The organism is Chryseoglobus sp. 28M-23 (assembly GCF_014789785.1).
In the GTDB taxonomy this organism is placed as follows: domain Bacteria; phylum Actinomycetota; class Actinomycetes; order Actinomycetales; family Microbacteriaceae; genus Microcella; species Microcella indica.
Genome location: NZ_CP061846.1, coordinates 790737 through 846830, shown reverse-complemented (window position 1 = coordinate 846830; position 56094 = coordinate 790737). Strand labels below are relative to the sequence as shown.

The window sequence follows — 56094 nt, the reverse complement described above, 5'->3', positions numbered from 1 at the left end:
CTGCATCGCGCTCGTGAGCCGGTGCGGCACCCAGGGGCTCTGCAGCGACGCGAGCATCTCCCGCTCGAGGCCGCCGAGAAACGGCCCCCCCCGACCCCGTCGGCCCCCACGATCACGAGCGTGCCCCGCGGCGTCAGGGCCCGGCGCAGCACCGCGAGGGGCCGCCCGTCTGCCGTGTCGATGACGACGTCGTGCGGCCCCCACTGCGCCGGATCGGGCGTCACGCGGTAGTCGATGGTGCGCTCGGCCCCCAGGTCACGCACGAAGGCGGACTTCGCGGCGCTCACGACGCCCGTCACGTGAGCCCCAGTCGCCACGGCGAGCTAGGTGAGGAACGAACCCACTCCCCCGCCAGCACCGATCACGAGCACGCGCTGACCGGCCACGACCCGCGCGGCGTCCCGCACCGTCTGCAGCGCGGTACTCGCCGAGATCGGCAGAGTCACGGCATCGACGCTCGAGACGGCGTCGGGGATGCGGGCCACGCGGTCGGCCCGCGCGACGACGAGGTCGGCGAAGGCCGCCGGAGCCGAACCCGCCACGCGGTCGCCGACAGCGAGCCCTCCGACGCCGTCGCCGAGCTGCTCGACCACTCACGCGAAGGCGAGCCCGATGACCGGCTGCCGCAGAGTGCGACAGCCCAAGAAGAGACGCAGCACCCGCGGCTCTCCCGTCAGGAGGTGCAGGGTGCCCGAGTCGGGGCTCACCGCATCGACGCGCACCCGCACCTGACCGCGGCCGGGCGTCGGCTCGGGGCGCTGCTCGATGCTCAGGCACTCGGGGCCGCCGTAGCCGTGCTGCACGACCGCCCTCATCGTGCACCCGCCCGCGTGGAGTCGGGGCCGGGGTACTGGAAGACCTCGTCGAGGGGCACGTCGAACACGCGCGCGATCTGGAAGGCGAGCTCGAGCGAGGGCGAGTGTTTGCCCTGCTCGATCGCGATGATCGTCTGCCGCGTGACGCCGACGGCTTCGGCGAGCTGCGCCTGCGTGAGCTCGCCGTGCGCGAAGCGCAGCGTGCGGATCGCGTTGGTGACCTTCGTGGGCTTCACCATGCGGGCACACCTCCGCGGTAGAGAGCGATCTTTGTGACGCCTTCGAGGATGCCGACGAGGATGAAGCCCAGGACGATCGCGTGGGCGATCCAGAAGTGGTCGGCCTCGAGCATCGCGAGCACGAGCGCCGTGAGCGCGCCCAGGATGAGGAGGCCGCGCGAGGTGAACTCTGCTCGGGCGCTGATCTGTTTGTCGCGCACGTCGGTTGCCCCTCCGCTGTGAGATATGTCTGATTTTCTTTACACGATGACAGTAAAGGGTTCTCGACACAGTGTCAAACTTTCTTTGCATAGATCGACGTGGCGACGATCAAAATATGTCGACGATGCAGTTGCCGGGCGACCGGCGCAACACCGGCGCCATCCGATGGTGTTGACAGCTGTCGTCGCCGAACGGTGCAGGATCGCACCGGCCCGGTGCGGCGAGTTCAAGGTGTCCGGCTCCGATTCCAAGAACGAACTCGGCGACGGCGTCGATGAGATCCTGAAGGAGCCACACTCTATGCGGGCGACCAGGCGCATCCTCTCCCATAAGCAGGAAGCGCTGATCCCTGAATGCACGGCGTTGCCAAAGCTTATCCCTTGCGCTTCTTCGACTAGTATACTCTTTATGGAGAGTGAACGACCCAAATAACACTCTCCAAGGAGGGAGACTTCGTGCGCATCCTTGTTCTCATTAAGCAGGTTCCTGACACCTGGGGGGATCGACGCCTCGATCCGGCCAGCGGACGCATCGATCGCCACGAGCCTGAGCCAGTGATTGACGAGATCGGGGAGCGCGCCGTCGAGGTCGCACTGAGATATCGCGATGGTTCGGAGGCCGAGGTCGTCGTACTCACAATGGGTCCCGAATCCGCAACTGACATGCTACGCCGAGTGCTCGCGATGGGCGTCGATCGCGCCATCCACGTCGTCGATCCTGCACTCGAGGGCGCTGACATGATGACGACAGCCACAGTACTCGCGGCCGCCATCAGGCACGCTGGATTCGATATCGTCGTCGCAGGAAATGAATCCAGCGACGGGCGCGGCGGAGTCCTCCCCGCTATGGTCGCCGAACACCTCGGCGTCCACCACCTCACAGGTCTCGATGAAGTCGTTATCGACGAGGAGAGCGTTCGCGGCGTTCGGGTTGTCGGATCGGAGCGCGTAACCCTTCGGGCCGCGCTGCCTGCGATCATCTCGGTTACCGAACGCTCGCCGGAGGCCCGCATAGCCGGTTTCCGAGGGATCATGCAAGCGAAGAAGAAGCCGCTCGAACGCTTCAGTCTTGCCGATATTTCTGCGGAACTTCCTGCCAGACGCTCCATCGTGACCACTGTAGAGCAGGCACCGATTCGTACCGCGGGCACCACCATCGTCGATTCGGGCGACGCGGCCGTGCAACTCGCGGACTTCCTTACCTCGCAACGATTGGTTTGAAGGAGAACACCATGGGTACAGTACTCGTGCTGGCGAGCACGGACCGGAAGGGTCGGATCCGCGAGTCAGTGGGCACGCTGCTGAGTATGGCGCGCCACCTTGGCGACCCGGTCACCGTGGTGGCAGCCCGTGCGGACGAGGTCGACGACGCCGTCGAAACAGTGACTGCGGCTGGGGCCAGCAAAGTTCTCATCGCCGAGATCACTGGCACGGGCGAATGGCGAGAGAACGCGGAGCTTGAGGCGGCTACCGCGGCGTACGCGGCGGTCAATCCGATCGCAGTACTCGCAATCAATGCCGTCGGTGCACGCGAGGTCGCTGCCCGATTGGCTGTCCGCATTGGTGCCGCGCTCGCCACCGATGCCGTCGCCGTGCGAACAGTCGATGGCGCTCCGCTCGCCGAGCACTCGGTGTTGGGCGGGTCATTCACCGTGGAGTCGCGCGCCGACGCGGGACCCCTGGTCGTGACCATCCGGGAGGGGGCGGCGGCGGCGGCGGGCGATGCGACGACGCCTGAAGTGAGTCGGCTCGACAATCTCGCCGATGCCGAGGCAGTCACAGTGGAGAGTGTCGAGGAGATCGAGGCGAACGAGGAGCGTCCCGACCTCCGCACTGCGCAGCGCGTCGTCTCCGGAGGACGCGGGCTCGGCTCGGCAGAGGGCTTCGAACTTGCTGGCCGCTTGGCCGACGCCCTCGGTGCCGCCGTGGGCGCTTCGCGCGCCGCGGTCGACGCCGGATACGCCTCGCAATCACTCCAAGTGGGCCAGACGGGAGTGACGGTTGCACCCCAGCTCTACGTGGCGCTCGGGATCTCCGGTGCCATCCAGCACCGCGCGGGCATGCAGACGTCGAAAGTCATCGTCGCGATCAACAAGGATTCGAAGGCACCGATCCTGGAGATCGCCGACTTCGGCATTGTGGGCGACGTCTTCACGATCGTGCCGCAACTGATCGACGAACTCGACCGCCGCCGATGATTCGCTCAGACATTCTGGCTTCTCGCCGGGCGCGCTGGATCGCGACAACGATTGTTGCGGTCATCGTGGTCGTCGTCGGAATATTCGTGGCCCGCGGGATGCGCACACTCGAGCCGGTCTCGTCCTTCATCGCGGACTATCCTGGCGTGCTCGAGCCGCTCCCCGGGACGCCGGAGGGGCTGCCGGTGTGGCTCGCCTGGCAGCACTACCTCAACGCGTTCTTCCTCCTTCTCATCGTCAAGACTGGCTGGGAGGTCCGCACAACGCAGCGGCCACGCGCTTACTGGGCGCCGCGCACCAGCCGCTTCACCGGCACAAAGATCAGCGTCACATTGTGGTTGCATCTTGCGTTGGACGTGCTCTGGGTCCTCAATGGCGTCGTGTTCGTGATACTCATCTTCGCCACCGGCCACTGGGCCCGGATCGTCCCGACCACGTGGGAAGTCGTACCCAACGCACTCTCGGTCTTCCTGCAGTATGCGTCTCTTGACTGGCCGACCGAGAACGGTTGGATCGCGTACAACGCACTCCAGGTTCTCAGCTACTTCGGCGTCGTATTCATTCTCGCTCCGCTCGCGATCGTGACCGGACTTCGAATGTCGCCACTGTGGCCCTCGTCGGCCGTGCGTCTCAGCCGCGTCTATCCGATCGAGATCGCACGAGCGGTGCACTATCCGACGATGCTCGCGTTCGTCGCGTTCGTCATTGTGCACGTCACGCTGGTTGCTACGACGGGGCTGCTGCGCAACCTCAACCACATGTACGCTTCACGCGACGACGTGTCCTGGTGGGGAGCGCTCGTGTTCGCGATCGGCACCGCCGCGATGATTGCCGCATGGTTCCTGACTGGGCCGACCATCACCAGAACTCTCGCCGCACGTACCGGCTCGGTGACGCGCGGCTGAATCTCGTCCTTCGGTCGATGACGTCGCACGCAGCCTCGACGGCTAGGCTCCTCGACGACGAGCTCTCGAGCAGCTCGACAGTTGCAGTCTCGGCGTAGTCGCTCGTCATAGGGCGAGGTAACAAGATGACTCCCATCGCTGATGGACCGAAGTTCCCGGGTCAGGCGACTCCGTGCGGGCCGCGATCTCGACGCGCTCCCGACTACCTACACTCTCGTTTGCGATGAGCCGCTATTGTCCATCACCATGGCCGCCCGCCATTGACGATGAGAAGTTCGCCCGTTACATAACTCGCCGCGCTACTGGCGAGATAGACCGCGGCGCCCGCGATCTCTTCAGGCCGACCTACCCGACCCATCGGAACGGTTCCGATGATCGCGCGGTGGGATTCGTTGCGCGGTGTACCGTCCTCGCTTACGAGGCCCGGGCACAACGCGTTGACTCGGACGGTGGGAGCAGCCTCAACAGCGAGATAGCGGGTGAGCATCCACAAGGCGGCCTTACTCACCCCGTAGGGGGCCAATTCCGGCGTCGGTTGCAGGCCAGAGCCAGACATGAGATTGATGATGCAGCCCGAACCGGCTGCCGTCATCTGCGGGAGTAGCCGCCGCGCGAGCCGAAGGGGCGCCCAGAGATTTGTCGAGAACACCGTGTTCCAGAGTTCGTCGTCTGCCGACACGATCGATGTCGTGCCGCCGGTGATGTGCGCGTTGTTCACCAGAATGTCGACCGGACCGGCGTCGAGCTCCCGCATCACCGAGTCGAGTCCCTCGGTCGAGGCGATGTCAGTAGCGACCTCGCGGACCACGACTCCGGTCTCTCCCCGAATCGACTCCGCGACGCGTCCGAGCCTCACGGGGTCCCGTGCGACTATCACCAAGTCCGATCCAGCGTGAGCGAACGCCGACGCGATTGCGCGGCCTATATTGCGGCTAGCGCCGGTGATGAGCGCCGTGCTGCCGTCGAGGCGGAACGACGGTGCGGCTGGAAGCTGCTCCACAATGACTGTCCTTTCGAGCGACGACGAAACGAGTCCTAGTGCATTGATTCCAGATCGACGTGACCGTGGGACTGCACCCTTCGGTCGCCAACAAAGGATTCAAAGCGGATGATGTCTCCCGATCGGGCCGCGCGCACGATGATCTCCTCGCCGGGCACGATTGGCGCAGTGAAGCGAACCCCTGTGGCGCGAACGCCCTGCCAGCCCTGATCCGCGAGATCTCGGACGACCCGGTGCACGACCATTCCGAACGCACACAGCCCGTGCAGGATCGGACGCTCGAATCCTGCGCGCCGCGCAGCCTCCGGATCGACATGGAGTGGATTATGGTCGCCGGTCTCGGCGTAGAAAAGCGCTTGCCGGTCGAGGGTTGGCACGACGAGCGTAGCGATGTCGCCAGAGAGCTGCTCCGGCACTGCGACGCCGACATCTGCAGTCCGGCCCACCGAAGCGCGGCGAATCACGCTCGTCACTACATTCCGCGCGATGACCCGATCGTCACCGTCGCGGCTCACCGTCTCCCGCCGAACGAGCACGCCGCTTCGGACGTCTCCGACGTCCAAGATCCGGGATGTGCTCGTCCCCGCGGTCGTCGGACGCAACGGACCGGTCAGCTCGACTTCGTGACCAGCGTAGATCACGTCGAGCGGATCGAAGGTTAAGCCGCGAAGCGGAACGTTCCGCAGACTGTGGCCGTCCGCGAGCAAGCTCGCGAAGGTCGGCAGAACGTCCGGCTCGTTGGTGGTGACCAACCGGAGATCGCGCCTATCAATCACCGAATACGGCGCTCCGACCGCGAGGGCGTATCGTCTGACCTCTGCCGGAGACCATTGCCACGCGAGCGGCGCATAGACGGGCGCCACCCAGCCCGGCACTAGAGCGCCTCGCGAGGCAGATGGGACCCCGGCGGCGTATGCATGGCTAGAGAACGACCGAAGAAGTAGGCGACGCCGATCGCAAGAAGGAGAACGACGAACTGAAAGAGCCAGCCCACTGAGTAGCCGCCGAACTCGACGAGCGCACCGAATGTGAGCGGTCCGATCGCAAGGCCGACAAAGAACCCGCGCAGCATGCGAGAGGCCGAGACACCCACCGCATCTCGTTTGACATTCTGCATGATCGTGACCATTCCGAGGGCGTTCCATCCGACGATCGACAGGCCGCCCATTCCTGCGGCGAACCACACAGCCCAGTCCCCGACGGCCGGCGCGACCAGGCACAAGAGCGCCGAGATTGCTCCAATGACCGCGACCGCACCCAACAGCTGAGCGGGCGACCATGTGGTTTCGCTCAATCTCGCCCAGACGATCCGGGCGATGACGGACAAGACGGCAAAGACGGCGAAGACCAGGCCCGCCTCGACAACACCAAATCCCAGGCTGTGGGCGTACAGCACGTAGAAGCCATTGCAGATCCCAGTGGCCACGCCGAGCAGGAGGGCATAGCCTGCAAGCCAGGAAAGCCACGTCAGTCTTCGCGGTTCGTGCGGGTCCGTGGTCACCTCGGGTTCCATAGCGGCCTGAGAAGATCGCCGACCGATCAGCACTGTAATCACCGCGAGGATGGGAATGATCACCGCGGCGAGCGACGCCCACCGCCAGCCGACGGCCACGGCGAGACCGGGAAGCACCACGGCCAGGTAGAGACCGGCGCCGGTGGCTCCCGACTGCTTGATTCCAGTCGCGAATGCGCGCGATCCGGGCGGGATCCGGTGAGCGATCATGCCATTGCTTCCTGGGTTCGACGCCGCCATGGCAAGCCCGGCGAAAAGGGCCGAGGCGGCCAGTCCTATGATCGAGAAGCTAGCCGCGAGCAATACAGTTCCGACCAGGGAGCACGCCGAACCGACGAGAACGACGAGCGTCGGGTCAACGCGATCCGTGATCCTGCCGATCACACCGCTCGACGCCGCGGCGACTGTATACAGACCGCCGAAGAGAAGGCCCATCCCACCCGGCGTCATCCCAAGACTCGGCAGTAGGAATGGGGAGAGCGTGGCATAAGAGTAGGTCCCCGTCGCGCCTGTCGCCATTGCGAGGGTCAGTGACGCGATCAGCAAAGCGCCCCCTTTCGCCGCCCCGGGTTTCGACGCCATCAGGGCCTCCGGCGGACCGCAAGCGCGTGGCTCCGAGGCTTCAACGCCGACGTCTTCCGGTCGTCGCCCATTCCCCGAGCAGCTGCTGATCAGCACCGAGCTGCGGAGCGGTCCGTCGTGGAGCATGCGGTGACCCGCTCAGCTTGATGGGGTTGCCAGCGACGGTGAGGCGACCGATCACGGGGTCGTCCACATCGATGAGCATCTCCCGCACAGCCACCTGGGGATCGTCGAAGAGCTGTGCGACATCCTGTACCGGACCGGACGGTACACCAGCTTTGGACAGCAACATCGTGATCTCCAGGGACGTCTGACCCGATGCCCAATCCTCGATCGCGGGGCGCAGGATGGACTCCTGATTCGCTGCACGTTTGATACCCGTCGAGAGATCGGGTGCCGTCGCCAAGTCGGGCCGACCGATGGCGGCGCAAAACCTCGCCCAGATTTCGTCGCTCGCGATCCCGATTGCGACCCAGCCGTCCTTGGTCCGGAAAGCGCCATACGGCGCCGAAGTTGGGCTCAATCCTCGCTTAGGCATCTCGCCGAAGTGCGACACGTGGCCGATCAGCTGCTCGTTCAACGCCACCATGACGTCGTACATGGCGATATCGACGTGCTGGCCACCACCCTTCTCATCGACGCCCCGCAACGCTAGTACAACCCCGAAAGCAGCCATCATTCCCGCCAGCTGATCGGCGATAGGCGAACCGAGGTACATCGGTGGATCACCTTCCTTGCCGATGCGCAGCATCGCGCCGCTCATCGCCTGAGCAACGATGTCGAAAGCGGGAAGACTCATATACGGTCCGGCCGGAAGTACGTCTCCATGTCCAAAGCCAGAGATCGTGGCGTATACGAGACGCGGATTGCGTGCCTTCAAGTCCTCCCAACCGAGACCGAGCCGTTCCATCGCCCCGGGACGCAAGTTCTCCCACACGACGTCCGCCTCATCCGCGAGCGCGAGAAAGTCCTCTCGCCCTTCCTCGGTCTTCAAATCGAGAACGACACTCCTCTTGTTCCTGTTGACGCGAAGGAAGGAATAGCTCATTCGCCCGTCCTTCGTGTGGTAGTTGGGCGTCGCCCGACGATAGCCATCGCCTTCGCGAGGCTCCACCTTGACCACTTCAGCGCCGAAATCGGCCAGCATCATGCTCCCGTAGGGACCGGAGAGGAAATTCTCAATCGCGAGAACCCTCACTCCGGAAAGCGGGCCCCCCTTGTCCTCGTCTGCCATCCCGAACCCTTTCATCCGCGCGTCCATCCTGCCGACACGGCGCCGGCTTCTTCGAGAGAGCTGAATAGGGCTTCAGGTGAAGCCAGCGGCCGGACGACGATATCTGTGGCTCCTGCGTCAACATAAGCCCTGAGCTTCTCCGCGACGACGTCCGCCGACCCGCACGGTACGCACCGCTCGACCGTTCGCGTCATATCCTGGTGGTACTGCGCGGTGAGGTAGTCGGTCGCCTTGCGACGGGCGACGTCGGCGTCGGCGTCGAAATACACGAAGACGTGCGCGATAATCCGCTTGTGCCGATCCGGTGCAAGCTCGTCGATGCGTCGAGCCCCTTCCGCAACGCGATCGGGACTCATGAGGTACGGCATCCACCCGTCGCCGAGCGTCGCGGCCCTCCTCAGGGCCGCATCAGACCGGCCGCCCACGATGATCGGGATGTTTTCCTGAACGGGCGCTGGCAGCACCAGGGCGTCCTCGAAATCGAAGTCGGCGTCATGCCAGCTGACTGCCTCCCCTCGCCAAAATGCACGAAGGAGGCGAATGGACGTGTCAGTCCGTGGACCACGACGTCGCATTGCCACCCCCGCCGCCGCGAAGTCCGCCTCGAACTCACCGCCTACCCCCACGCCGACGATCGTACGTCCGCCGCTGATGTAGTCCAGGCCAGCGAAGGAGCGTGCCGTGGCAGCCGGAGACCGCAGCGGAAGCAAGTAAACCCCCGTCGCCAGGCGAATGGTCGTGGTACGTGCGGCGACCGCCGAGAGCAACACCACCGGGTCGATGAGCGGATGTTGCCAGGAGACGTGGTCATTGACCCAGAAGTGGTCGAATCCGAGCTCTTCCGCCCGCTCAGCGAATCGCAAGACCCCGGCCCCGGACGGGAACCCCAGCGTGCCCGGTCCGAAGCCAATTCCTAGGGTGGAAGCCCCCGTCACCGGATCGCCCCAACGGCCCTCAAACCCGAGATGCGAGGCTCGTCGTAGCCCGCCTCGCGCAGAACCGCATCGGTGTCCGCGCCGAGTGTTGGAGCCGCAGATCCGGCTACCTCGGGCGAATCAGCGAAGACGAACGGAGAGCGTATCCGATCGTGCGGCTCAGAACCGCCAAGGCGCCCGCGGCTGCGGAAGTGCTCGTCGTCGAGCGCATCGGCGATGGTGTGGCAGGGTGCGGCTGGCACGCCGCTGTCCCGAAAGACCGCGAACCATTCCTTGACAGAGCGTGTCGCGATGATTGCCCGAAGCCGGGCGTCCAACTCGTCGAAGGCCTTCGAGTCACGTTGTCGGCCGACGTCGTTGGGCAGATCGAGCACGCCGCACAGCCGCTCCCAGAATATCGGCTCGAGGCACCCGAGGCTGAGCCACTCGCCGTCGGCGCCCTCGTAGATCCCGTACCCCGGTACGGCCCCGGTAACCGGCAACCCGTCAGGCGTCGGGTCGTTCCCGGTCGCGAGATACCACTGAGCTCGTGTCTGCTGCCAATAGAGCGCGCCCTCTGCCATGCTCAGGTCGAGGTAGTCGCCGCGGCCCGTCGCCGCCCGACGCACGAGGGCAGCGAGAATGCCGGAAACCGCGAGCATCGCACCACCGCCGATGTCGGCGATCGGGAGCCAGGGGATGCGCGGCGCGTCGCGACCGCCGAAGTAGCGCAGGATGCCGGCAAGCGCCTGGTAGTTGATGTCGTGTCCGGGTAGGTCGGCGTACGGCCCAGTCTGGCCGTAACCCGAGATCGATGCGTAGACGAGTCCAGGATTCACCGAGCGCAGGGCCGCGGGGCCGATACCGAGTTCGTCGACGACTCCGGGACGGAACCCCTCGAGCACGACGTCGAACGAGCGGGCAAGCTCGAGGACTACTTCCTGCCCCTGCGTCGACTTGAGGTCGATCGCGATTGATCGCTTGCCTCGATTGAGCATGCCGAAGCGATATGCGTCCCCGTTCTCTCCCAGGGGGGCGCTCGAACGCTCCGGATCACCGCCGCGAGGATGCTCGATCTTCACGACCTCCGCGCCAAGATCAGCGAAGATCATCGTCGCGAATGGTCCGGGAAGGATGCGGGTCAGGTCCAGGACCCGGATTCCCGCGAGAGGTGGCGTGGCGTGCATCATGGGCGTCTCCGTTCTCATCATGTGAGGACTCCTTCGGCCCGGAGCTCCGCAATCTCCCCGGGTGAGTAGCCCGCGATCGCACCGAGAACCTCGTCAGTATCGGCGCCGAGTAGGGGCGCGGGCGACGCGAGAATGCCCGGAGTCATCGACAGCCGCGGCGTCGGTGCAGAATAGACGGTCCGACCCATCACAGGATGCTCGAGCCATTCGAATGCGCCACGCTCGCGCAATCCGCCGACACCGGCGAGAAGCTCGTCCGCGGTACGGACGGGGGAAGCGGCGATGCCCACGGATGCGAGGGCTGCCGCGAGCTCGTCGGCGTCCTGCGATGCCGTCCAGTCTGCGAGCAACATTTCGATCTCGTCCTCGCGCACCTTACGTCCTTCGAGATGAAGCAATTCCTGATCGGCAAATTTCGGAATCCCCGCCAGCTCCGCGAGGGCCTGCCATCGACGATCGTCGACGACCGCGATGGCAATCCACCGGTCATCACCACGAGTCGGGAAGACACCGTGGGGTGCCGCGTGCGGAATGCGATTTCCCGCACGCGTAGGGCTTTCCCCGAGGTCCGCGTGCTCGATGGCAGGGCCGATCACGTTGAGGGTCGATTCGAGTTGCGACAGTTCGATGCGCTGGCCCTCCCCTGTCGCATCCCGATGGAGCAGGGCGGCCAGCACCGCAACGACCGCATGCATCGGGTTCGGTACATGGTCGGGGTAGTTCGTGCCCGTCCCGACCGGTTCCCGGTCGGGGTAGCCGCACAGTTCGTGGAGTCCGCAGAGCGCTACGAGGGTCGCCCCGAACCCGGAGAACGTCGCGTGCGGTCCCCATTCCCCTTGCATGGGCATCGCAAGGTAGATCAGATCGGGTCGCACCGCGATCAACTCCTCATAGCCGAGGTTCCACTTCTCGAGCGTTCCCGGACGGAAACTCTGCGCGCAGACATCCGTCGCAGCGGTGAGGCGAAGGACAACCTCTCGCGCACGGGGATGCGTCATGTCGAGCGCGATGCTCCGTTTACCGGCGTTCCTGTCAGCGAAGTAGCCGGAGCGCTCGAGAGGATCATCGCCCGAAGCGAACGGTCCGGTCCTTCGCAACGGATCGGGTCGCCTGCGCGACTCGATCTTGATGACGTCGGCACCGAACTCAGCCAACAATTTCGTGCCGATCGGTCCCGCCCCGACCCAGGTGAAGTCGAGCACGCGGATGCCGTTCAGCGGCGCAATCGCGCTCACGCCGGCACTCTGGTCGGGACTGGCAACGACCACGGCGTCGCGGAGAGCCGAAACGGCGCTCCGACTGACCGGCGTCGATCGGCGGTGACGAAGAAGTCGCGCGCGTTCAGGTGCTCGCTTGCGAGAAGGTCCTGCGGACTATTGACGGGACACACAGCGATGTTGCGACGCTGCGCCTCGACGTACAGGTCGGCCTTCGATCTGTCTGCTGCGAACGACTCGAAGATTCTGCGGAACTCAGCCTGAGCCGCTGCAGACTTGCGATACTCGTGGTCGGTCCACTCCGTTGTGCGTAGGCCGGCAGTGCCCGGCACCCCAGCCTCGTCGAGCCAGTCCAGCAGATTCACCCACCCTTGGGCTGTACTCAGTCGTCCAACCATGACATAGACGAATCCGTCGCTACACGCGTACACGCCCGTGCCAGCCTCCTGATAGCCAGCGCCGACCCGACGCCGAACCACACCTTCGAGATCGCTGTACTGCAGAGCGTTCTCGAGTGCCGTGGCGACCGACTCCTGGACGCTTACCTCGACCTGCTGTCCCGAGCCCGAAATCGCGCGGGCCCGCACGGCGAGCAATGCTCCGACGGCTGCATAAAGGCTCGCCATCCGAAGACTCTGATCGCCGTATGCGCGCGTCGGCGCACGATCCGGCCATCCGCCGAGGGCCAGAAAGCCACCAGCTGCGCTGCTGATCAGGTCAGTGGCGGGTGTCCCGGCTCGTTCGCTCTGGATGCCCCACGGGCTGATCCGCGTGCGAATCAGCTCCGGGTCGGCCAGTGCCGGATGGTCGAGGTCGAGGCCGAGCGTCGCGAGCACATCCGTCGAGCCGGACTCGATCGTGATGTCAGCGCCGCGCAAGAGCTCGGCGATCGCGGCCGATCGGTTGGACTCCTCAGCCGGAAGCATCACCTCGGCCTTGCCCCGGTGTAGGAAGTCTTGCACGACCGGATCAGGATCCACGCTCCACGAGTCGGGCGCCGCCGATTGGGGGACGCGCGCACGCACCACTTCGGCTCCCAGCCCGGCGAGGAGGCGACCCGCGTAGGCACCACTGTCATCGCCGATCTCCACCACTCGAAGGTGGGCAAGTGCCGCGGTCATGCCCGGTTCCGCCGCTTGATTGAGAGTCGTGCGATCTGGCCGCGATGGATTTCGGACGGACCCTCGAGGATGCGTAGCACCCTGCTGTTGCGGTAGACGAACTCGATCGGGAGCTCCTTCGAGTAGCCCATCGCCCCATGCACCTGCAGAGCGCGATCGACGACCCGGCTCAGCATCTCGGTCGCCTGCACCTTGACGATGCTCGCTTCGAGACGGATGTCGCGCTGGCCGGTGTCGAGCCGTGCGGCCGCGTCTCTCACCATGAGCCGCGCGGCGTGCACCTCCATCACCGAATCGGCGATCATGAACTGGATGGCTTGGCGCTCCGAGAGCGGTGCGCCGAATGTGTGCCGCTCCTCGCTGTAGCTACACATCATGTCAATCATGCGCTGGGCCTGCCCGACGCAGCGGGCTCCGATCTCGACCCGACGCACACCGAGCCGGTTTGTCAGAGGCGGAAACGCCTCACCGACCTCACCGAGCACGGCATCAGCGGAAACGCGCACGTCGTCGAAGAACAGGGCGAACGGCCGCTGCTCCCCCATGGTGGGGATCGGTTTCGAAATCTCGAGTCCTTCGGCGTCCCGGTCGACGAGAAACGCAGTCATCCCGCCCCGGTTGCGCTTCTCAGGGTCGGTCACGGCAATGACAATGAAGAAGTCGACCGCGTCGGCCCAAGAGATCCACAGCTTGCTGCCGTTGATCTTCCAACCATCACCGTCGGGGACGGCCGAGGTCTGGATACCCCCGGCATCGGCACCTGCCTCAGGCTCGGTGAGTGCGAGCGCCGAGGACTTGTCGCCGCGACACAGCGGGTCGAGGTAGAGCTCGCGCTGAGCGGGCGTCGCAACCGCGTCGAGGTAGGAGATATTGGGACTCTCAGGCGGAAGTCGATACGGCGTGATGGAGTAATTGATCTCCTCGACGGCCACAGCCTTCGCGAGCAGACCGAGCCCAGCACCGCCGAGCTCCTCGGGCACTTCGATGCCCCACAGTCCGAGCTCGCGAACTTCCCGGGTGAGTCGTTCCTCGTCCGCCGGGTCGATGACCGGAATCGGGTCGAGCCCCCGAGTGCTCTCACGCTGGATCACGGAACTCTCCAACGGCATGAGCGACCGGCGGGTGAAATCCCGCGCCACCTGCTGAATGGCCTCGAGCTCTTCTGTGAGATTGGTCATGCGCTCTGTCCCCTCTGGTTGCGTCTCGGCTCTGCGTCGCGGAGCCACTCATCTATGACGTCGTTGTCGGCGCCGAGCTGTGGTGCTGCTGTGGGGGCGAGCGGTGGTATCGCGGTGGACGTGAGAGGGTTTCCCGCCACGCGCACGCGACCGAGCACCGGGTCCGGCACGTCGATGATCATCCTCCGAGCCGCCACATGCGGGTCCGAGAACAGATCTTCGACGGTCTGGACACGCGAGCTCGGGACTCCGGCTGCGCCGAGCACGGCGAGCACCTCTTCGACGTCACGTATGGACATCCACTCCTCGATGATCGGAAGGAGGAGCTCGTCCATCGCCTGCGACCGCAGAGTGCCGTTAGCCAGTCGAGCGTCTCCGATCAGATCGGGTCGGCCAATGACCTCGCAGAACCGGGCGAAAATCGGCTCGCCCGAGACGGCGACGGCGACGTACCCGTCCCGCGCTTGCAGGAGTTCAAACGGGGCCGAGCTGGCGAGTCGGCCGCGAACGGGCGTTTTGCCCGTCCAGCCAAACGCTCCGATCGCGTACTCATTGAGATGCAGGCCCACATCGAACATCGAGACGTCGACGTGCTGACCGACGCCGGTGCGTTCGCGCTGGAAAAGGGCGAGAAGCGTCGCGGTCGCGGCCCAGTCGCCGGCCGCGGTGTCGATGAGCGGGAAGCCCACCGGGGCAGGGGGATCACCGTCCTGACCGGAGGTGAAGGCAATCCCCGACATGGCCTGCCCGATGAGATCGAACGCGGGCATCGAGGTGTAGGGGCCCGGAAGAACGTCAGGCTGCCCGAATCCAGAAATGGAGATGAGGATAATCCGCGGATTGATCTCGCTCAAGCGCTCATATCCCAGCCCGAGTCGACCGAGGGTTCCCGGTCGGAGATTCTGCACGACCACATCCACGGCTCCGATCAGCTCGAGGAACCGGGCGCGACCCTCCTCCTTGCCAATGTCCAGCACGGCGCTCTTCTTGCCGCGATTGAGTCGCGCGAACCAGACACTCGACTCGCCGGCGTCGGATCGTTCGACCGGGGGGAAGCCTCGGTAACTGTCTCCCCCCGCGGGTTCGAGTTTAAGCACCTCGGCACCCCAGTCGGCGAGCAACATGCTCGCCGTCGGGCCCGCGACAAAGTTCTCCAAGGCGAGCACGCGCACACCCGACAAAGGGGGATCAATGTGATCAGCAATCACCATCGAGGCCTCACTTCCGAAAGCAAATAGGATAAGATTAGCGTAGTTATCGGATCACAATTGAATCCGGTCGGTGTCTCACTTAACCGTCGCGCGGCCTCGTAGCGGCGCGATCCGATAGGTTCCAGTAATGCCTGAAGTAGTCTTCGACAAGATCAAGCAAGGAAAGCTTGCCGAGATCATCGCGGCGCAGATCCGCGGCGAAATCCGCAGTGGTGCTCTCGCCCTCGGCGATCGCCTCCCCCCAGAGCGCGAACTCATCGAGCAGCTCGGAGTCAGTCGGGCGACAGTGCGCGAGGCGCTCATGCTTCTCGAAGCCGACGGTTTCATTCAGATGCGCGCGGGTCGCCACGGAGGCGCCTATGTGACGAGCCCGAAGATCGAACGGCTCGCGACGATCCTCGATGTCATCCTGGCAGTTGAGCAGACAACCACCGAACAGCTCCTTGAGGCGCGCTCGCTCATGGAGCCGCTCGCGGTGCGTCTCGCCACCACCCGCGCGACCGAGAGCGACTTCGAGCGCATACGAGCATCGATCGAGCGGGCCGAGAAGCACCTCGGCTCGAGCGAGATCGTCGCTGAGGAGGCCGCGCGCTTCCATGTGCTCGTCGCCGAATCCACCCACAACGGCGTAGTCTCCGCGCTCACGGCGACGACTCAGCAGCTGATCTACAGCCGCGCCTTCCTGGAGTTTGGCACCGAGACAGCAGCGACTCTCCGCGCCCACCGGCGCATCCTCGACGCCATGCAGGCCCGCGACCCCGAAGCCGCAGTTCGCCGTATGGTGCGCCATGTTGACGCATTCCGAGATGTGCTCGATGCACCCCGGTCGATCGAGCTCGGGGGCGAGGGCTGACCTGGACATCAGGATACCTCAGGCCACTGGGCGGAACTTCGGGATTGCAAACTCTGCGGTGACGTCGTCAAAGACGACTTCGACCCGTTGCCCGATCTCGATCGCGTCTAGATCGGCCTTGACCACGTTCGAGATCATGGTGTGCGCGCCATCGACGCGGATAAGAGCGACGTTGTACGGAAGGTCCGGAGTCCATGCCTGATTGAACGACTGGTGGTAGACGATCCAGGACAACACCTCGCCCGTGCCCGGTAGCACCACCCAAACGTGCTCGGGCGACAGGCAGTTTGTGCACACTGGGCCGATAGGCCAGCGTCGATGACCGCACGCCGTGCACTCCTGGATCGTGAGTTCGTGCCGCTTGCAGGCTTCCCAGAACGGACCGCTGCCATCGGTGGGAACCGGAAGGGGTTTGTCATACGTCATTTTGTCAGCACCAATGCAGTCGCAGTGTTGAGGGCCATGCCACGGCCCGTGACTAGGCAGGTCTCGGCATCCGGCACCTGTCGAGGACCGGCTTCGCCTCGGATTTGTCGCACGCCTTCGACGATGTGCGTCCAACCCTGCATGTACGCGTCGGAGAGACTGCCCCCGTGGGTATTAGTGGGGAGCGTGGAACCCATCTTCAGGTTGCCGTCGGCCACAAAGGCACCGCTCTCGCCGCGCTTCACGAATCCGCCGTGCTCGAGCCAGAGCAGAACAGAGAACGTGAAGTTGTCGTACAGCTCCGCGACATCGATGTCTCCCGGGCCGAGACCCGAGGTTGCCCACGCCTCGTCGAGTACAGCCTTCTGATGAGGCAGGTACCACCAGTCGTCGGCTTCGCTCTTGCGAGCGGTGTACCCCTGCCCCATTCCAGCAATGCGCACGGGTGGCTTCGCGAGATCTCGCGCTCGCTCCGCCGAGCTGACGATGATCGCCACGCCGCCGTCAGAAATGAGGCAGCAGTCGAGCAGATGGAAGGGTTCGACGACCCAGCGCGACGCCTGATGGTCCTCGAGGGTTATCGGCTTGCCGTGCATTACTGCGTCCGGGTTGTTCTGAGCGTGCTCACGGAAAGTCACCGAGACGGCACCAAGCTGCTCGCTTGTCGTCCCGTACAAGGACATGTGGCGGCGCGCGCCGAGCGCGCTGTTGGCCTGGGGGCCGAACATGCCCCAAATTCCCCAGCTCAACCCCGGGTCACCGTTGGGAGAGTTAAACCTCTGCCCGCCGGTCAGCGCCGCGTCGCCGAAGACGCAGGCAACCGTCGTCGCAAGCCCGGCGTCGATGGCCATGATCGCTTCCTGCACGAGGGCTCCGGCGGTCGCGCCTCCCATCGACTTCGACCCCGCGTAGCGCGGATCGATGCCAGCCGCCTCGGCGAGGCGCAGATAGTGATTAGCACCTTCGCGAGAGGTGGTGCCGGGGTGGGTGAGAATTCCGTCAATCTCCGACTTGTCGATCCCAGCGTCGTCGATCGCTAGCTTGAGGGCCTCAAGACCGAGCCCGAGCGCCGTCGATCCCGGCATCTTGCCCATCCGGGTGCGTCCCACCCCGACGATCGCGCCGCGTCCGCTGAGACCACGGTGTGCTGTGCTGTCCATCTCTGTCTCCTTTGTCGAACGGCTAATCATCGACCGCGGAACACGGGAGGCCGCTTCTCGGCGAAGGCTGCGCGGCCCTCCGCCCTGTCTTCCGTGTCGCGGATCAGGTTGAACAAGGTGCGCTCGAGGATCAACCCCTCGGCGAGAGGCAGGTGGCGACCGCGAGCGACGGCCTGCTTGACGGCCTGGATGGCGAGGGGAGCGTTGTCGCCGATACGGTGCGCGATCTCCAGCACGGTGCCACGTAGCTCCTCTGGAGGGACCACTCCATTGATGAGTCCGGCGTCGCGAATTCGCTGTGCGTCCCAGCGATCACCTGTGAGCAGGAGTTCCATCGCGAGCGCGTGCGGTGCCTGCCGGATGATGCGCTGGGTCCCGCCGGCCCCCGGCATCGACCCGATGCGTACCTCCGGAAGTCCGAAAGTCGCTGTTGATGAGGCATACCGCAGATCACACGAGAGGGCAAGTTCGAATCCGGCGCCAAGCGCGTAGCCGTTGACCGCCGCGATCAGAGGCTTCCACACCTCCATACCCCGCGACAGGTGCTGCGGGGGCGGGCTGAACTGGTCCTCGAGCGCCGTGACGTCGGGCGCGCCACGGAGGTCCATCCCCGAGCAGAATGACTTATCACCGGCACCCGTGATGACGATTACCGCGATCGCGGGGTCTTCTCGGAACTCGGAGAGTGCCTCGCCGAGCGTCGCGATGAGCGTGGAGTTCAGGCTGTTGTGGGCATGGGGACGGTTGAGGGTCAGAATGCCGACAGCGCCTTCGCGTTCGACAAGGAGCTCCGCAATGCTTCCCTCGGTCATAGTCCGAGCGCCTTCGCGAGAATTCTATGCTGGATCTCCGTGGTGCCTTCGACGATCTGGAAATACCGGACGTCGCGGTACAACCTCTCGATGGGGGCTTCGCGCATGAAACCCATACCGCCGAACACTCGCATCATCTGGTCGACGACCCAGAGAGCCGTCTCGCTCGCCATGAGCTTCGCGTGCGCGACCTCCCGGACGGGAACTTCGGATCGAGAGTCGCACAGCACGGCCGCGCGATAGGTGAGGAGCCGGGCAGCAGCGATGCGAGCGTCCGCCTCGGCGAACTTCATCGAAATCTCTTGGAACCCGCCGATCTTGCGGCCGAAGGCGGTGCGCTCCTTGGCATACGCCAGACCGAGGTCGAACGCAGCGGTGGCGACGCCGAGCGACGCGGCGGAGATCAGGATGCGTCCGCGGATAAGCACATCGAGGATCTCCTCAATCTCGGAACCCTCGGCCGGTGAGATGCGCCGCGATTCGTCCAGGCGCACGTCATCGAAGACGAGCTCGCCGACTTGCGAGGAACGGCAACCCAGCTTCTCAAGCGTGCGCTCGACGGCGTAGCCCTCGTCGCCGGCCTCGACCATGTACACCGCGAACTTGCCATTGTCCTGCTTCGCGACGACGCCGACGGCTCCTGCGATCGGCCCATTGGTGATGAAGGTCTTGCGTCCGCGCAACACAGCACTAGACCCGGCGACCTCAACCGTCGTGCGGATGGCGCGCACATCCGAACCCGCGTCCGGCTCGGTCAGGCCCCAGGCCGTGATGAGTTCGCCCGCAATCGCCGGACGCAACCATCGCTCTTTCTGCTCGTCGGATCCGAATCGCGCGAGATAGGCGGTGCCAATCTGGCCCTGAATGCCGAGTCCAGCGGCGATTCCGGCACACACTCGCGAGACCTCCTCGCGGAAGATCATGTCCGGAAGCAGACCGGCATCGGAACCGCCCCAGCGCTCCTCGAACTGTAACCCCAGGAGGCCGGCGGACCCGGCCTTCGTGAACAACTCGAGCGGGAAGGTGGAGGTGCGCTCCGCCTCGTCTACGAGCGGTGCGACCTCCCGCTCCGCGAACGAGCGCGCAGACGATCGGAATTCTTCGAGTTCGGCCGGGAGCTGGAAGAGCTCCCCTACATTGCTAGTCATCGGATCACCTTGCTTCGAACCGCGGCGGGCGCTTCTCGGCGAAGGCTCGCGGCCCCTCCGCTGCGTCGGACGTCGCGAACAGTTTTTTGCTCAGTTTCTGCTCAAGAGCGAGAGCTTCGTCGAGCGGCAGGCCAGCTCCCTCGTCGACCGCCTTCTTCGCCGCTCGAACCGCGAGCGGGCCATTGGCCGCGATCGCCTCGGCGAGCTGCAGGGCGCGCGACATGAGATCCGCCGACGGTACAACTGCGTTGACCAGACCGAGCTCGTAGGCTCGCGCGGCCGAGATCGGCACGCCCGTCATGAGCATTTCCAGCGCGATTGCACGAGGAATCTCGCGAGCCAGACGCTGGGTCCCCCCACCTCCGGGCAGCAACCCCCACTTCGCCTCCGTCAACCCGAGCTGGGAGTTGTCGGCCGCGATACGCAGATCGCACGCAAGGACCATCTCCAGCCCACCGCCATACGCCGCGCCGTTCACAGCGGCGACGATGGGCTTGTCCGTATAGAAGTCCCGGGTGATGAAACCGAATGGTGGCGCTGTGTATGCGGGGTCGGCGCGCTCCGCTGGATCCATCTCTTTGAGGTCTGCACCGGCGCTGAACGCTCTGTCTCCCGCCCCGGTCAGCACCGCGACTCGCGCGCCGTCGTCCGAGGCGAATCCGGTGAATGCCTCCTCGAGACCTGCCCTCGTCTCCCGGTTGATCGCGTTGCGGGCCTCAGGGCGATCGATGGTGATGATCCGGACAAAGCCCTCTGACTCTACTCGGACGGACACGCTAGCTCGCGCTCGTGTAGAGCTCGGGGACGTCGCGCCGGAACTTGTTGAAGTCGGGCTTGCGCTTCTCAAGGAATGCCTTTGTGCCCTCCATCTGCTCCTCGGAACCGAGGTAGTTCGGCGCGAGCATGCGCTGCACAGAGAAGGTGGGATTGCGCAGGTTGTCCAGTGCACCCTCAAACGACGCCTTGTTCACGCGCAAGCACGTGGGGCTCTTCGCCAGGATTTCCTGGCACCACTGGTCGACTTCTTCGTCGAGCTTGTCATACGGCACGACCGCGTTGACGAGGCCCCAATCGAGCATTTGCGCGGCGGTGTACTTGCGGTTGAGGAACCACATCTCTCGAGCGCGCTTGTGCCCAATGATGGTCGACAGGCGAGCGACCGTGAAGCCGTCGGCTGGACTGCCGACCGACGGACCGTTCTGACCGAAGATGGCGTGATCGGCGGCGATCGTGAGGTCGCACGCATATGCCATGTGGTTGCCGCCGCCGATCGAGTAGCCGTTCACTCGCGCGATCACAGGCTTGAGGCAGCATCGGATGGCGTTGTGGATGTCAGGGAAGTAGTCATACGTGGCTTCGAGGCCGCCCTCGTCCTCCCACTTGACGTCGCCGCCCGCGCAGAACGCGCGGTCACCGGCCCCGGTGATCACGACCACGCCTACCTCACCGTCGAACGACGCGTCCTGGATAGCGAGCACCAGCTCGCGCATGGTGTGGTTGGTGTAGGCGTTGAGGGACTTGGGCCGGTTGATCGTAATCCGGGCGACGTGGTCAGCTTTCTCGTAGATGATGTCGGTGAATTCAGATGTGGCAACCATGACGTGATTCTCCTTCGGATCGGTGTTGTCTCGGGGTCTTTGCTCAGTCGGTGGGGTAGTCGTACCAGCCGCCGCCGGTCTTCCGACCGAGTCGGCCAGCCGCAACTCGGGAAACGAGGCTGGGCGGCGGCGCGAAACGCTCGCCATAGGCCTCGCGCAAATTTCGCGAGCCCTGGAGTGCGATGTCGAGGCCGTTGTAATCGTTGAGCTCGAACTGACCCATCGGGTGATTGAAGGCCAAACGCATGGCCTTGTCGAGGTCCTCCATCGAGGCGATACCCTCCTCATAGATCCGAATGCACTCCAGCCGCAACGCCATGATCGCTCGGGTGGTGATGAAACCTGGCGCATCACGCTGGCAGACGACACTCTCCTTGCCGAGCTGCTCAGCGAGCGCGACCGTGCGATCGAGCATCTCGTCCGACGTGAGCGTGCCGCGAATGATCTCGACGAGGCGCATCATCACAGGTGGATTGAAGAAGTGCATCCCGACCACCCGCTCAGGGTGGCTGGTCACCGAGGCGATGGCTGTGATGCTGAGCTGGCTGGTATTCGTGGCGAGAAGCGTCGACTCGTCGGCTCGACTGTCGAGATCGGCGAACACCTTCTGCTTGAGCTCGAGCACTTCAGGAACGGCCTCCACGACGACATCCGCGCCCGAGACCGCCTTGTCGAGGTCGTTGACGAATGACATCCGGCCGAGAATATTGTCGGATTGCTCCTGGCTAATCGAGCCCTTCTTGACGAAACGGTCAAGACTCGTGCGGACTCCCGAACGTGCCCGGTCCAAGGCCGCGGAATCGACGTCGAACACGCGCACGTCAATGGCCTGCATGGCGGCGAGTTGTCCAATACCGTGTCCCATCGTGCCCGAGCCGACGACGGCCAGTGTCTTCACGGATGTCATATCTTCTCCTTCGAGGCGATTATATCTTATTATAATATACTACAAAATAAGGATTGCCTAGTACACTGCTAGGCGCTCTCCGTTGGCGCCTCGCGAGGCGCAGTGCGCATCAGTTCCAACGGGACCGGTCGGCCCGCAAGCTTGGGTCCGCTCGTCTGGAGGTGACACGCGACCGTGCCACCTCCGTCGACGGGGGTGTGCTCCGGCCGGATGACGTGGCACGGTTCGAAGGCAGCTGGGCAACGAGACACGAACGGACACCCCGCCGGTCGCTGGGACGGGCTGGGGGGATCGCCCTGCAGCAACACCTTCGCCCGGGCACGACCGTGCGAAGGCTTCGCCTCCGGGACGGCTGAGAGCAAAGCGGCTGTGTACGGATGTGCGGGGCTGTCGACGACGCGATCTGCTGGCCCGAACTCGACGATCTGACCGAGATACATCACGGCGATGTCGCGACTCACATGTCGCACGACCGACAAGTCGTGCGAGATGAACAGGATGGTGACACCGAACTCCTGTTGCAGCTCAAGCAGCAGGTTGAGGATCTGCGACTGAATCGAAATGTCCAGGGCACTCACGGCCTCGTCGCAGACAAGGATCTTCGGGTTCGGCGCCAGAGCGCGTGCGATGGCCACGCGCTGGCGCTGGCCCCCGGACAGCTCGTCAGGGAACCGCCGAGCGTGCGTAGCCGACAGACCGACGCTGACCAGGAGCCGTTCGACCTCGGCATCCAGGTCGTCGCCCTTCAGCTTCCGGTGGAACGCGACCGGCTCGCCGATGATGTCACCGATGCGCATTGTCGGATTGAGCGAGGAGTAAGGGTCCTGGAACACCATCTGCATGGACCGGCGAGCACGACTCAAAGCCTTGCCACGCATCCCCGTCACGTCCGAACCGTCCAGCAGCACCTCGCCACTCGTGGTGCCCACCAGTCGCAGGAGCAACCGACCCACCGTCGACTTGCCTGAACCCGATTCACCCACCAATCCGAGGGTGCGGCCCGCGTGGAGGCTCAGGGTCACCTCGTCGACCGCACGCACCTGGCTACGGCTACGGCGGAACAGTGAAGAACGTCCGGCGAAGTCCTTCACGAGATTGAGACCCTCGAGCACTACGGGGCCCAACTCGTCCGAGCTGGCGGACGATTGCGTGGCCGTCATTCTCCTACTCCCGGCAAAGCGAGCTCCTCAGCGCGAACACATCGCACCGCACCGCCGTCGAGCCCACGCAGAGGTATCGGCTCCACATCACACCGTCCGTGCTGAACAAAATCACAACGGGCCGCGAAACGACAACCCGACGCGACATGACCGAGGGCTGGCGGAGATCCGCGAAGCACTGAGAGCTGCTGAAGTGGCGGCTGGTTCTCCGGTAGCGACTGCAGAAGCGCCGACGAGTAGGGGTGCCGCGGGCGGACGAAGAAGGGGTCTATGGGGGCCTGCTCGACGATCTGCCCGGCATACATGACCATTACCCGATCGCAGAATTCAGCGATAACCGCAAGATCGTGGCTGATGAGCACGATCGACATGTCCATTTCGGCACGCAACCGTCGGAGCAGATCAAGGATCTGCGCCTGCGTCGTGACGTCGAGTGCCGTCGTGGGCTCATCGGCGATGAGCAGACTCGGTCGGCAGGCGATTGCCATCGCGATGCACACTCTTTGTCGCAGACCTCCGGAAAGCTCATGCGGATAGGCATCGGCGCGTCGTTCGGGATCGGATATCTCGACAAGGCGGAAGTCCTCGATCACCTGAGCGCGAGCCTCGGCCCGACTGACACCGTTGTGCCGACGGATCACCTCGGCGACTTGATCGCCGACACGGTATGCGGGATCAAGTGCCGTCATCGGCTCCTGGAAGATCATCCCCACCTGGCTGCCCCGGATCGCGCGCAGATCGCGCTCGGGCAGGGCGGTGACGTCGACCCCATTGAACAAGATCCGACCTCCGCGCTGACGCGAGATGCGCTTCGGCACGAGACCGATGAGCGACATCGCCAACGTCGATTTGCCCGAACCCGACTCGCCGACCAGTCCAACGACCTCTCCTGCACCGACCGTCAGGCTGATGTCGTCGAGCACCGGTAGATACTCACGCCCCGGAGCGATGTCGAGCGAGAATCCCTCGACACTCAGTAGCGGTGCCGCGTCGGTTTTCGTCGCCGCGTCCGTGCGTTCCATCGTCGTCATCCTTCTCGACCTCCTGTTACCTCATCACGGAGCACGTCACCGAGCGTGTTGAACGCCAGAGACGTGAAGAAGATCACGAGTCCCGGCGCGAGCACGAGCCACGGTGCAATCTCGATGTACGCCTTGCTACCGCCGATCATCGACCCCCAGCTCGCGTCCGGTGGCTGAACGCCGAGACCCAGATAACTCAGGCTGGACTCGATGATGAGAGTGAGACCGAGCATGAAGGAGATCTGGATGATGAGAGCCGGCCAGGCGTTGGGGAGCATGTGCGCCCAGATGACGCGATGTCTCGGAATTCCGGTCGATATGGCGGCTTCGACAAACGTCTCGCTACGAACGAAGAGGATCTGCCCGCGCACAATTCGCAGGAATCTAGGCGCATAAGCGATACCGACGGCGAGCATCGCATTACCCAGACCTGGGCCGAGAATGGCGACGATGGCGAGTGCGAGGAAGAGCGATGGGAAGCTCAGCAGCACGTCCGCGATGCGCGTCACGATCGTGTCGAACCAGCCACCGAGGTAACCCGCTAGGACACCCGGCAGCACGCCGAAGACTAAACCGATCCCGACCGCTTGGAACGTCGCTGAGAGCGACACCCGCCCGGCGACGAGAAGCCGTGAAAACACGTCCCGTCCCAAGTCGTCGGTTCCGAGCACGTGCTCGAAGCTCGGCGCTTGAAGGACGCCGCGCAGGTCGTTCTGGTTCGGATCGAAGGGCGTGATCCATGGGCCCAGCAGTGAGATCACCACGAGTACTACGAGGAAGATGATGCTCACCAATCCCGCGGGCCGCGCGATGATGCGGCGAGCGAGACCTCGACGACGCCGAGAGGACTCCACGGGAATGACCGCAGTGGCCGGGGACGGGGGGGTCATTGAACTCTCACCTTCGGATTGATCAACGCATAGGCGAGATCGGTCAAGAAGCTCGCCACCACCACGAGCAGCACGGTGAAGAGAATCACGCCCTGCAGAACCTGAATGTCTCGCGAGAAAACGGCCTGTACCATCTGGCTGCCGATACCCGGTAGGTCGAAGACGGCTTCCACCACGACTGCGGAACCTATGGCGATCGGCACCTGCAGCCCGAGTGTGGTCACTGCCGGACCGAGCGCTGATCGCAGCGCGTGCTTCCCGACGACGCTCACTTCGGACAGGCCAACCGAGCGCATGGTGCGCACGTAATCGCGACGAAGATGGTCACCGAGCGACGCCCGCAACTGGCGGGTCAACTCTGCCGCCAGTGCGTGGCCCAAGGTGATGGCGGGCAGCAGCAAATGAAGGAACCATTGCCCAGGATTTTCAGTGATCGAAACATAGCCTGTGGCGGGCAACCATCCTAGCGTCAGGCTAAACAAGAGCACCAACAAGATGGCGAACCAGAAGTTGGGGATGGCTATACCCGACGTCGCGATGGCGAGGGAAACGCGGTCAGCCACACCGTTGGGGTGCAGTGCCGCGACGATACCGAGGGGAAGCGCGATGAGAAGCGCGACAAGGAAGCTGAGCAGGACGAGACTGAGGGTGACGGGCACCTTGCGCATCAGGATGTCGGTGACCGGTTCGTTCGTGCTGAACGAAATCCCCAGGTCGCCCGTCGCGGCATTGACGACGAAGTCGAAGAACCGTGTCACGAGGGGTTTGTCGAGCCCGAGCTGTTCGCGGTACTGGGCGATCAGCTCTGGTGTCGCCGACTCGCCTCCCGCTCGTGCGATCGCGGCGTCACCCGGGAGCAGCGAGGTGAGCACGAAGACGACGAGTGCAGCAATGAGCATTTGCGGGATGAGTGCGAGGAGGCGGCGGATGATGAAACTCAGCATGACCTTGCCGATCGGAAGAGTCCTTCGGTATTACGCGTCATTGCGGTTTCCTCGATTCCACCGCCCCCTCGATGGGACGGCCATTTTCCACTGGAGAGTCTGTGGTTCTCGGCCGGCGCCGTTGATCAGATCACTCGGCGGCGAGCACTCCTACGTTCAGGAAGTTGGCCTTGCCGGTCAATTCCGTCGAGTACCCGACGACGTTGTCCCTGATGACCGTGGTCACGCCGGGGAACATCAGCGGGATCATCCGAGAATCCTTCATGATCAGTTCCGACGCCTCGCGGAACAGTTGCCCGCGCTCATCCTGGTCGCCACTAGCTCGCGCCTGTTCGAGCAATTCGGCCAGTTCCGGATCAGTGATCTTCGAAGGATTGTTGAGACCGGACGGCCCGAACAGGTTGTCTAGCGTCTGCGACGGGTCGGCGCGACCTCCCCACGGCGTGAAGTAGGCGGCAACGGCGTTCTGGTAGTAGAACGCGTCGAGTAGCGCTGGACCCTCCATGGTGATGATGTTGGTCTCAATTCCGACCTCGGCGAGCATTCCGGCGACCGCCTGAGTTGCCTGAACACGGAAGGGCTGCGAGTTCGTCTGAAAGTCGAATGAGAAGCCGTCGGGATAGCCTGCCTCAGCCAGCAGCTCACGAGCCTTGTCCGGGTCGTAGGGGTACATCTCCTCGAGTTCAGGATCGTTGGCGAAGTATCCCGGCGGGAAGGGTTGCCACGCAATGATGCCGGTGCCGCGGTAGATGCCCTCGAGAAGTGCCTCGCGATCGATCGCGTAGTTGATCGCCTCGCGGACAAGCGGATCGTCGAAGGGCGGGATTGAAATGTTCAACCCGATGTGGTCGATCGCCAACGCCGCGTCGGTGCGCACTTCGAGACTCGAGTCCGCGGATGCGAGCTGGACCTGTGCGGCAGAGATCTGCGCGACATCGACCTCGCCCGCGCGGATCGCGTTAAGGCGGGTGTCGTCGTCGTCGATCAACCGGATCGTGAGCGAGGCAAGGAGCACCGAGTCGGGGTCGTAGTAGTCATCGAACCGCTCGACCGTGAGGTGTTCTCCGGGTGCGTAATCGACGGACTTCCACGGCCCCGCGCCGACAGGCTCGATGGCGAGGTTTGTGCCGTCGTCGAACGCCGTCGGGGAGATGATCATGCCGCTACGATCCGCGAGCTTCGCCGGCAACGCAGCGTCGGGCGCCGACAGCTCGATCGCCACAGTTCGGTCATCGGTTGCCTCCACCGCACTCACGGTGGACAGGTCGCCCTTCACGCTCGAGGTCTCGAGGTTCATGGCTCGTTCCAGGTTGGCAACGACAGCGTCAGCGTCCAACGTCGTGCCGTCGTGGAATGTCAACCCTTCGCGCAACGTGAGAGTCAACGCATCCTCCGTGAGCTCCCACGTCTCGGCGAGCCCGGGCGCCACCGAGCCGTCATCGTTGTAGCTCAAGATGCTCGCGTACACCGGGAGCAGCCAGGGCAGGTCCTGGGACGAGGTGCCCTCATGTGGGTCGAGACTGGTCGCCGGTTCGAAGTAGCCGAACGTGAGGCTCCCATTCGGATCGATGTCTTGCTCAGGTCCCTCGGTCGCCGCGGGGCCGCAAGCCGTCAACACTAGGGCGGCAAGAGCCACCGTCGCTGTCGATGTAAAGCGGCGCAATCGCCGCGGACTCATGTCATTCATCATCGAACTCCTGGTTGTAGGGGATGCCGAGACAACATCGTCGCGGCCCGTCCAGCATAATCTGATAAGAGTAAACCATGTCAAGGGTTCCGATCACAATCGGGTCAATTTCCGCGATCGGCGACGGCATGTGGGTGATCGAGCAGGCCGACCTCGGCGAATCGAACGTCGCCTTCACCAACTGCTACGTGCTCGAGGACACCGCGGGCGATGTTCACCTCATCGATCCCGGTGAGAAGCAATGCGTCGACGTAGGGGGCCTGCTCGAGCGGACCGCCCGCGGCGCGAGCGAGCAGCACCGAGAGGTACACGATGAACGTGATGATGCCGACGATGAGGCCGACCCACGCTCCCTTTTCTTCATACGCCACGAGGCGCTCCTTCACTGAGGGGGAATGTCAGGTTTTCTCGACACTCTGACAGTAAAGGATGTTCGACATCGTGTAAATCTTTATTGACAGAAATCCCGTGGCGATCCTGCGTCTCGGCCGGGCGACACGGTTGTCGGGGATCGAGCGCTCATGGTATTTTCCTGGGGCAAGCTCGGGTTCGTGGTCTTCGCGACGGTCACGCACCGTGACGAACGGAGTGGACCATGAAACGGCGCGATCGCCCAGCACCGGGCATCCTCTTGGCCTCGGTGCTCGTCGCCGCTCTCGCCGCCTGCGCGCCGCCCGATCCCGGCTCCGAAGACGAGCCTGCGGACGGCCCTGAGGACTCGGTCGTCGACGAGGCGGGCGAGGAGGCACCCGAGGAGGACAGCGGCGACGCACCGCAAGGCGATGCCGACTGCCTCGCCTCCAGCTGGTTGCTCGACAACGAGTCGTGGCGGCTCATGCTCGCACCACTCGCCCAGCAGTCGGGAGGCACGCTCGAGTCGGTGACGGGCGAGCTCGTGCTTGATTTGAGCGAGGACGGCACGTACAGCAGCTCGTACACCAACTGGGCCGTCACGACGAGGGTCGACGGGGGCAGTGCCGTGATCGAGCGCAACGGCGTCGACTCAGGAATCTGGGCCCACGACTCCTCGCTCGGCACGCTCGAACTCATCGAGTACGAGCTCGGCTCCCAGATCGAGGGATACATCGAGGACCCAGTCAACGGTCGCACCCCGCTTCCGGCGACCGGAACCGACGACTCGGCCTCGCTCGAGAACGTCGAGTACATCTGCGGCAGCGAAGACCTCCTCATCACCCTCGAGCTCGGGACGGTCTTCTTCACACCGCTGCCCTGATCGCAGCGAGGCACCGGCCGGCTCGGCGCACGCGTCAACCGATGTCGACGATGCGCTTGCCGAGCGGCAGCAGCGCCACGGGCACCATCTTGATGTTCGCGATCGCGAAAGGGATGCCGATGATCGTGATCGCGAGCGGAATCGCCGTGATGATGTGGCTCAGCGCCACCCACCAGCCGGCCAGCACGACCCAGATGATGTTGCCGATGAGGGCCCAGAACCCCGAGGTCGGCGTCTCCACCACGCGCTTGCCGAACGGCCACAGCGAGTAGACGCCGATACGAGCGGCGGCGATGCCCCACGGGATCGTCACGATGAGCACGAACATGATGACCGCTGCGAGCATCCAGCCGAGAAACAGCCAGAAGCCGGAGAGCACGAGCCAGATGACGTTGAGAAGGGTGCGCATGCGCACAGTCTGACATCGCGCGGCGCGAGCGGAGCATCCTCAGCGCGTGACAGCGGCCGGTGGTGGAGATGGGGGGAATTGAACCCCCGTCCACTGCTGTGATTCGAAGTCTTCTACGGGCGTAGTCTGCGGAAAGCGTTCTACTCGGCTCCGACCTTTGTCGCAGACACCTAGGTCGACGAGCCCAGCCTCAGTTGAAGTCCCACGTGCTCCTGAGACGCAGGCACGCAGCAAGTCTCCTCAATGACGCCAGCGACCGGGGCGGAGACGTACCCGGGCTGACGGACTATCTACTCTGCCTTAGGCGGCGAGAGCGAAGTCGGTGCGCTTGGAATCGGCACCTGTTGGTTACAGAGATCGTTAACGAGATAACTCTGCATCCTCGACCCGCTTCTCTTCGTCTCGCAGGCAATGTCGAAACCGATCATCCCCATGCGTCACTGCCGAGCACCCGAGGGTGCCGAGCGAGGGTCGCTGTCACGCGCTGTGGAGTTGAGAACGTGCGGCCGGTCACCCAGCGCACTCGAACGTCGTTGCCGACGTAGCCCTTCAGTATACGGGATGCTCGGGGCAGGAGCCAGACCGGTGCGTCGACTCTGCCCTGTGCCGGCTAGGTCGTGCGCGCGTCCTCGAGCGTGTTCATGGCACCCACGCTCCGCGCGCGCAGGTCGGCCAGGGCGAACCCGAGCGCAATGGCGATGAAGCCGAGGATGACGAGAGCCGCGTGCAGATAGGCGTCCTGGTAGACGACGATCTCGGTCTCGGTTCCCGTCTCGGCGTAGACCGTCACGTAGAACGCCGCGGTCGCCGCCGCGAGGCCGACAGCCGTGCCGACCCTCTGCCCGACCTGCTGAATCGAGCCCGCGACACCGCCCGACGTGACCGGAATGTCAGCGAGGGCCAGTGTCTGGTTCGGCGCAATGACGGCGCCGCCGCCCGTGCCCGCGATGCCCATGGCGATCGCGACCGCCCACGGTACGGCGGCGGCGGGCAGGACGAGAGCGGAGACGAGCACGAGGCCGAAGCCGACGAAGACGATGGCGAGACCCGTGACGACGAGCCCGCGGCCGTAGCGCTCGACGACGCGGCCCGAGTAGAACGAGCTGAGCGCCATCATGAGCGCGAAGGGGATCGTCACCATGCCCGCGAAGACCGCGGCGAGACCCTGCCCGAGCTGCAGGAAGAGGGTCAGGGTGAGGAACATCGACGGCATAGCAGCGAAGTACGCGACAGCGAGGAGGGTGCCGTTGCGGTAGCTCGTCACGCGGAAGAGGGCGAAATCGACGATGGCCGAGCGGCCGGATCGCGCGTAGCGCCGCTCCCACCACACGAAGGCTGCGCCCGAGAGGGCGAAGACGGCGAGCCATGCCCACCGGGCGGGGTCGTCGTCGGGGCCGCCGGTCGTGAGCACGAACGGCAGCATGAGGCTGAGCACGGCGACACCGAGGAGGGCCGTGCCGACGAGGTCGAGATCGCGCGAGCCGCTGCTCGCCGGCTGCGTGCGCGGCAGGAGCTTGTAGGCGAACGGGAAGAGCCCGATGACGAGCGGCACGTTCATCCAGAAGATGAGCCGCCACCCGAGGTCGTCGCCGCCGAGGTCGACGAAGAGCCCGCCGAGGGTCGGGCCGAAGGCCGTCGAGAGCCCGATGACGGCCCCGAAGACGCCGAAGGCGCGCCCGCGCGCCGGCCCCTGGAAGAGCTGCTGGATGAGGCCGAGCACCTGCGGCATGAGGAGACCGGCGGCGACGCCCTGCAGGATGCGCGAGCCCGCGAGCACCTCCACGGTGGGCGCGACCGCGCACAGGAGGCTCGCGATGAGGAAGACGACGAGGCCGAAGAGGAACAAACGGCGACGCGAGTGCTGATCGCCGTAGCGGCCTGCTGGGACGAGGACGACGCCGAACGCGAGGATGTACCCGGCGATGATGATCTGGATCTCGGTCGGGCCCGCGCCGAAGGCATCCTCGATCGCCGGCACCCCCACGTTGACCTTCGACAGGTCGAGGATCGTGAGCGAGGCGACCGACACGGCGACGGCGAAGGCCCTCCAGCGGGTGCGATCATCCATCTCTGGCTCTGCTGCGCGCGCATCGTTCGTCACGAGGGTCCAGGCTACGCGCGCCCTACTGGGAGGCGGCGCCAGAGAGGCGCGCTACTCGCCGCGGATGTTGCGCAGCCGCATGGCCCGCTCGGCCTCGCGCTTGTCCTGCTTCTCGCGCAACGCATGGCGCTTGTCGTACTCGCGCTTGCCCTTCGCCACGGCGAGCTCGACCTTGGCGCGCCCGTCGCTGAAGTAGATGCTCAGCGGCACGAGCGTGTAGCCGCCCTCCTGCGTCTTCTGGCTGATCTTGATGATCTGGGCCTTGTGCAGCAGCATCTTGCGCTTGCGGCGGGGCGGGTGGTTGGTCCACGTGCCCTGCGTGTACTCGGGGATGTGCACGGCGTCGAGCCATGCCTCACCCCCGTCGATGAAGCCGTAGCCGTCCACGAGGCTCGCCCGCCCCATGCGCAACGACTTGACCTCGGTACCGCTCAGCACGAGACCGGCCTCGTAGGTGTCCTCGATCGTGTAGTCGTGGCGCGCCTTGCGGTTGGTCGCGACGACCTTCCTGCCCTGCTCCTTCGGCACGTCGCTCACCTCCCGTTCACGCCCGATGCGGATGCTCACCGCGCGTGTCGCGGCAGCCCTCCAGCATACCCGCGCCGATGCGGATTCGATCAGACGCGCAGGTAGCGCGTGATCGCGACGTTCGCCGACACTGCGGCGAGCAGCGCCCCCGCCACGAGCAGCACGGGTGCGACGAGCAGCGCCTCATCGAGCCCCACGAGGGACGTGAGAGGCAGCGCCTGCGTCAGGTAGCCCTGCACGAAGAACTCGACGATCGCGATGATCGCGACCCCCGCGAGGGCCGAGCCGATGAGCGCGGCGACGACGCCCTCGAGGATGAACGGCGTCTGGATGAACCGGTTGGACGCGCCGACGAGCCGCATGATGCCGAGCTCGCGGCGGCGCGAGAACGCGCTGAGCCGGATCGTCGTGGCGATGAGCAGCACGGCGGCGACGAGCATGAGCGCCGCGATGCCGACCGCCGTGATGCTCGAGGCGTTGAGCACGTCGAAGACGCCGTCGAGGTAGGCCCGCTCATCCTCGATGCTCTCGACGCCGGCGAGGCCGCCGAGCGCATCGACGAGGATCTGGCTCTGGTCGACGTCGACGAGGTCGACCCAGAAGGCGGGAGGCAGGAACTCGGGCGAGACGAGCTCGGCGGCCGCGGTGCCCGCGAACTGGTCCTGGAAGTTCGCGTACGCCTCCTCCTGCGTCTCGAAGTAGTACGTGTCGATGAACGGCGCGAGTGTCGCGGACTCCAGCTGCGCCTCCACCTGGGCGATCTGCTCGGGCGTCGCGGCCTGCTGCTCGCACCCGCCGATCGTCGCGAACTCCGTGCACAGGTACACGGCGACCTGAGCGCGGTCGAACCAGTACGACTTCATCTCGGTGATCTGCATCTGCAGCAGCATTGCGGCACCCACGAAGGTGAGGGAGATGAACGTCACGAGCACGACGGAGACGACCATGGAGAGGTTGCGGCGCAGCCCCTGGCCGACCTCGCTGAGGACGAGACCGAGCCTCATCGCGGCTCACCCGCCTGCGACACGCCCGACTGCGACTGGCCCGCGTGCGACAGCACGGGGTTCGCCTGCGTCTGGTACCCGCCGCCGCGCTCGTCGCGCACGATGCGGCCGCCGATGACCTCGATGACGCGACGTTGCAGGCGGTCGACGATGCCGGCGTCGTGCGTCGCCATGATCACCGTCGTGCCGTTGGCGTTGATGCGCTCGAGCAGGGTCATGATGCCCGCGCTCGTCGCCGGGTCGAGGTTGCCGGTGGGCTCGTCGGCGAGCATGATCGCGGGCTTGTTGACGAGCGCACGTGCGATGGCGACGCGCTGCTGCTCTCCGCCGGAGAGCTCGTGCGGAAACCGCCCCTCCTTGCCCTCGAGGCCGACCGTTCGCAGGGCATCGGGCACGGCCTCGTGGATGAAGCCCTTGCTCTTGCCGATGACCTGCAGGGTGAAGGCGACGTTGGCGAAGACCGTCTTGTTGGGCAGCAGCCGGAAGTCTTGGAAGACGACACCGAGATTGCGGCGGAAGTACGGAACCTTGCGGCTCGAGATCGCGCCGAGGTCTTGCCCGAGCACATGGATGGACCCGCTCGTCGGCTTCTCCTCCTTGAGCACGAGGCGCAGGAAGGTCGACTTGCCCGAGCCGGAGGCGCCGACGAGGAACACGAACTCACCGCTGAGAATCTCGAGGCTGACGCCGTTGAGCGCCGGTCGAGCCGTCCCGCGGTACACCTTGGTGACCTCTTCGAAGCGAATCATCGCGATCAGAGTATGCGGGTGCCCCAGCGACGCCGCGGTGCGACACCCTGCCGCGTTGCCTTTCTCAGCCGGTGCTTACACCACGGGAGCGCGCTTGCGCCACTTGATGCCCGCGGCGATGAAGCCGTCGAGGTCTCCGTCGAAGACGGCCGAGGGATTGTTGACCTCGTACTCCGTGCGCAGGTCCTTGACCATCTGGTACGGCGCGAGGACGTAGGAGCGCATCTGGTCGCCCCAGCTCGCCGTGATCGTGCCGGCGAGCTCCTTCTTCGTCGCAGCCTCCTGCTCCTTCTGGAGGATGAGCAGGCGCGACTGCAGCACGCGCATCGCCGCGGCGCGGTTCTGGATCTGGCTCTTCTCGTTCTGCATCGAGACCACGAGACCGGTCGGCAGGTGGGTGATGCGCACCGCTGAGTCGGTCGTGTTGACGGACTGCCCGCCCGGCCCGGACGAGCGGAACACATCGACCCGGATGTCCGTCTCCGGCACCTCGATCGCCGCACTCTCCTCCAGCAGGGGAATGACCTCGACAGCGGCGAAGCTCGTCTGCCGCTTGCCCGCGGCGCCGAAGGGCGACATGCGCACGAGGCGGTGCGTACCCGCCTCGACGCTCAGGGTGCCGAAGGCGTGGGGCGCATCCACCTCGAAGGTCGCGGACTTGATGCCCGCCTCCTCCGCGTAGGAGATGTCCATGACGGTCGTCGAGTAGTCGTGCTGCTCGGCCCAGCGCAGGTACATGCGCAGCAGCATGTCGGCGAAGTCGGCCGCGTCGACGCCTCCCGCCCCCGCGCGAATCGTGACGACGGCGGGGCGTGCGTCGTACTCGCCATCGAGCAGGGTGCGCACCTCCATCTCGCCGAGGGTCTTCTCGATCGCCGTGAGCTCGGCGGCGCACTCGGCCGCGGCGTCCTCGTCGTCGGCTTCCTTCGCCATCTCGATGAGCACGTCGAGGTCGTCGAGTCGCTGCTGCAGGGCCTCGATGCGCTCGAGCTCGGTCTGGCGGTGGCTGAGATCGCTCGTGACCTTCTGCGCGTGAGTCGTGTCGTCCCACAGGTCGGGGGCGGAGGCCTGCTCGCTCAGCGCGGCGATCTCCGACTGCAGTCGGTCGACGTCGACGACGGCACGAATGTCGGCGAAGGTGCTGCGGGCGGCGCCGATGCGCTCAGAAAAGTCCAGGTCGATCATGTCTGCCCCAGCCTATCGCCGCGTACCGGCGCGAGGCGCGGCCGGCGCCGTCGTGACTCGTCAGGCGTGGTGGCCGCCGTCTGGCGCAGAACCACCGTCAGCCGCAGAACCACCGCCAGGCGCAGACCCGCCGTCTGCAGCCGAGCCCGCGGCCGGCGCCGACTCCGCCGTCTCGAGCGGCATCTGCGCGGCCATCGCGACGGCCGGGTGGGCGCCCGTCGGCGTCGTCGCCTCCTCGGCCTTCACCATCTGGCTGGTCGCCGCGGGCACCTCGCTGAACGCCGTCGACGGCAGATCCTTCTCGTCTCCGGCGATCGCCGCGACGATGCGCTGCGCGACGGCAGCCGGCTCGAGGCCGGTCGGGAACTTCGGCGTCTCGCCGGCGATCGGGTGGCGGGAGAGCTCGGTCTCCGTGTGGCCGGGACGCGCATCGATGACGCGGATGCCCGACCGGCGCACCTCGCGAGCGGCGACCTGCACGTAGGCGGCGAGGGCGGACTTGACGGCCGAGTACGCGCCGATGCCGTTGGTGGGGTGCTCGCTCACCACTCCGCTGAGCGTGAGCACGAAGGGCTCCCTGCCCTGCTCGGCACTCTCGCGCAGGGAGGGGAGCGCGGCCCGGAGCATCCTCATGGGGGCGAGGGCGTTGATCGCCCACAGTGCCTCGATCGTGTCGTCGGCGGTGTCGGCGAGCGCGCCGAAGGCGACGGCGCCCGCGGCGTTGACGATGCCGTCGAGCTGGCCGTGGGCTATGACCGCCGTCGCGACGAGGGTGCGCACGGCGGCCGGGTCGGTGAGGTCGGCGGGCACGAGCTGGCCGGGGATGCCGAGGGCTTCGAGGTCGGTCATGGAGCGCGCGCTCAAGGTGAGGTGCGCGCCCGCGTCGGCGAGCTGGCGAGCCAGGTGCCGACCGAGGCCGCCCGTCGCTCCGACGACGAGGATGGAGGATCCCTGCAGAGTGGTCATAGTCGAAGGGTAGGGCGACTCACTGGGAGCACGCAGACAACACTCAGGCAGTGCGACGCGGGCTTGGCGCTGCGGGAGCTCAGCAGTGCGTGGGCTCAGTCCCGCTGCATCTGCTCGATGTACTCGCGGATCGTCGGCACGCCTTCGAGCTTGTCGCGGAAGAACGTGTTCACGAGGTTGATCACGTGAGCACGGGCCGCCTCGAGGTCGCTCGTGCGCCGCTCCCCCGCATCCTGGTCTTCGAGCGTGCGCCGCAGGGTCATGAGGGCTGCGACGATCTCCGCCTCCTCCTCGCCCTCGAGCTCGGCGATGACCTGCATGATGAGGGCGTCGGCCTGGTCGCGCACAGCGTCGATCGGGATGCTCGTGCCCGGCTGGGTGGCGTTGTCGAGCGTGGAGAGGAGCGACCACACCTGGTACAGGATGGTCGCCGGCTCGTCGAAGAGCTCGCGCACGTATGCGGCATCCACGTGGCGGCCGGAGAGCCGGAAGATGTTGTACATGCGCTTGGCGGCCTTGCCGTAGTTGACCTGCTTCGTGAGGTACTTGCGCACCTCGCTCTCGAGCCGCTCGACGTACTCGTCGAGGGCGTCGTCGCTCACGAACTTCGCGACCTTCGCGAAGGTCGGCATGGCGTCGGCGTCGAGGTAGACCTCCTGGAAGTAGGCGTCGAGGTAGCCGTCGAGGGGCACGATCTCACCGTCGGGGGCCTCCCACGTGACGTCGATGACGTTGCTCGCGTTGGAGAGCGCTTTGCGCTCGGGGTCGGCCACGACCCAGTCGAGCTTGCACCAGCCGGGGTCGAGCGCGGCCTCGTGCCAGGTGAGGGTGCGTGTCGTGCCGTCGGCGAGGTCGAGCCGGATGCTCTGCTCCTCGACCTCGGCGGGGGTCCACGTAATCGGCGTGCCCTTCTTGCGCGCCTGGCCGCCGTGCTCGCAGTTCTCGGGGTAGTTGCCGAGCTTGGCCTCGAGGAACTGGAAGGGGTCGCCCGTCGCCGTGCGGCGAGCAGCGTCGCGCATGAGGTCGGCCATGATGCGGCACGCCTCCTCGCGCGTGTCCGCCCTGATGTTGAGCCGCTGGAAGTAGTCGCAGTCGCCGGGGAAGGACTGGATCTTCGACTGCGCGGCCGAGCCGCTCAGGGCGAGGGCACTCTCGGCGACGCCGGACGGGCCCGTCACTTCGACGATCGCGCCGATGCGGCGGAAGCGCTCCAGATCGCGGGGGGTGAAGTCGAGCATGCTCACGCGGTGGCCGAATGTGCCGCTCTCGTGGGCGACGATGTGGTCGTCGCTCACGGCGTCGGCCGCGATCGCGGCGAGCCACTGCAGGGCACCCTCCTCGTCGAGCTGCACGCCGAGGCGCTGGGCCGACTCGATGATGCGGGCCAGGTCGTCGTCAGGCGCGTTGGCAGGGTTCTGACCGGTGTCGGGAGTGGGGGCGTCGGCGGGGGCTGCGGAGCTCATCGGTGAGACCTCTCGGGTTGCGCGCGCGGCGGCCCGCACGCTGGTCAGGCGCCCGCGGAGCGCTCCTGCTGCTCGGCCCGGATGGCCCGGAACAGCGTCGCCTGATCGCGCGCGTCGTCGAGTGCATTATGCGTCAGGACCATCTCCAGGCGATAGTGCTCGGCGACGCGGTGGAGGCTCGTCTCGCCCCAGGGAACGCCGGTCACGCCTGCGTAGTAGGCCTTGACGTCGAGCGCGGCGTGCCCGAGCGGGTTGCGGCCGAGGTAGCGGTGGAAGTAGTCGGCGACGAACATCCAGTCGAAGGGGGCGTTGAAGCCGACGAGGAGCGGGCGGGACTGCCGCGGCGTCACCGCCTCGATCCACTCGGCGAACGCGGTCATCGCTTCGCGGGGCGGGGTGCCGGATGCTCGCAGCCCGTCGAGCGTGAAGCCCCCGATGCTCATCGCCGCGTCGTCGACCGTCTCGCGGTCGGGCTGCAGCTCGATGTAGAACGCCTGCTCGGGGTCGTCGACGAGGCATGCGCCGATGGAGAGCATCGCGTAGTCGCTCGGGCTCGGGCCCGCGGCCTCGATGTCGACGGAGATGAGGGTGACGGGTCGAGGGTCGGGCATAGCACCACGCTAGACCGTGCGCGCAGTCTCGGGGCGCGGTCAGTCGAAGACGCTGCGCGCCGTCGCGGTGACCTCGAGGCGCAGGCCGTCGGGCACGAAGACGGTGAGCGCGGGCGAACGCCAGTAGCTCGAGAGGGTCACGCGCGCGCTCAACCCGTCGGGGCTTGTCGCAGACTCGAGCGCGAGCCCCTCGACGGAGCCGGTCGGAGCCGCGGCGAGGTACGCCGAGACGTCCGCGCGCACGCGCGCGTCGGTGAGCCTCGGCCTCAGCACCTCCCCCTCGCGCACGGTCACGTCGCCGAGGTCGAACGACTCGGCGCCGACGAGCGCCGCGCCGTCGGCGAGCGTGAACAGGCGCGCGCGCTCGAGGTACAGCGCCGTCGCCGCCGTGACGAGCAGCACGACCACGAGCGCGAGCCCCGCGTAGCCGATGATGAGCGGCAGGGTCGAGCCGCGGTCGTCGTGAAGGGCCCGTCGCCAACGGTGCACGTCAGCACTGCGCCTCGCCGACACCGGGCCACTCACCGCGCGCCCCAGAACCGGGAGACCTGCTGGGTGGCGCTCGCGTCGATCGGCACCGCGAGCGGCCCGCCGAGCTCGACGACGGGCGGCAGCAGCGGCAGCGGAACGCGCACACTCACCTGCACGGTGACCCATCCGCGGCGCGTGTGGCACTGCGCGGGCACGGGCGAGCACCGGATGCTCAGGGCCACGTCACTCGCCGTCACCCCGTGGTCGGCCAGGGCCAGGGCGAGGGCTCGCTCGGCCGCCGCGCTGCCCGCTGTCATCGATTCGGCCTGCACGAACACGCGCGCCGCCTGCCGCGCGGCTCCCTCCGCGGCGAGCGCCGCCGACTGGATGGCGCCGAGCGCGAGCACCAGGTAGACGAGCGGCACGAGCAACAGCATTCCCGCGGTGAGGAACTCGAGCGATGCCGAACCGCGGTCGTCGGCGGCGCGCGTACCTACCGGGCGCGAACGCGCCGGGCGACACCGCTCAGCGCAGCGGTTCGAGCGCGGCACGCCCGCTCACCTCCAACCCGCGGTCGAGCCCCGCGAGCCCGAGGAGGGGCAGCGGGGAGCGCACCGTCACGACCACGACCGGGTGGCCCTCGTAGCTGCCGAATCCTGCCGAGATGTCAGCTGCATAGGACTCCCCGACGGCCGTCGCGATGAGGTCGCGACTGCGCTCCACCCCGGCCGCGAGGCTGCTGTCGGCGAGCGCCGCGTGCCGGGCGCCCTCCGCCGCCGCATCGATGAGAGTCGACCGCACGTGGAGGGCGAGCGCGAGCTGCAGCACCGACACGGTCACGAGGGTCAGCAGGGCGCCGACGAGGACGAACTCGACGGGCGCCGAACCTCGGTCGTGCGGGTATCGGCGAGTGACACGTCGGCAGAGCATCCTCACGCGGCACCCCGGTACTCTGGAGTGTCCTCCCCCGCACGCACTGAACGGAACTGATGATGACTGAGCCCACTTTCACGATCCGCGGAGCCACCGAGGACGACTACGAGGGCGTGCACGCGATCCTCACCAGCCCCCACATCATGCAGGGAACCCTGCGGGTGCCCCTCGCGAGCACGGACTACTCGAAGGCCCGCCTCTCGCCGCGCAACGGCGTGCACCAGATCGTCGCTGTCGACAACGAGACGGAGGAGATCGTCGGATTCGGCGAACTCATCACCACCCCCGACGAGCCGCGCGCCCGTCACGCCGGCGAGATCGACCTCGTCGCGGTGAGCGAGGACTCGCAGAGCCAGGGAGTCGGCTCCGCGCTCATGGACTCCATGATCGACCTCGCCGACAACTGGCTCGACCTCAAGCGCCTCTCCCTCATCGCCTTCGTCGGCAACGACCGCGCTATCGCCCTCTACGAGCGCCTCGGCTTCGAGCACGAGGGCATCATGCGCCGCGTCGGCTACGGCGACGGCGACTGGATGGACGCCGTCATAATGGCGCGCCTGCGCGACTGACGCACCGTCGAACCACGACGGGCTCGCGACGCTCAGCGCCGAAGGGCCGGCGTCCACGCTAGAACGCGGTCACCCGGTCGATCGCCTGCTGGAACACGCCCTGCAGCGCGGGACCCGCAAGGGCCCAGATCATGATGACGAGGCCCGCCGTCATCAAGGTGATGAGCACCCAGCCGGGCACGTCCCCTCGCTCGTCGCCCCGCCACTGCTCGATCTTCCCCATGAGTGCATGCATGCATGCAGTGTGCCAAGAGTCCCGCCGGTCAGAGTCGAGTTGTTCACAGGATCGAACTTGCCAATCGGCCCGGGCTAGGCGAGCGTTAGCGCATGAGCGACAAGCGCGACGACGATCACCACAACGAGGAACACAAGGAGAAGCAGCGCGAGCGACGCGCCGAGCTCGGCGACAACGACGCCCCCGTCGAGGGGGAGCTCGAGAAGACGTTCGACGCGACCGTCGAAGAAGGCGCCGAGCGGCTGCAGCGCACCTTCCCGAACATGCTCATCACGGGGTTCTTCGGCGGACTCGAGGTGGGGCTAGGCGTCATGGCATACCTCTTCGTGCTCCATGAGACCGGCAACCACCTCCTCGCGGCGCTCGCGTTCGGCATCGGGTTCATCGCCCTCCTGCTCGCCGGCAGCGAGCTGTTCACCGAGAACTTCCTCATGCCCGTCGCCGCCGTCATCGCCCGCGAAGCGTCGGTGAAGCGGCTCGCGATGCTGTGGGGCGGCACCGTCGTCGCCAACCTCGCCGGCGGCTGGCTCTTCATGGGGCTGCTCATGATCGCCGTGCCCGCGTGGCACGAGCTCGTCATCGAGACCGCGCGGGAGTTCGCCGAAGCCCCGCTGACCCTCGAGACGGCGGCCCTCGCGATCCTCGGCGGCAGCACCATTACTCTTCTGACGCGCATGCACCAGGGCACGGAGTCGACAGTGGCGAAGATCATCGCGTCGGTCGCCGCAGCCTTCCTGCTCGCGGGCGTGCCGCTCTTCCACTCGATCCTCGACTCGCTCCTCATCTTCGGCGCGATCCAGGCGGGCGCCGACTTCGGCTACCTCGAGTGGCTCTCCTGGTTCTGGTGGACCCTCATCCTCAACGTCGTCGGCGGCCTGCTGCTCGTCACTGCTCTGCGGCTGCTGCGCACGAAGGACCTCGTCGAGGAGCGCCGCGAGGAGTCACCGGAGGACCCGGACGCGCCGCGGCGCTGACCTCGAGGACGGCGCCGCCGTTCAGTCCTGGTTGCTGAAGGCGGCGTCGAAGGACGCGGTCGGCTGATCCCACAGCAGCGAACGGATGAACCCCGCGGCCTCCTTCGCCCCGTGCAGTCGATCCATGCCGGCGTCCTCCCACTCGACCGAGATGGGCCCCTCGTAGCTGATCGACCGCAGCGCGCGGAAGGAGTCTTCCCACGGCACGTCGCCGTGACCGGTGGAGACGAAGTCCCAGCCGCGCCGCGGGTCGCCCCACGGCAGGTGCGAGCCGAGGATTCCCGCGCGACCGTTCGCCGGACGCATCCGCGTGTCCTTGCAGTCCACGTGGTAGATGCGGTCCTGGAAGTCGACGATGAAACCGACCGGGTCGATGCCCTGCCACATCATGTGCGAGGGTTCCCAGTTGAAGCCGAACGCCTCTCGGTGCTCGATCGCCTCGAGGGAGCGCACGCTCGACCAGCAATCATAGGCGATCTCGCTCGGGTGCACTTCGTGGGCGAAGCGCACCCCCTCGCCGTCGACGACGTCGAGGATGGGGTTCCACCGGCCGGCGAAGTCCTGGAACCCCGCCTCGATGACGTCGGCGCCGACGGGCGGGAACAACGCGACGTACGGCCAGATCTTCGAGCCCGTGAACCCGACGACCATGTCGACGCCCAGTCGGCGCGCGGCCTTCGCGGTGAGCTTCATCTCCTCGGCTGCGCGCCGTCGCACGCCCTCCGCCTCGCCGTCGCCCCACACGCGCGAGCCAACGATCGCCTGGTGGCGGAAGTCGATGGGGTCGTCGCACACGGCCTGACCCTTGAGGTGGTTCGAGATCGCCCACACCTTCAGGTCGTACTTCTTGAGGATGTCGAGGCGCTCCTGGACGCCGCTCCTGGACGTACGGGTCGCCCTCGACGGCGCGAGCGACATCGAGGTGCTCGCCGGAGCACGCGGTCTCCAGCCCGTCGTAACCCCACTCGGAGGCATACCGCGCCACCTCCTCGAGGCTCAGATCGGCCCACTGGCCGGTGAACAGGGTGACGGGGTGCGTGCTCATGCGGAGTACCTCTCGTTCTGCAGCGCGGTCAAGTAGTCGTACGTGCGCTCAGCCAGAGCATCCTGACTCTGCCCGAGGGGATGCCAGATGGAGGCAGCAGTCGCGATCGTGTCATTGTCGGCGGTGAAGCTCTCGAAGTTGAGCGGGCCCGCGTAGCCGACGTCGTCGAGCGCGTCGAGCATGGCGGGCCAATCGGTGTGGTCGTCGCCGACGACACCGCGTCGTTGCCGCACACCTGTACGTGCGTCAGGTGGTCGCCCGCGAGCCGGATCGCGGCCGCGGGACTGTTCTGCTCGATGTTTGAGGTGATAGCTGTCGAGCGCGAGCCCGACGCCATGGCCGAGCGGAGGCTCGAGTGCGTCGAGCGCCTGTTCGACGGTGTTGACGAGACTCGTCTCGTAGCGGTTGAGGGGCGGCGAGCTCGTCAGAGATGATGTTCTTGATCTCTGCCGGGTCGGCTCCCGTGAAGTAGTCGACGGCCGCGATGCCGACCTCCTCGAAGAGACGCTCGGCCGTGGCCCAGCGCTGCTCGAGCACGTCGACGCCGGGCAGGATGCGCAGCGCGACGACCTTGTCGCCCTCCTCGAGGTTGTCGATGAGGAAGTTGGCCGACTCGATGCCCCACGCAAATCCACCGATGGGGTGGATGAACGTCGTCGGGCAGTCGGTGTTGACACCACGGTCTAAGACGATTCATATCGCCGGCGCACTCGTCGGCCCGGCCGGGCACCCCAACTCAGTCGGGCACGGCGACATTTCGGCCACGGCAGGCGAGACGCACGCGAACCCGTCGATTACGACAAGCTCGAGCGCTGCCCGACCGCACCGCGCTCCGAGCGAGGTCGAGTGTCAGGAGTTCGTCTGTGCACCTGACAGGGCGCCCCGTTCTCTGTCCTGGCGTGACAACCGCAACAATGACCCGATGGTGAAGGCGACCGCTGAATGTCAGCAATCGGCACGGGTGGGTTCCGTGAAAATCACCCGCGAATTCGACTGCGGCGACCTCGACACCGCGCCGTACAGCGAAGCAAGGTTCTAGGCCGAGGGGGCGTTTGCCAGCTTACTCATCACCTCGCCGAAGATCCGCTCGATCGCAGGGTCTGGGCGGCCAACACCGCCACCAGCGACCCAGCCACCGTCGACCACGAGGTTGGACCCGGTCACATAGTCTGCCTCGTCAGAACACAGGTACACGGCCGCCAAAGCAATATCCTCGGGCCGGCCAACGCGAGGGTTGAGCAACGAATTCTCGACTGGCTCGCGCCCTCCGGCGTCGAGCAGTGGTCGCGTGGCGGGGGTGTCGATGAAACCTGGCGAGACGGTGTTGACCCGAATGTTCCACGGAGACAACTCAACTGCCAGGTTGGTCGTCAGCCGCAGCACCGCACCCTTCGCCACGTTGTGCACCAGGTTGCCCGCAACGTTTCCGGGCATTGCCGAGCCCACCATAGCGGCGACCGATCCAGTGTTCAGGATGACGCCGTGGCCCTTGCGTTTGAACACCGGCAGTGCCTTCTGGATCGCCAGGAACAAGATGGTGACCTCGTTCGTCATGTCGAAGTCCCAGTCAGCGCGAGTGAGGGACTCGATGGTGCCTCCTCTCACCCCAGAGGCATTGTTGTAGAGGATGTCGAAGTCGCCATACGCGTCGACAGCGAAGTCAATCCAGCTCTGCACCCCGGCTTCGTCGCTCAAGTTCAGAGGCTGCATCGACACCATGTCGCCTCCCTTCGCGCGCACCATCTCGACCGTCTCTTCAGCGAGGTCTGCCTTGAGATCGCATCCCACGATCTTGGCGCCCTCGGCAGCGAAGGCTAGTGCCGCCGCCCTGCCCTGTCCGTCCGCGGTGCCGGTGATGAGAGCAACTTTTCCCTCCAGGCGTCCTGCCATGAGCTTGTCCTTCCGTCCTGCAATGATGGTTCTCTGGATTGTGAAGCACCGATATTGTCTGACCGACACGCGCCGTCAACGGCCCGTGTCGCCTACTTCGGTGGACTCGCCTACTTGGGTGGACGTTGGATGAACGCCCGTCGCATAGGCATACGACTGCCTGATCAAGCCCGCCGCAATCGCCGCTTCACCAGCATCACGTGGGGAGTAAACCATAACAGCTCCGGGCGAGATAAAACCGAGGCGCGCAATGGGATGCTGCTCGGCCCAGCCAGCTTCGATCGCTGCTTCGGCAACGGCTTGCGGCAGCACAAGGTGCAGGGAAAAGTCTGGTGCCGGGTGGAGGTGCGCAAACTCCCTGTCGATCATGAAGGCCTCGGGCGGCCCTTGGCCGGTGCCAGGAGGCAACGTCAGCGCTTGCGCCCCGGGCACTGAGATCATTGAGCCCGCCCATACAACCGGAAGGTCGCCCAGCAATTCGATCAGCCGCAACCTAGGTTGATGATCCACGGGCTGTTGGTCGAGCTGTGTGTGCGGGTTCGTCGACGTCGTCGACGGGCGCGGGCCAGAGCGTCGTGGATATTCCGTCATCTCGTCCTCGCGATTCATGCCACCACCTGCGCAGCGAAGTCTGCTCCGAGAATATCAGTGGCCAGCAGCGCAGTATGAAGCGGACTGAGATCCTCACCGATGTCCCTGCCAAGGATCTCCTCAGCTCGGCGAAGCCGGTAACTCACGGTGTTCTTCGAGACATGAAGCCGCTGAGCCGCGGCGTACTGACTGCGATTGACATTGAGATACTCCAGCATGGTGCTTCGAAGGTCCGTCTCGCGACCGCTGTCCCCGAGGAGTCCGCCGAGCTGAACCTCGAGAAACCTCTGAAGACGTTCGGGACGAGCGGCGAGTTCAGCGACTGCCCCATAACGGTCATACGGCAGGATTCGCCCGAGGTTGCGCCAGCCGGCCATCATGGCGACCTTCTGCAGAGCACGCGCCTCGTCATGACTGGCGATGAACCCCGCTGCGCCGCTACCGGGGAGACCGACCGTCATGGTCCATCCATTACACGGTGGCGGTGGCTCTAGACGGAGATCGCCAGCAGTGCGAACGCTCCCCCACGCCCAGAGCACGTTGGGTGCGATCTTCACCTTGAAGATCTGATCGCATCCCATCCCCTCGAGCGCCTTTACGGTCGTGGCCACGAGCTTCTCGGGTTCTTCCCGCTGGCTGAATGCGACTGCGGCCACGTGGATTCGGTCAAGCGGATATCGGGTGACCTGTTCGAATCGTTCCGGTCGGCCTCGACCGCTCAAGAGAGCAGCGAGGACTCCAGATTCCGTTTCATGAAGACCCCGCACCGGATTCTCCGTTGCTGGATGCATGTCGGTGATGACATCCGCGAGTTGGTTGTGCGTATCGACCACGCTGCTGACAAGTGCCCGCATGTTGGCGCCCTGCTCACCCACGGGAATGAGCCGTTCACACTCGTGAAGGAGCGCTTCGGTGATTCCAGCTTGCCCGAGGTTGAGAGCTCTCAGGACGGCGGCCAGAGTCGCGCCCTCATTCATGGCCCCTTGCGCCAATTGCAGGACCAGGGGCCTCGTGAGCCGGCCAAGATTCGGATCCACTAACCGGAGGATGGTGTCCAGGAACAATAGCTCCGTTGTCTCATGGACTGTTCTCCCTAGAGACGCGAGAGACGGATCCGTCCTGACGATCAGATTCGCGACACCGGCCGCTTCAGACGCAACCCACTGAGCGGGGCCGGGGCCAAGATGCTGGCGCGCTACCTCGCGCGCCGTGTCGGTCAGCTCGCCGGGAACGTCGGAGACGGAAGAAAGCTCCAGTATCCACGTGAAGGTGTGCGGGGACCTTTCCGAGGCCCCTGTATCGATCGGAGGCGACGTGGCGGGTTGTGTCATCGCGTGATTGTACTCCTGACCGTCGAGTACGAATGCACTCATGTGTCTTGAACGCCGAACTCTTCAGCAAAGCTGACTTTGCCACGGCTTTCGCGACGACCAGCGTCGAGGCTGTTCAGGAGCCGAGAATTCTCGATGATGATCATGTGCACGTCCTCCGAATTGGCATAGTGCCGGTGCCAAATCCAGGGGGGAGTGAAGACAAAGTCACCTTTGCTCCAGGTGACAACCTGGTCGCCGATCTCCGACCATCCGCCACCGTCCGCCACGTAGTGAACGGACTCGTGGACGTGCCTCTGGAGGTCCGTCGAGGTCTCCGCCGGAATCACCTGGAGTACGAACTCCACAGTCTTCATCGGCACGTGACGCAGCAGACCGAGGTGGGAGGGATTGTCCGTCCCACCCGTGAGCCAGTAGGCGTCCTCCGAATGCGTGACGAGATGAGGTTCGGTCACGTGCTGATCATCCCGGTGGTGCATGCGGTCAATTTCCTGCATGAACTCCTGGAGTCCTTCTTCGCTGAGCTTCGCACTGTCGTTGCCCATAGTCGGCGTTCCTTTCCTTCTCTATGCTGAACATTTTGTGTGAGCTAGTCGACCGGCAGTTCGCCTGTCTTGAAAGTCTCACGCGTCATGAGTGTTGCGATGAGGGAGATCAGTGCGAGCGCCCCGATGTACCCGGCAACGGACCAGGTGTTCCCCGTGGCGGCGAGCAGTGCCGTCGCGATGAGCGGCGTGAAGCCTCCCGCAATAGCTGCAGTGAGCTGCACACCGAGCGACACGCCGCTGAGCCGCACGCGCGTGGGGAAAGCCTCGGCGAAGAACGCGCCCGATGGTGCCGCAAGAGGTGCGTGGCCCATTCCCATTGCAAGGATCAGGGCAAGGTACACCAGAGGCATGGCCGTGGTGTTCAACAACAGGAAGAACGGTACTGTGAAAACGAGCAGGAACGCCGCGCCGAAAATCATCACCGGCCGACGTCCGACTCGGTCGGACAGAGCACCCCAGAGCGGAAGTGTGATCATCTCCACGATTGCGGCAACGAGAACAGCGTTGAGGATGTCAGCACGTGCGATGCCCAGGAACTGACTTCCGTAGCTCACCGAGAACGTTGCGATGAGGAAGAATGCCGCGGTCTCGCCCGACTTCATCCCGATCACCAACAGAATTTGACGCCAGTAGCTACGTATGACATCGATCATGGGCGAGCGTGTCGTGCGCTGCCCGGTCTTGGCGGCCTCGAACACGCTGGTCTCGGGCACGCCGAGTCGAATGGCAAGACCGATTGCGACCAGGACGAGACTGATGAGGAATGGTACTCGCCATCCCCAGGAGAGGAACGCCGCCTCGTCAAGCGCCCCGGCGAACGCACCGAAGATGAGCGTCGCCAGAACAAGCCCGCCTGCCATGCCCACTCCGGGCCATGCACCTAAGAAACCACGGCGCAGTGAACGCTGACCATCGGATTCTGCGGCCATGACGATAGCGCCACCTTGCTCGCCCCCCATCGCGACCCCCTGAAAGAGCCGCAGAAGGACTAGCAGTATGGGAGCCCAGATCCCGATCGTCTCATACGTCGGAAGCAACCCGATGATCGTCGAGAAGATGCCCATCCCGATCATGGTGATGATGAGCACCTTCTTGCGACCGATTCGGTCACCAAGATTCCCGAAGATTATGCCGCCAAGCGGACGGGCGACGAAGCCAACCCCAAAAGTTGCCAACGACGCCAACGTGCCGATCACGGGATCCACCTGCGGGAAGAACAGCGGGCCGAACACAAGTGCAGCCGCAGTTCCGTAGAGGACGAAGTCATACATCTCCATGGCGGTGCCGGCCGCAGTCGCCGCAACCGTGCGAAGGGTTCTACGGGGAACTTCTGGTGCTTCCGAAGAGGTCAGAGTCGAATCATTGATCGTCACTGGAGCTTCCTTTCATCGCGGTCGGGCTCCGTCGCCCGACACGTCTTGTGTCGTTCCTTGTTGGGGGTTCGATGGTGCAGTTTGCGAGGAGCTCTCGCAACGATGTCCGACTAGCGGGCGGGGCCAGCTACGGCACCAACCGTGTAGCTGCTCCGCAATTCGGCCCACCTGGTGCCCGCCTCAGTGGCCCCGTCTAGATACGACTGGGGAGCGGTTTGATAGGGCGGGCGCGGCGGGCCGGGATCGATGACACCGGCTGCCGCAATGCGCGCCTTGTCGAGGGGGATGTTGTACCGCGAGAAACTTGCGAAGTCGCCCTGGGGCATGAGCGTTGAGTACGCGTATTTTAGCTCCTGGGAGATTGCCTCCGCAGCGACCCAATCCGAGGAGACCATCGCGTTGCGTAGCCGTTCGAGGGGTTCGGTGCCACATGCGGCACTGGGGCTCCAGCAGGCAGCGGCGGCATCCCCCACAATCCGGTGTGCGTCTAGCCAATCGGCATCCATAGGGAGCAACCGGATTCGATCACCACACGCTTCGACGTCATCCGCGTACTGGGGGCCGAGGAAAGTGTACTTCGCGCCGATGAGCGTGGGAATCTCGGATAGCCTTGAGTACAGCGCTGGCGAGAGCTTGCTCTTGAAAGCCGAAGGGTTGTCGTACAAGATGACGGGGACTTCGGGCAGAGCTTCGGCGATGTCGGAGTAGAAGCCGACGATCGCATCGTCATCCATCTCGCACCACATCGGGCGCCCGAGAAACAAGCCATCAACGCCGATGTCGAGAAGCATTCGAGCGCGGCGGATCGTGTCGCGGGTATTTAATGTTGTCGCACCTGCGAATACTGGCGTCTTCCCACTTTCAGACACCACAATTCTCATGAACGCGGCGACCTCAAGCTCGGTTACCGTCGCGCCTTCGCCAAAGGTACCGAGGGTCAACAGTGCGTCGACGGCCGGCGCAGCACCTTGGATCATCGCGGTAGTCACGCTCGTCTCAATCGTATTGTCCGTGTCCCAGCGTGCCGAGTCGGGAGTCGACGGCGTCGGAACGATTCCGACAATCCCCACGAGATCCTGTGCTGTGTACTTTTGCGCCAAGCTATCCTCCTTGATGAGCGTGCGAGTCGTCGAACCCCAACCCTCTGGCGAGTGACTCCACCGAACGCTCACGCTAGCGACATAGGGGCGCTTGATCCTTGGTCCACCAGACCAATCTTTTTTCCTGTCGTCGTGCAGCGTTCGCTGTGCCGAAGAGGATGGGGGTTGCCGGTCGTGAACACGTCGACGGCACCGATGACTAGAGATGCATCGGCAGCAATTGAGCCGGGATGCTCGATACCCGGGTGCACAAACGGGGCCAACCTCGAAGTTGAGGAGCTCTCGCTGAGTCGCTGATCACAACCCGAGCTGCAGCACCATGAGGCCCGGCCAGACCGCGAAGAGCACCGTGACCGGGAGTATGAGGAACACGAGCGGTACGAGCATCGTGACCTCGCGCGTGCCCGCGGCCTCCAGTAGGGCACGCTTCGACTCCTCGCGGGCGTCGAGCGCGTGGGCGCGCAATACCTCGGCGAGCGGCGACCCGCGGTCGAGAGCCGCGAGCACTTGGTCGACGAGGCGCGTGATGGAGGGCATCCCGAGGTCGTCACGTAGTTCTGCGAGACAGGCCGCCACCGGCTGACCGGTCGCGGCGCGCGTCACAACACGGTCGAACTCGGTGGCGAGCTCGCCCGAGCCCGTGCGGGCGACGCGGCGGACCGCGTCGAGGATCGACTCGCCCGCCGAGACGCTCAGGGCGAGGAACTCGACGATGGTCGGGAACTCGTCGGCGATACGGGCGACACGACGCTTCGCCGCCCGGGCGAGCAGCTGGTCGACAAGAGCGAGCCCGGCGATCGAGCCCGCGAGCACTCCCCCGACCGCGGCGAGCACGATCGTGCCCGCGTCGCGCACCGCGACACTCGCGACCGCGACCCCTGCGGCGGCCCCGAGCGCGGCACCCGCGAGCTGCCGCGTGCGATGCCCCGCGATCGTCGTCGACGCGCCCGACTGCCGCAGGCGCGTGCGGATCGCCTCCTCACCGCCGAGCACGCTCTCCAGCACGCGACTCGCGCCCTCCACGAGCGGGGCGAGCAGCGCCGAAGCGACCGGCAGCGGATCGCTGCGCTGCCCCGATGTCATCGCGTGCGCAGCGGGCGAGACATCGACGAGGTACGGGGCGAGGCGGTGCACGAGCCTCGGGCGGCCGAGCCGAGGCACGAGGCTCACGAGCAGCCAGAGCCCCGCACCGAGCCCCACGCCGCACAGCAGCGCCCAGCCGAGCAGCGGGCTCACGAGCGCGCCGCTCACCGGAACCACCGCTTCATCGGAACCACCGACCTTCCTCGGGCAGGCGCCCGAGCGCGATCATGATGCGGTAGGCGACGAGAGTCACCGCGAGGCCCGCGACGACGAGCACGGCGCCGCCGACCGAGTTGTAGGCGGCCGCGGCCTCGGGCCTCGTGCCGAGCAGCACGAGTACGACCCAGGGCGCGACGACGCCCAGGCGGGCGGCGGCGCGCACCCACGATTGCCGAGCATCCACTTCACCGCGCACGGCCGCGTCGGCCCGCAAGTACTGCGAGAGCGAGCGCAGCACCATCGGCAGCTCGGTGCCGCCCACCTCGCGCGCCATGCGCAGCGTCTCGATGATGCGGTCGGCGACCGGGTCGGCGAGGTTCGCCTTGAGGGTGTCGAGCGACTCCTCGAAGCGCGCCGTGCGCACGTAGTCGCGGCGGAACTGGCGGAAAGGCTCCTGCACGCTGCCCGGCGCCGACTCGGCGAGAGTCACGATCGCCTGCGGCAGGCCCAGCCCCGACCGGATGCCCGACAGCAGGTGATCGACCACGTCGGGCCACACCGACCGCAGTGCGCGCCGCCGCGCCGCCGCCCTCGCCCGTAGCGCGACGACGGGCAGCGCCGCGGCGACCACTCCCGCCACGGGGGCGAGCGCGACGACCGGTACGAGGATGAGCGTGAGGGCGGCACCGATCAGACCGACGAGGATGTCCAGGGCCACGAACGTCGCCGGCGCGACCCCCGTCACGCCCGCGCGCGCGAGCAGGTCGGCGACGGCGCCGAGCGTCCGACTGCGCTCGGCGGGCCGGCGATCGTGGTCGCGCGGCCACAGCCACGGGGAGACGACGAGCAGCACGCCCGCCGCGAGAACGAGACCGAGCGCGACGCTCACGCGGGCACCGCTCGTGGGCCGGCGGACGGGTTGACGGCTGGGGTGACAGCGGTGTTGACGGCAGAGCGCAGCAGCGGGCGCGGGTCGAGCCCCGCGCGTGCGAACACCTGCTCCCGCGGGGGCAGCGTGCCCGTCGCCGCGAGCTCCTCCCCGCGCAGGCTGAAGATCGACTCCGCCTCGATCGTGCCCTCGACGACGTCGCCCGTCGGCGCGACGATCTCGGCCACCCGGCGGCGCCCGCCGCGCACAAGCTCGCAGTGCACGACGAGGTCGATCGCGCTCGCGACCGTCGGCACCACGAACGACGAGTCGATGTTGCGCCCGGCGAGGAGTGGCAGGGTGGCGAGCTTGACGAGAGCATCCCGAGCGCTGTTCGCGTGAATCGAGCACATGCCCGGCAGCCCGCTGTTGAGGGCGATGAGGAGGTCGAGGGATTCTGCCTCGCGCACCTCGCCGACGACGAGCCGGTCGGGGCGCATGCGCAGGGCCTCCTTGATGAGGCGGCGCAGACTGATCTCGCCCGAGCCCTCCAGGTTGGCGCTGCGGCACTGCATCGCGACGACGTCGGGGGCGCTGAGGTCGAGTTCGAAGGTCTCCTCGACCGTGACGATGCGCTCGCTCGGTCGTGCGCCCGCGAGCATCGCGCCCATGAGGGTCGTCTTGCCGGAGTGCGTGGCGCCGCTCACGAGGATGTTCGCCCCCGCGAGGACGCTCATGCGCAGGAACTCGGCGGCCGGCGGGGGTAGCGACCCGAGCTCGACGAGGCGGGACAGATCACCGATGCGCTGCGAGAACTTGCGCACGTTGACCGACCAGTGGCGGCGCGTGACGTCGGGGATCACCACGTGCAGGCGCGAGCCGTCGGGCAGGCTCGCATCGACGAACGGACTGCTGAGGTCAACGCGGCGCCCGGTTGACTGCAGCATGCGCTCGACGAGCGTGCGCACCTCCTCGTCGGTCAGCTCGAGCGTCGTGCGCTCACTCACCCCGTCGCGCGCGATGAAGACCGCGTCGGGGGCGTTGATCCAGATCTCCTCCACCTCGGGGGCGTCGAAGTAGGGCTGCAGTGGGCCGTAGCCGATCAGGCCAGCGAGCACCTCGCCGAGCGTCTGCGCCTCGTCGTCGATGACGGGCAGCGTGCCGCCGCCGAGCGAGCGCTCCGCGTAGCGCCGCAGCTCCTCGCGGGCCAGCCGGTCGGCCGCAGCCGGATCACGGTGCAGGTCGAGCCGCTCGGCGCGCACCCGGTCGCGCACCCGGGCGGTGATGAGCGAGGCGGCGGAGGGCATGGCCGCCATTCTGCAAAGGCGGCCCCGAGCATCCCGCCCGTTCTCCACAGCCGTGTGCCGCGAGGGCGATGGCGCGCGCCAGATTGGACGCAAACGGGGCCGTTGCCGCACGCCGAGCGCCCTTTTGCGCCAGATCTGGCACGAAAGGGCGCTGGGGCGCCAGGGGATCCGTGGCCGGGCGGCCACCATAGCGCCCGGCCACGGAAGTGTGGGGTGCGGGATGCCGTCGGGCCTTCAGGCCCGACGAGCATCGCGCACTCAGTTCTTCGGGATGAAGGTGTACTTCGTGGTGAGGTACTCGTGGATGCCCTCCAGCGAGCCCTCACGGCCGATGCCGGACTGCTTGACGCCGCCGAACGGCGCCGCGGCGTTGGAGATGACGCCCGCGTTGAGGCCCATCATCCCTGTCTCGAGACGGTCGATCATGCGCATGCCGCGGTTCAGATCCTGCGTGTAGACGTAGGAGATGAGGCCGTACTCGGTCGCGTTGGCGAGCTCGACCGCCTCGTCCTCAGTGTCGAACGGCACGATCGCGAGCACGGGGCCGAAGATCTCCTCCGACAGCAGGCGCGTGCCCGCTGCCACGCCCGTGAGCACCGTCGCGGGGTAGAAGGAACCCGCGCCGTCCGGAATCTGCCCGCCCGTGGTGACGGTCGCGCCGCGCGCGACCGCATCCTCGACCAGTTCGTGCGAACCGGCCACCGCTTTGTCGTCGACGAGCGGGCCAATCTGCACGCCCTCCTCGGTGCCGCGACCCATGCGCATGGCCGCGACCCGCTCCGTCACGCGACGGCTGAACTCCTCGACCACGTCGCTCTGCACGAGGATGCGGTTCGCCGCCGTGCACGCCTGCCCGATGTTGCGGAACTTGGCGAGCATGACGCCGTCGACCGCCTTGTCCAGGTCGGCGTCGCCGAACACGACGAAGGGAGCGTTGCCGCCGAGCTCCATCGACGTGCGCAGAATGCCGTCGGCCGCCTGCTTCATGAGCGCGCGACCGACCCCCGTGGAGCCCGTGAAGCTCAGCTTGCGCAAGCGCGGGTCGGCGATGATCTCGCCCGAGACCGCGCTCGACTGCGAGGTCGTGACGACGTTGACGACACCCTTCGGCAGGCCCGCCTCCTCCAGCAGCGCGACGAAGAGGAGCGTCGTGAGCGGCGTGAGCGCGGCCGGCTTGATGATCGAGGTGCAGCCCGCGGCGATCGCGGGCGCGATCTTGCGCGTCGCCATCGCGAGGGGGAAGTTCCAGGGCGTGATGAGGAACGAGGGCCCGACGGGGGCGTGCGAGACGACGATCTGCCCCGTACCCTCGGGGTTCTGCCCGAAGCGGCCCGTGATGCGCACGGCCTCCTCGCTGAACCAGCGCAGGAACTCGCCGCCGTAGGTGACCTCGCCACGTGCCTCGGCGAGCGGCTTGCCCATCTCGAGCGTCATGAGCAGGGCGAACTCGTCGGCGCGCTCCTGCAGGAGGTCGAAAGCGCGGCGGAGAATCTCCCCGCGGGCGCGCGGCGCCGTCGCCGCCCAGTCGGCCTGGGCGTTCGCCGCGGCGTCCATCGCACGCTGGCCGTCGGCGACGGAGGCGTCGGCGATCTCGACGAGGGTCTGCCCCGTCGATGGGTCGGTCACCGCGAGCGTCCGGCCGCCCTCGGCATCCACCCACGCGCCGTCGATGTAGAGGCCGCGCGGAACCTTCGCGAGCAGGTCGGCTTCCGTGATCATGTCGTTCCTCCGATTCAGTTCGCCTCGAGCGCCTCGGCGATGACGCCGAGACCCTCGCGCAGCAGGTCGTCGCTGATCGAGAGCGGGGGCAGCAGGCGGATGACGTTGCCGTCGGTGCCGCAGGTGAGCACCACGACGCCGTTCACGTGGCAGTGCTTCGCGACGGCAGACGTGAGCGCAGCATCCGGAGCCCCGTCCTCGTCGACGAGCTCGATCGCCATCATGGCGCCGCGCCCGCGGATGTCGCCGATGCGTCCGTCGCGCGCCTGCATGGTCGTCAACGAATCAAGGATGATCGCCTCGAGCTCGCGCGCACGCCCGAGCAGATCGTGCTCGTCGTAGGCACGCAGCGCACCGAGAGCCGCAGCGGTCGCGATCGGGTTGCCGCCGTACGTGCCGCCGAGGCCGCCCGCGTGGGGAGCATCCATGATCTCGGCCCTGCCGGTGACGGCCGCGAGCGGCAGCCCGCCCGCGATGCCCTTCGCGAGGGTGATCATGTCGGGCACGATTCCCTCGTGCTCGCTCGCGAACATCGCACCCGTGCGGGCGAAGCCGGTCTGGATCTCATCGACGATGAAGACGACGTCGTTCTCGTTGGCCCAGGCCTGCAGCGCGGGCAGGAAGCCCTCGGCGGGCACGACGAAGCCGCCCTCGCCCTGGATCGGCTCGATGATGATCGCGGCGAGGCGGTCGGCGCCGATCTGCTTCTCCATCGTGTGGATGGCGCGGGCCGCGGCCTCCGCTCCGCTCAGCCCATCGCGGTAGGGGTACGACATGGGCGCGCGGTACACGTCGGGCGCGAAGGGGCCGAAGCCGGCCTTGTAGGGCATCGCCTTCGCGGTGAGCGCCATGGTGAGGTTGGTGCGGCCGTGGTAGCCGTGGTCGAAGGCGACGACGGCCGACTTGCCCGTGTAGTAGCGCGCGATCTTGATGGCGTTCTCGACGGCCTCGGCGCCCGAGTTGAAGAGGGCGGTGCGCTTGGCGTGGTCGCCGGGAGTCAGGCGGTTGAGCGCCTCGGCGACCTCGACGTAGCCGTCGTACGGCGTGACCGTGAAGCACGTGTGGGTGAAGCGCTGCACCTGCTCGATGACAGCCGCGGTCACGTGCGGGTCGGCGTTGCCGACGTTCGTCACGGCGATGCCCGACCCCAGGTCGATGAGGCTGTTGCCGTCGACGTCGACGATGACGCCGCCGCCCGCGGCGACCGCGTAGACGGGCATCATGGTGCCGACGCCGCTCGAGACGGCGGCCTGCTTGCGGGCGATCCAGGCTTCGCTCTTCGGGCCCGGGATGCTCGTCACGAGCTCGCGCTTCTGGGGCAGGCTCGGGCCCCCGGTGACGGGTGGGCGGTCGGCTGCGGGGGCATCCATCATCATGCTCATGCGGCCAGCGTAGGTGCGGGAGTGCGCCTCGTCAGTGTCCACGGCGTACACTCTCGACCACACGTGTGTACGTCGCGTACACGCCTCTCGAGCAGGGAGCCCCATGCCCATCACCGTCGCCAACCTCACCTCGCACGCGCAG

At 66.0% G+C, this 56094-nt stretch carries 61 protein-coding genes, 1 other RNA gene and 3 pseudogenes (2 of these 65 running past the window's edge); 8 read left to right on the top strand and 57 right to left on the bottom strand.

Annotated elements, in window-relative coordinates:
* From IE160_RS12510 to IE160_RS04170, 6 genes and pseudogenes are all read right to left on the bottom strand, one after another.
* Positions 1 to 57, bottom strand: the start of a protein-coding gene (locus IE160_RS12510) for a zinc-binding dehydrogenase (RefSeq protein ID WP_224744572.1). The gene continues 159 nt to the left of window position 1, outside the view; 57 of the gene's 216 nt are visible here — the first part of the coding sequence; its start codon is at positions 55 to 57; its stop codon lies off the left edge, out of view.
* A 20-nt stretch (positions 58 to 77) separates the two neighbouring features.
* Positions 78 to 317 (bottom strand): annotated as a pseudogene (locus IE160_RS12705) (zinc-binding dehydrogenase); the annotation flags it as partial.
* A 6-nt stretch (positions 318 to 323) separates the two neighbouring features.
* Positions 324 to 593, bottom strand: a complete 270-nt coding sequence (locus IE160_RS04185) for an MDR/zinc-dependent alcohol dehydrogenase-like family protein (RefSeq protein WP_179873468.1) — start codon at positions 591 to 593, stop codon at positions 324 to 326.
* Positions 594 to 815 carry a zinc-binding alcohol dehydrogenase family protein gene (locus IE160_RS04180; protein ID WP_191151740.1) on the bottom strand — a complete coding sequence of 74 codons (222 nt, stop codon included), beginning with the start codon at positions 813 to 815 and terminating at the stop codon, positions 594 to 596. It lies immediately after the preceding gene.
* On the bottom strand, positions 812 to 1054 hold the full coding sequence (locus IE160_RS04175) for a helix-turn-helix transcriptional regulator (RefSeq protein ID WP_191151739.1): 243 nt from the start codon (positions 1052 to 1054) through the stop codon (positions 812 to 814). Before IE160_RS04175 ends, IE160_RS04180 begins: the two co-directional genes overlap by 4 nt.
* The gene (locus tag IE160_RS04170; protein WP_179873465.1) at positions 1048 to 1254 is read right to left on the bottom strand and encodes a hypothetical protein; all 207 of its coding nucleotides are present in this window, start codon (positions 1252 to 1254) and stop codon (positions 1048 to 1050) included. Before IE160_RS04170 ends, IE160_RS04175 begins: the two co-directional genes overlap by 7 nt.
* Before the next feature lie 456 nt (positions 1255 to 1710).
* Between IE160_RS04170 and IE160_RS04165 the strand changes: the two genes are divergently transcribed.
* The 3 genes from IE160_RS04165 to IE160_RS04155 all read left to right on the top strand — a co-directional run bounded on the left by IE160_RS04165 (position 1711) and on the right by IE160_RS04155 (position 4357).
* Entirely contained in the window at positions 1711 to 2475 is a 765-nt protein-coding gene (locus IE160_RS04165; RefSeq protein ID WP_191151738.1) for an electron transfer flavoprotein subunit beta/FixA family protein, read from the top strand.
* Positions 2476 to 2543: 68 nt separating this feature from the next.
* A complete protein-coding gene (locus IE160_RS04160; RefSeq protein ID WP_255508234.1) occupies positions 2544 to 3452 on the top strand; it encodes an electron transfer flavoprotein subunit alpha/FixB family protein in 909 nt (302 codons plus the stop codon).
* Positions 3449 to 4357 (top strand): cytochrome b/b6 domain-containing protein, encoded by a 909-nt coding sequence (locus IE160_RS04155; RefSeq protein ID WP_191151737.1) that lies wholly within the window; start codon positions 3449 to 3451, stop codon positions 4355 to 4357. Before IE160_RS04160 ends, IE160_RS04155 begins: the two co-directional genes overlap by 4 nt.
* 241 nt (positions 4358 to 4598) lie before the next feature.
* Here IE160_RS04155 and IE160_RS04150 read toward each other — a convergent pair whose 3' ends face one another.
* The 10 genes from IE160_RS04150 to IE160_RS04105 form a co-directional block, all read right to left on the bottom strand.
* Positions 4599 to 5357: an SDR family NAD(P)-dependent oxidoreductase gene (locus IE160_RS04150; RefSeq protein WP_191151736.1), complete on the bottom strand. Its 759-nt coding sequence runs from the start codon at positions 5355 to 5357 to the stop codon at positions 4599 to 4601.
* 35 nt (positions 5358 to 5392) lie between these two features.
* The gene (locus IE160_RS04145) at positions 5393 to 6232 is read right to left on the bottom strand and encodes a MaoC/PaaZ C-terminal domain-containing protein (RefSeq protein ID WP_179873459.1); all 840 of its coding nucleotides are present in this window, start codon (positions 6230 to 6232) and stop codon (positions 5393 to 5395) included.
* Entirely contained in the window at positions 6232 to 7452 is a 1221-nt protein-coding gene (locus IE160_RS04140; RefSeq protein ID WP_191151735.1) for an MFS transporter, read from the bottom strand. The genes IE160_RS04145 and IE160_RS04140 overlap by 1 nt, the downstream gene beginning before the upstream one ends.
* A gap of 40 nt (positions 7453 to 7492) precedes the next feature.
* Positions 7493 to 8686 carry a CaiB/BaiF CoA transferase family protein gene (locus IE160_RS04135; RefSeq protein ID WP_191151734.1) on the bottom strand — a complete coding sequence of 398 codons (1194 nt, stop codon included), beginning with the start codon at positions 8684 to 8686 and terminating at the stop codon, positions 7493 to 7495.
* Between the two features lie 11 nt (positions 8687 to 8697).
* Complete coding sequence (locus IE160_RS04130; RefSeq protein WP_179873456.1) at positions 8698 to 9549, bottom strand: LLM class flavin-dependent oxidoreductase; 852 nt, start codon at positions 9547 to 9549, stop codon at positions 8698 to 8700.
* A 68-nt stretch (positions 9550 to 9617) separates the two neighbouring features.
* Positions 9618 to 10811 carry a CaiB/BaiF CoA transferase family protein gene (locus IE160_RS04125; protein ID WP_191151733.1) on the bottom strand — a complete coding sequence of 398 codons (1194 nt, stop codon included), beginning with the start codon at positions 10809 to 10811 and terminating at the stop codon, positions 9618 to 9620.
* A complete protein-coding gene (locus IE160_RS04120; protein ID WP_179873454.1) occupies positions 10808 to 12025 on the bottom strand; it encodes a CaiB/BaiF CoA transferase family protein in 1218 nt (405 codons plus the stop codon). The genes IE160_RS04125 and IE160_RS04120 overlap by 4 nt, the downstream gene beginning before the upstream one ends.
* Positions 12022 to 13098 (bottom strand): CoA transferase, encoded by a 1077-nt coding sequence (locus IE160_RS04115; protein WP_179873453.1) that lies wholly within the window; start codon positions 13096 to 13098, stop codon positions 12022 to 12024. The genes IE160_RS04120 and IE160_RS04115 overlap by 4 nt, the downstream gene beginning before the upstream one ends.
* A 26-nt stretch (positions 13099 to 13124) precedes the next feature.
* Entirely contained in the window at positions 13125 to 14354 is a 1230-nt protein-coding gene (locus IE160_RS04110) for an acyl-CoA dehydrogenase family protein (RefSeq protein ID WP_218925642.1), read from the bottom strand.
* Entirely contained in the window at positions 14303 to 15472 is a 1170-nt protein-coding gene (locus IE160_RS04105; RefSeq protein WP_179873452.1) for a CaiB/BaiF CoA transferase family protein, read from the bottom strand. Before IE160_RS04105 ends, IE160_RS04110 begins: the two co-directional genes overlap by 52 nt.
* A gap of 172 nt (positions 15473 to 15644) precedes the next feature.
* On the opposite strand from IE160_RS04105, the gene IE160_RS04100 reads away from it, so the two are divergent.
* On the top strand, positions 15645 to 16370 hold the full coding sequence (locus IE160_RS04100; RefSeq protein ID WP_179873451.1) for a FadR/GntR family transcriptional regulator: 726 nt from the start codon (positions 15645 to 15647) through the stop codon (positions 16368 to 16370).
* Positions 16371 to 16388: 18 nt separating this feature from the next.
* Here IE160_RS04100 and IE160_RS04095 read toward each other — a convergent pair whose 3' ends face one another.
* The 13 genes from IE160_RS04095 to IE160_RS04035 all read right to left on the bottom strand — a co-directional run bounded on the left by IE160_RS04095 (position 16389) and on the right by IE160_RS04035 (position 28495).
* A complete protein-coding gene (locus IE160_RS04095; RefSeq protein WP_179873450.1) occupies positions 16389 to 16796 on the bottom strand; it encodes a Zn-ribbon domain-containing OB-fold protein in 408 nt (135 codons plus the stop codon).
* Complete coding sequence (locus tag IE160_RS04090; RefSeq protein ID WP_179873449.1) at positions 16793 to 17956, bottom strand: thiolase C-terminal domain-containing protein; 1164 nt, start codon at positions 17954 to 17956, stop codon at positions 16793 to 16795. Before IE160_RS04090 ends, IE160_RS04095 begins: the two co-directional genes overlap by 4 nt.
* A 26-nt stretch (positions 17957 to 17982) precedes the next feature.
* Positions 17983 to 18768 carry an enoyl-CoA hydratase/isomerase family protein gene (locus tag IE160_RS04085; RefSeq protein ID WP_179873448.1) on the bottom strand — a complete coding sequence of 262 codons (786 nt, stop codon included), beginning with the start codon at positions 18766 to 18768 and terminating at the stop codon, positions 17983 to 17985.
* Positions 18765 to 19916 (bottom strand): acyl-CoA dehydrogenase family protein, encoded by a 1152-nt coding sequence (locus tag IE160_RS04080; RefSeq protein WP_179873447.1) that lies wholly within the window; start codon positions 19914 to 19916, stop codon positions 18765 to 18767. Before IE160_RS04080 ends, IE160_RS04085 begins: the two co-directional genes overlap by 4 nt.
* A 4-nt stretch (positions 19917 to 19920) precedes the next feature.
* Positions 19921 to 20691, bottom strand: a complete 771-nt coding sequence (locus IE160_RS04075; protein WP_179873860.1) for an enoyl-CoA hydratase/isomerase family protein — start codon at positions 20689 to 20691, stop codon at positions 19921 to 19923.
* A gap of 1 nt (position 20692) precedes the next feature.
* Positions 20693 to 21514, bottom strand: coding sequence for an enoyl-CoA hydratase-related protein (locus IE160_RS04070; protein WP_179873859.1), 822 nt, complete (start codon positions 21512 to 21514; stop codon positions 20693 to 20695).
* 43 nt (positions 21515 to 21557) lie between these two features.
* The gene (locus IE160_RS04065; RefSeq protein ID WP_179873446.1) at positions 21558 to 22421 is read right to left on the bottom strand and encodes a 3-hydroxyacyl-CoA dehydrogenase family protein; all 864 of its coding nucleotides are present in this window, start codon (positions 22419 to 22421) and stop codon (positions 21558 to 21560) included.
* A 68-nt stretch (positions 22422 to 22489) separates the two neighbouring features.
* Entirely contained in the window at positions 22490 to 23512 is a 1023-nt protein-coding gene (locus tag IE160_RS04060; protein ID WP_224744568.1) for an ABC transporter ATP-binding protein, read from the bottom strand.
* A gap of 65 nt (positions 23513 to 23577) precedes the next feature.
* Positions 23578 to 24603: an ABC transporter ATP-binding protein gene (locus tag IE160_RS04055; protein ID WP_224744567.1), complete on the bottom strand. Its 1026-nt coding sequence runs from the start codon at positions 24601 to 24603 to the stop codon at positions 23578 to 23580.
* Between the two features lie 5 nt (positions 24604 to 24608).
* Positions 24609 to 25493: an ABC transporter permease gene (locus IE160_RS04050; protein ID WP_191151730.1), complete on the bottom strand. Its 885-nt coding sequence runs from the start codon at positions 25491 to 25493 to the stop codon at positions 24609 to 24611.
* Complete coding sequence (locus IE160_RS04045) at positions 25490 to 26437, bottom strand: ABC transporter permease (RefSeq protein WP_191151729.1); 948 nt, start codon at positions 26435 to 26437, stop codon at positions 25490 to 25492. Before IE160_RS04045 ends, IE160_RS04050 begins: the two co-directional genes overlap by 4 nt.
* A 130-nt stretch (positions 26438 to 26567) precedes the next feature.
* Entirely contained in the window at positions 26568 to 28127 is a 1560-nt protein-coding gene (locus IE160_RS04040) for an ABC transporter substrate-binding protein (RefSeq protein ID WP_191151728.1), read from the bottom strand.
* A 101-nt stretch (positions 28128 to 28228) separates the two neighbouring features.
* A complete protein-coding gene (locus IE160_RS04035; protein WP_179873440.1) occupies positions 28229 to 28495 on the bottom strand; it encodes a hypothetical protein in 267 nt (88 codons plus the stop codon).
* A gap of 224 nt (positions 28496 to 28719) precedes the next feature.
* Here IE160_RS04035 and IE160_RS04030 point away from each other — a divergent pair, with 224 nt between their 5' ends.
* On the top strand, positions 28720 to 29358 hold the full coding sequence (locus IE160_RS04030) for a hypothetical protein (protein WP_179873439.1): 639 nt from the start codon (positions 28720 to 28722) through the stop codon (positions 29356 to 29358).
* Between the two features lie 34 nt (positions 29359 to 29392).
* Here the strand turns inward: IE160_RS04030 and IE160_RS04025 are convergent, their stop codons facing one another.
* From IE160_RS04025 to IE160_RS03965, 13 genes are all read right to left on the bottom strand, one after another.
* A complete protein-coding gene (locus IE160_RS04025; protein WP_179873438.1) occupies positions 29393 to 29767 on the bottom strand; it encodes a YccF domain-containing protein in 375 nt (124 codons plus the stop codon).
* A 60-nt stretch (positions 29768 to 29827) separates the two neighbouring features.
* Positions 29828 to 30199, bottom strand: a transfer-messenger RNA (tmRNA) gene (ssrA, locus tag IE160_RS04020).
* A gap of 178 nt (positions 30200 to 30377) precedes the next feature.
* Complete coding sequence (locus IE160_RS04015) at positions 30378 to 31868, bottom strand: MFS transporter (RefSeq protein WP_224744566.1); 1491 nt, start codon at positions 31866 to 31868, stop codon at positions 30378 to 30380.
* A gap of 51 nt (positions 31869 to 31919) precedes the next feature.
* On the bottom strand, positions 31920 to 32396 hold the full coding sequence (gene smpB / locus IE160_RS04010; RefSeq protein ID WP_179873857.1) for an SsrA-binding protein SmpB: 477 nt from the start codon (positions 32394 to 32396) through the stop codon (positions 31920 to 31922).
* A gap of 89 nt (positions 32397 to 32485) precedes the next feature.
* Positions 32486 to 33400 (bottom strand): permease-like cell division protein FtsX, encoded by a 915-nt coding sequence (gene ftsX / locus IE160_RS04005; RefSeq protein WP_179873437.1) that lies wholly within the window; start codon positions 33398 to 33400, stop codon positions 32486 to 32488.
* Positions 33397 to 34149 (bottom strand): cell division ATP-binding protein FtsE, encoded by a 753-nt coding sequence (ftsE, locus tag IE160_RS04000; protein WP_179873436.1) that lies wholly within the window; start codon positions 34147 to 34149, stop codon positions 33397 to 33399. Before ftsE ends, ftsX begins: the two co-directional genes overlap by 4 nt.
* Before the next feature lie 75 nt (positions 34150 to 34224).
* On the bottom strand, positions 34225 to 35334 hold the full coding sequence (prfB, locus tag IE160_RS03995; protein ID WP_179873435.1) for a peptide chain release factor 2: 1110 nt from the start codon (positions 35332 to 35334) through the stop codon (positions 34225 to 34227).
* 60 nt (positions 35335 to 35394) lie between these two features.
* Positions 35395 to 36300: an SDR family NAD(P)-dependent oxidoreductase gene (locus IE160_RS03990; RefSeq protein WP_191151727.1), complete on the bottom strand. Its 906-nt coding sequence runs from the start codon at positions 36298 to 36300 to the stop codon at positions 35395 to 35397.
* A 95-nt stretch (positions 36301 to 36395) separates the two neighbouring features.
* Positions 36396 to 37763 (bottom strand): methyltransferase domain-containing protein, encoded by a 1368-nt coding sequence (locus IE160_RS03985; protein ID WP_224744565.1) that lies wholly within the window; start codon positions 37761 to 37763, stop codon positions 36396 to 36398.
* 44 nt (positions 37764 to 37807) lie between these two features.
* The gene (locus IE160_RS03980; protein WP_191151726.1) at positions 37808 to 38374 is read right to left on the bottom strand and encodes a 3'-5' exonuclease; all 567 of its coding nucleotides are present in this window, start codon (positions 38372 to 38374) and stop codon (positions 37808 to 37810) included.
* Positions 38375 to 38413: 39 nt separating this feature from the next.
* Positions 38414 to 38863 (bottom strand): pilus assembly protein TadG-related protein, encoded by a 450-nt coding sequence (locus IE160_RS03975; RefSeq protein ID WP_191151725.1) that lies wholly within the window; start codon positions 38861 to 38863, stop codon positions 38414 to 38416.
* 32 nt (positions 38864 to 38895) lie between these two features.
* A complete protein-coding gene (locus tag IE160_RS03970; RefSeq protein WP_179873431.1) occupies positions 38896 to 39282 on the bottom strand; it encodes a hypothetical protein in 387 nt (128 codons plus the stop codon).
* Between the two features lie 88 nt (positions 39283 to 39370).
* A complete protein-coding gene (locus IE160_RS03965; protein WP_191151724.1) occupies positions 39371 to 39775 on the bottom strand; it encodes a TadE family protein in 405 nt (134 codons plus the stop codon).
* A 62-nt stretch (positions 39776 to 39837) separates the two neighbouring features.
* Between IE160_RS03965 and IE160_RS03960 the strand changes: the two genes are divergently transcribed.
* On the top strand, positions 39838 to 40347 hold the full coding sequence (locus IE160_RS03960) for a GNAT family N-acetyltransferase (protein ID WP_179873429.1): 510 nt from the start codon (positions 39838 to 39840) through the stop codon (positions 40345 to 40347).
* A 58-nt stretch (positions 40348 to 40405) separates the two neighbouring features.
* On the opposite strand, the gene IE160_RS03955 is transcribed toward IE160_RS03960, so the two are convergent.
* Positions 40406 to 40582 carry a hypothetical protein gene (locus IE160_RS03955; RefSeq protein ID WP_179873428.1) on the bottom strand — a complete coding sequence of 59 codons (177 nt, stop codon included), beginning with the start codon at positions 40580 to 40582 and terminating at the stop codon, positions 40406 to 40408.
* A 92-nt stretch (positions 40583 to 40674) separates the two neighbouring features.
* Here IE160_RS03955 and IE160_RS03950 point away from each other — a divergent pair, with 92 nt between their 5' ends.
* Positions 40675 to 41556, top strand: a complete 882-nt coding sequence (locus IE160_RS03950; RefSeq protein ID WP_191151723.1) for a formate/nitrite transporter family protein — start codon at positions 40675 to 40677, stop codon at positions 41554 to 41556.
* A gap of 21 nt (positions 41557 to 41577) precedes the next feature.
* Here IE160_RS03950 and IE160_RS03945 read toward each other — a convergent pair.
* The 14 genes and pseudogenes from IE160_RS03945 to gabT all read right to left on the bottom strand — a co-directional run bounded on the left by IE160_RS03945 (position 41578) and on the right by gabT (position 55940).
* Positions 41578 to 42601 (bottom strand): annotated as a pseudogene (locus tag IE160_RS03945) (sugar phosphate isomerase/epimerase family protein).
* A complete protein-coding gene (locus IE160_RS12700; protein ID WP_348531840.1) occupies positions 42598 to 42834 on the bottom strand; it encodes a hypothetical protein in 237 nt (78 codons plus the stop codon). The pseudogene IE160_RS03945 and the gene IE160_RS12700 overlap by 4 nt, the downstream one beginning before the upstream one ends.
* A gap of 181 nt (positions 42835 to 43015) precedes the next feature.
* Positions 43016 to 43294 (bottom strand): annotated as a pseudogene (locus IE160_RS12500) (ABC transporter substrate-binding protein); the annotation flags it as partial.
* Between the two features lie 342 nt (positions 43295 to 43636).
* The gene (locus tag IE160_RS03930; RefSeq protein ID WP_179873425.1) at positions 43637 to 44491 is read right to left on the bottom strand and encodes an SDR family NAD(P)-dependent oxidoreductase; all 855 of its coding nucleotides are present in this window, start codon (positions 44489 to 44491) and stop codon (positions 43637 to 43639) included.
* 75 nt (positions 44492 to 44566) lie between these two features.
* Positions 44567 to 45100 (bottom strand): luciferase domain-containing protein, encoded by a 534-nt coding sequence (locus tag IE160_RS03925; RefSeq protein WP_224744564.1) that lies wholly within the window; start codon positions 45098 to 45100, stop codon positions 44567 to 44569.
* Positions 45097 to 46413: a PucR family transcriptional regulator gene (locus IE160_RS03920; RefSeq protein WP_191151722.1), complete on the bottom strand. Its 1317-nt coding sequence runs from the start codon at positions 46411 to 46413 to the stop codon at positions 45097 to 45099. Before IE160_RS03920 ends, IE160_RS03925 begins: the two co-directional genes overlap by 4 nt.
* Positions 46414 to 46451: 38 nt before the next feature.
* The gene (locus IE160_RS03915) at positions 46452 to 46958 is read right to left on the bottom strand and encodes a cupin domain-containing protein (protein WP_179873423.1); all 507 of its coding nucleotides are present in this window, start codon (positions 46956 to 46958) and stop codon (positions 46452 to 46454) included.
* A 44-nt stretch (positions 46959 to 47002) separates the two neighbouring features.
* Positions 47003 to 48334, bottom strand: coding sequence for an MFS transporter (locus IE160_RS03910; RefSeq protein WP_218925637.1), 1332 nt, complete (start codon positions 48332 to 48334; stop codon positions 47003 to 47005).
* Between the two features lie 110 nt (positions 48335 to 48444).
* Positions 48445 to 49434 (bottom strand): dihydrodipicolinate synthase family protein, encoded by a 990-nt coding sequence (locus tag IE160_RS03905; protein WP_191151721.1) that lies wholly within the window; start codon positions 49432 to 49434, stop codon positions 48445 to 48447.
* Positions 49435 to 49731: 297 nt separating this feature from the next.
* Entirely contained in the window at positions 49732 to 50694 is a 963-nt protein-coding gene (locus IE160_RS03900) for a type II secretion system F family protein (RefSeq protein WP_224744563.1), read from the bottom strand.
* Positions 50695 to 50698: 4 nt separating this feature from the next.
* Positions 50699 to 51565, bottom strand: coding sequence for a type II secretion system F family protein (locus IE160_RS03895; protein ID WP_179873421.1), 867 nt, complete (start codon positions 51563 to 51565; stop codon positions 50699 to 50701).
* Positions 51562 to 52851, bottom strand: coding sequence for a TadA family conjugal transfer-associated ATPase (locus tag IE160_RS03890; protein ID WP_191151720.1), 1290 nt, complete (start codon positions 52849 to 52851; stop codon positions 51562 to 51564). The genes IE160_RS03895 and IE160_RS03890 overlap by 4 nt, the downstream gene beginning before the upstream one ends.
* A 258-nt stretch (positions 52852 to 53109) precedes the next feature.
* Positions 53110 to 54570, bottom strand: a complete 1461-nt coding sequence (locus IE160_RS03885) for an NAD-dependent succinate-semialdehyde dehydrogenase (protein ID WP_179873419.1) — start codon at positions 54568 to 54570, stop codon at positions 53110 to 53112.
* A gap of 14 nt (positions 54571 to 54584) precedes the next feature.
* On the bottom strand, positions 54585 to 55940 hold the full coding sequence (gabT, locus tag IE160_RS03880; protein WP_218925661.1) for a 4-aminobutyrate--2-oxoglutarate transaminase: 1356 nt from the start codon (positions 55938 to 55940) through the stop codon (positions 54585 to 54587).
* A gap of 115 nt (positions 55941 to 56055) precedes the next feature.
* Between gabT and IE160_RS03875 the strand changes: the two genes are divergently transcribed.
* Positions 56056 to 56094, top strand: partial view of a PucR family transcriptional regulator gene (locus IE160_RS03875; RefSeq protein WP_191151719.1) — the beginning only. Its footprint extends 1077 nt past the window's final position; the window shows 39 of its 1116 coding nt (coding positions 1–39); it begins with the start codon at positions 56056 to 56058; its stop codon lies beyond the right edge, outside the window.

Coding starts and splice junctions, on each gene's coding strand:
- IE160_RS03915 (WP_179873423.1), bottom strand. CDS start 46,958: ATGGGCAACGACAGTGCGAAGCTCAGCGAAGAAGGACTCCAGGAGTTC.
- IE160_RS03955 (WP_179873428.1), bottom strand. CDS start 40,582: ATGCATGCACTCATGGGGAAGATCGAGCAGTGGCGGGGCGACGAGCGA.
- IE160_RS03890 (WP_191151720.1), bottom strand. CDS start 52,851: ATGCCCTCCGCCGCCTCGCTCATCACCGCCCGGGTGCGCGACCGGGTG.
- IE160_RS03885 (WP_179873419.1), bottom strand. CDS start 54,570: ATGATCACGGAAGCCGACCTGCTCGCGAAGGTTCCGCGCGGCCTCTAC.
- IE160_RS04030 (WP_179873439.1), top strand. CDS start 28,720: ATGAAACGGCGCGATCGCCCAGCACCGGGCATCCTCTTGGCCTCGGTG.
- IE160_RS03965 (WP_191151724.1), bottom strand. CDS start 39,775: ATGCTCTGCCGACGTGTCACTCGCCGATACCCGCACGACCGAGGTTCG.
- prfB (WP_179873435.1), bottom strand. CDS start 35,334: ATGATCGACCTGGACTTTTCTGAGCGCATCGGCGCCGCCCGCAGCACC.
- IE160_RS03930 (WP_179873425.1), bottom strand. CDS start 44,491: ATGGCAGGACGCCTGGAGGGAAAAGTTGCTCTCATCACCGGCACCGCG.
- ftsE (WP_179873436.1), bottom strand. CDS start 34,149: ATGATTCGCTTCGAAGAGGTCACCAAGGTGTACCGCGGGACGGCTCGA.
- IE160_RS03960 (WP_179873429.1), top strand. CDS start 39,838: ATGACTGAGCCCACTTTCACGATCCGCGGAGCCACCGAGGACGACTAC.
- IE160_RS03970 (WP_179873431.1), bottom strand. CDS start 39,282: ATGCTGTTGCTCGTGCCGCTCGTCTACCTGGTGCTCGCGCTCGGCGCC.
- IE160_RS04055 (WP_224744567.1), bottom strand. CDS start 24,603: ATGGAACGCACGGACGCGGCGACGAAAACCGACGCGGCACCGCTACTG.
- IE160_RS03985 (WP_224744565.1), bottom strand. CDS start 37,763: ATGAGCTCCGCAGCCCCCGCCGACGCCCCCACTCCCGACACCGGTCAG.
- ftsX (WP_179873437.1), bottom strand. CDS start 33,400: ATGAGGCTCGGTCTCGTCCTCAGCGAGGTCGGCCAGGGGCTGCGCCGC.
- IE160_RS04040 (WP_191151728.1), bottom strand. CDS start 28,127: ATGATGAATGACATGAGTCCGCGGCGATTGCGCCGCTTTACATCGACA.
- IE160_RS04180 (WP_191151740.1), bottom strand. CDS start 815: ATGAGGGCGGTCGTGCAGCACGGCTACGGCGGCCCCGAGTGCCTGAGC.
- IE160_RS04070 (WP_179873859.1), bottom strand. CDS start 21,514: ATGGTTGCCACATCTGAATTCACCGACATCATCTACGAGAAAGCTGAC.
- IE160_RS03920 (WP_191151722.1), bottom strand. CDS start 46,413: ATGACACAACCCGCCACGTCGCCTCCGATCGATACAGGGGCCTCGGAA.
- gabT (WP_218925661.1), bottom strand. CDS start 55,940: ATGGATGCCCCCGCAGCCGACCGCCCACCCGTCACCGGGGGCCCGAGC.
- IE160_RS04100 (WP_179873451.1), top strand. CDS start 15,645: ATGCCTGAAGTAGTCTTCGACAAGATCAAGCAAGGAAAGCTTGCCGAG.
- IE160_RS04155 (WP_191151737.1), top strand. CDS start 3,449: ATGATTCGCTCAGACATTCTGGCTTCTCGCCGGGCGCGCTGGATCGCG.
- IE160_RS04135 (WP_191151734.1), bottom strand. CDS start 8,686: ATGGCAGACGAGGACAAGGGGGGCCCGCTTTCCGGAGTGAGGGTTCTC.
- IE160_RS04140 (WP_191151735.1), bottom strand. CDS start 7,452: ATGGCGTCGAAACCCGGGGCGGCGAAAGGGGGCGCTTTGCTGATCGCG.
- IE160_RS04045 (WP_191151729.1), bottom strand. CDS start 26,437: ATGCTGAGTTTCATCATCCGCCGCCTCCTCGCACTCATCCCGCAAATG.
- IE160_RS03980 (WP_191151726.1), bottom strand. CDS start 38,374: ATGCCCGACCCTCGACCCGTCACCCTCATCTCCGTCGACATCGAGGCC.
- IE160_RS04025 (WP_179873438.1), bottom strand. CDS start 29,767: ATGCGCACCCTTCTCAACGTCATCTGGCTCGTGCTCTCCGGCTTCTGG.
- IE160_RS03950 (WP_191151723.1), top strand. CDS start 40,675: ATGAGCGACAAGCGCGACGACGATCACCACAACGAGGAACACAAGGAG.
- IE160_RS04090 (WP_179873449.1), bottom strand. CDS start 17,956: ATGGACAGCACAGCACACCGTGGTCTCAGCGGACGCGGCGCGATCGTC.
- IE160_RS04085 (WP_179873448.1), bottom strand. CDS start 18,768: ATGACCGAGGGAAGCATTGCGGAGCTCCTTGTCGAACGCGAAGGCGCT.
- IE160_RS04080 (WP_179873447.1), bottom strand. CDS start 19,916: ATGACTAGCAATGTAGGGGAGCTCTTCCAGCTCCCGGCCGAACTCGAA.
- IE160_RS04095 (WP_179873450.1), bottom strand. CDS start 16,796: ATGACGTATGACAAACCCCTTCCGGTTCCCACCGATGGCAGCGGTCCG.
- IE160_RS03925 (WP_224744564.1), bottom strand. CDS start 45,100: ATGAATCGCGAGGACGAGATGACGGAATATCCACGACGCTCTGGCCCG.
- IE160_RS03990 (WP_191151727.1), bottom strand. CDS start 36,300: ATGACCACTCTGCAGGGATCCTCCATCCTCGTCGTCGGAGCGACGGGC.
- IE160_RS04050 (WP_191151730.1), bottom strand. CDS start 25,493: ATGACCCCCCCGTCCCCGGCCACTGCGGTCATTCCCGTGGAGTCCTCT.
- IE160_RS04125 (WP_191151733.1), bottom strand. CDS start 10,811: ATGATGAGAACGGAGACGCCCATGATGCACGCCACGCCACCTCTCGCG.
- IE160_RS04065 (WP_179873446.1), bottom strand. CDS start 22,421: ATGACATCCGTGAAGACACTGGCCGTCGTCGGCTCGGGCACGATGGGA.
- IE160_RS04175 (WP_191151739.1), bottom strand. CDS start 1,054: ATGGTGAAGCCCACGAAGGTCACCAACGCGATCCGCACGCTGCGCTTC.